Origin of the sequence: Pseudomyxococcus flavus, assembly GCF_050038885.1 — a bacterium.
GTDB lineage: Bacteria > Myxococcota > Myxococcia > Myxococcales > Myxococcaceae > Myxococcus > Myxococcus flavus.
Genome location: NZ_CP143624.1, coordinates 8,039,223 through 8,096,893 on the forward strand (window position 1 = coordinate 8,039,223; position 57,671 = coordinate 8,096,893).

31 protein-coding genes and 7 pseudogenes (2 of these 38 cut by a window edge) are annotated in these 57,671 nt (G+C 65.6%); 15 read left to right on the top strand and 23 right to left on the bottom strand.

The window, feature by feature from the left end; translation table 11 throughout:
• The 15 genes and pseudogenes from VZL07_RS33680 to dpdE all read right to left on the bottom strand — a co-directional run.
• Positions 1 to 754 (bottom strand): annotated as a pseudogene (locus VZL07_RS33680) (IS256 family transposase) (its annotated part extends 323 nt beyond the left edge of the window); the annotation flags it as partial.
• 278 nt (positions 755 to 1,032) lie between these two features.
• Positions 1,033 to 1,794, bottom strand: a complete 762-nt coding sequence (istB, locus tag VZL07_RS33685) for an IS21-like element helper ATPase IstB (protein ID WP_426750761.1) — start codon at positions 1,792 to 1,794, stop codon at positions 1,033 to 1,035.
• Positions 1,791 to 3,296: an IS21 family transposase gene (istA, locus tag VZL07_RS33690; RefSeq protein WP_426750762.1), complete on the bottom strand. Its 1,506-nt coding sequence runs from the start codon at positions 3,294 to 3,296 to the stop codon at positions 1,791 to 1,793. The genes istB (VZL07_RS33685) and istA (VZL07_RS33690) overlap by 4 nt, the downstream gene beginning before the upstream one ends.
• Before the next feature lie 750 nt (positions 3,297 to 4,046).
• Positions 4,047 to 4,757 (bottom strand): annotated as a pseudogene (gene istB / locus VZL07_RS33695) (IS21-like element helper ATPase IstB); the annotation flags it as partial.
• Between the two features lie 136 nt (positions 4,758 to 4,893).
• Positions 4,894 to 6,417, bottom strand: coding sequence for an IS21 family transposase (gene istA, locus VZL07_RS33700; RefSeq protein ID WP_426752042.1), 1,524 nt, complete (start codon positions 6,415 to 6,417; stop codon positions 4,894 to 4,896).
• Positions 6,418 to 6,686: 269 nt separating this feature from the next.
• Positions 6,687 to 6,794: pseudogene (locus VZL07_RS33705) on the bottom strand (transposase); the annotation flags it as partial.
• Positions 6,795 to 6,889: 95 nt separating this feature from the next.
• Positions 6,890 to 7,096: an IS66 family insertion sequence element accessory protein TnpA gene (gene tnpA, locus VZL07_RS33710; protein ID WP_426752043.1), complete on the bottom strand. Its 207-nt coding sequence runs from the start codon at positions 7,094 to 7,096 to the stop codon at positions 6,890 to 6,892.
• A 261-nt stretch (positions 7,097 to 7,357) separates the two neighbouring features.
• Positions 7,358 to 9,673, bottom strand: coding sequence for a protein DpdD (dpdD, locus tag VZL07_RS33715; protein WP_426752044.1), 2,316 nt, complete (start codon positions 9,671 to 9,673; stop codon positions 7,358 to 7,360).
• Positions 9,670 to 10,206: a phospholipase D-like domain-containing protein DpdK gene (gene dpdK / locus VZL07_RS33720; RefSeq protein ID WP_426752045.1), complete on the bottom strand. Its 537-nt coding sequence runs from the start codon at positions 10,204 to 10,206 to the stop codon at positions 9,670 to 9,672. Before dpdK ends, dpdD begins: the two co-directional genes overlap by 4 nt.
• Positions 10,206 to 14,759 (bottom strand): protein DpdJ, encoded by a 4,554-nt coding sequence (dpdJ, locus tag VZL07_RS33725; protein WP_426752046.1) that lies wholly within the window; start codon positions 14,757 to 14,759, stop codon positions 10,206 to 10,208. The genes dpdK and dpdJ overlap by 1 nt, the downstream gene beginning before the upstream one ends.
• Entirely contained in the window at positions 14,756 to 15,493 is a 738-nt protein-coding gene (locus tag VZL07_RS33730) for a hypothetical protein (RefSeq protein WP_426752047.1), read from the bottom strand. The genes dpdJ and VZL07_RS33730 overlap by 4 nt, the downstream gene beginning before the upstream one ends.
• Complete coding sequence (gene dpdH / locus VZL07_RS33735; protein WP_426752048.1) at positions 15,490 to 18,591, bottom strand: protein DpdH; 3,102 nt, start codon at positions 18,589 to 18,591, stop codon at positions 15,490 to 15,492. The genes VZL07_RS33730 and dpdH overlap by 4 nt, the downstream gene beginning before the upstream one ends.
• A complete protein-coding gene (gene dpdG, locus VZL07_RS33740; RefSeq protein ID WP_426752049.1) occupies positions 18,588 to 19,568 on the bottom strand; it encodes a protein DpdG in 981 nt (326 codons plus the stop codon). Before dpdG ends, dpdH begins: the two co-directional genes overlap by 4 nt.
• Positions 19,568 to 22,129 (bottom strand): protein DpdF, encoded by a 2,562-nt coding sequence (gene dpdF / locus VZL07_RS33745; RefSeq protein WP_426752050.1) that lies wholly within the window; start codon positions 22,127 to 22,129, stop codon positions 19,568 to 19,570. Before dpdF ends, dpdG begins: the two co-directional genes overlap by 1 nt.
• Positions 22,126 to 25,377, bottom strand: coding sequence for a protein DpdE (gene dpdE / locus VZL07_RS33750; RefSeq protein WP_426752051.1), 3,252 nt, complete (start codon positions 25,375 to 25,377; stop codon positions 22,126 to 22,128). Before dpdE ends, dpdF begins: the two co-directional genes overlap by 4 nt.
• Before the next feature lie 360 nt (positions 25,378 to 25,737).
• On the opposite strand from dpdE, the gene VZL07_RS33755 reads away from it, so the two are divergent.
• The 9 genes and pseudogenes from VZL07_RS33755 (at position 25,738) to tnpC (ending at position 34,504) form a co-directional block, all read left to right on the top strand.
• Positions 25,738 to 25,896 (top strand): hypothetical protein, encoded by a 159-nt coding sequence (locus VZL07_RS33755; RefSeq protein ID WP_426752052.1) that lies wholly within the window; start codon positions 25,738 to 25,740, stop codon positions 25,894 to 25,896.
• Between the two features lie 281 nt (positions 25,897 to 26,177).
• Complete coding sequence (locus VZL07_RS33760) at positions 26,178 to 26,468, top strand: 7-cyano-7-deazaguanine synthase (RefSeq protein WP_426752053.1); 291 nt, start codon at positions 26,178 to 26,180, stop codon at positions 26,466 to 26,468.
• 43 nt (positions 26,469 to 26,511) lie between these two features.
• Positions 26,512 to 27,153 (top strand): 7-carboxy-7-deazaguanine synthase, encoded by a 642-nt coding sequence (gene queE, locus VZL07_RS33765; RefSeq protein WP_426752054.1) that lies wholly within the window; start codon positions 26,512 to 26,514, stop codon positions 27,151 to 27,153.
• A 1,143-nt stretch (positions 27,154 to 28,296) separates the two neighbouring features.
• A complete protein-coding gene (gene dbpB, locus VZL07_RS33770; protein ID WP_426752055.1) occupies positions 28,297 to 29,433 on the top strand; it encodes a DGQHR domain-containing protein DpdB in 1,137 nt (378 codons plus the stop codon).
• Positions 29,430 to 30,716 (top strand): tRNA-guanine transglycosylase DpdA, encoded by a 1,287-nt coding sequence (gene dpdA, locus VZL07_RS33775; RefSeq protein WP_426752056.1) that lies wholly within the window; start codon positions 29,430 to 29,432, stop codon positions 30,714 to 30,716. Before dbpB (VZL07_RS33770) ends, dpdA begins: the two co-directional genes overlap by 4 nt.
• A 37-nt stretch (positions 30,717 to 30,753) precedes the next feature.
• On the top strand, positions 30,754 to 31,911 hold the full coding sequence (gene dbpB, locus VZL07_RS33780; RefSeq protein WP_426752057.1) for a DGQHR domain-containing protein DpdB: 1,158 nt from the start codon (positions 30,754 to 30,756) through the stop codon (positions 31,909 to 31,911).
• Between the two features lie 296 nt (positions 31,912 to 32,207).
• Positions 32,208 to 32,558: an IS66 family insertion sequence element accessory protein TnpA gene (gene tnpA, locus VZL07_RS33785; RefSeq protein ID WP_426752058.1), complete on the top strand. Its 351-nt coding sequence runs from the start codon at positions 32,208 to 32,210 to the stop codon at positions 32,556 to 32,558.
• Between the two features lie 33 nt (positions 32,559 to 32,591).
• A pseudogene (tnpB, locus tag VZL07_RS33790) lies at positions 32,592 to 32,927 on the top strand (IS66 family insertion sequence element accessory protein TnpB).
• Positions 32,928 to 32,985: 58 nt separating this feature from the next.
• A pseudogene (tnpC, locus tag VZL07_RS33795) lies at positions 32,986 to 34,504 on the top strand (IS66 family transposase).
• Between the two features lie 173 nt (positions 34,505 to 34,677).
• On the opposite strand, the pseudogene VZL07_RS33800 reads toward tnpC, so the two are convergent.
• Positions 34,678 to 35,856 (bottom strand): annotated as a pseudogene (locus VZL07_RS33800) (IS256 family transposase).
• A 233-nt stretch (positions 35,857 to 36,089) separates the two neighbouring features.
• Between VZL07_RS33800 and VZL07_RS33805 the strand changes: the two are divergent.
• The gene (locus VZL07_RS33805) at positions 36,090 to 38,417 is read left to right on the top strand and encodes a DUF1588 domain-containing protein (RefSeq protein WP_426752059.1); all 2,328 of its coding nucleotides are present in this window, start codon (positions 36,090 to 36,092) and stop codon (positions 38,415 to 38,417) included.
• 5 nt (positions 38,418 to 38,422) lie between these two features.
• A complete protein-coding gene (locus VZL07_RS33810; RefSeq protein WP_426752060.1) occupies positions 38,423 to 39,820 on the top strand; it encodes a DUF1552 domain-containing protein in 1,398 nt (465 codons plus the stop codon).
• 149 nt (positions 39,821 to 39,969) lie between these two features.
• Here the strand turns inward: VZL07_RS33810 and VZL07_RS33815 are convergent, their stop codons facing one another.
• Genes VZL07_RS33815 through VZL07_RS33840 form a run of 6 tightly spaced genes read right to left on the bottom strand, consistent with a single transcriptional unit; the run spans position 39,970 to position 50,300 of the window.
• Entirely contained in the window at positions 39,970 to 40,983 is a 1,014-nt protein-coding gene (locus tag VZL07_RS33815; RefSeq protein ID WP_426752061.1) for a phosphotransferase enzyme family protein, read from the bottom strand.
• Between the two features lie 8 nt (positions 40,984 to 40,991).
• A complete protein-coding gene (locus tag VZL07_RS33820) occupies positions 40,992 to 42,740 on the bottom strand; it encodes a hypothetical protein (RefSeq protein WP_426752062.1) in 1,749 nt (582 codons plus the stop codon).
• Positions 42,741 to 42,746: 6 nt separating this feature from the next.
• A complete protein-coding gene (locus tag VZL07_RS33825; protein ID WP_426752063.1) occupies positions 42,747 to 44,246 on the bottom strand; it encodes a TolC family protein in 1,500 nt (499 codons plus the stop codon).
• Complete coding sequence (locus VZL07_RS33830) at positions 44,243 to 46,354, bottom strand: ATP-binding cassette domain-containing protein (protein ID WP_426752064.1); 2,112 nt, start codon at positions 46,352 to 46,354, stop codon at positions 44,243 to 44,245. Before VZL07_RS33830 ends, VZL07_RS33825 begins: the two co-directional genes overlap by 4 nt.
• On the bottom strand, positions 46,351 to 49,080 hold the full coding sequence (locus tag VZL07_RS33835) for an ATP-binding cassette domain-containing protein (RefSeq protein WP_426752065.1): 2,730 nt from the start codon (positions 49,078 to 49,080) through the stop codon (positions 46,351 to 46,353). The genes VZL07_RS33830 and VZL07_RS33835 overlap by 4 nt, the downstream gene beginning before the upstream one ends.
• 2 nt (positions 49,081 to 49,082) lie before the next feature.
• Positions 49,083 to 50,300, bottom strand: coding sequence for an HlyD family secretion protein (locus VZL07_RS33840; protein WP_426752066.1), 1,218 nt, complete (start codon positions 50,298 to 50,300; stop codon positions 49,083 to 49,085).
• 1,169 nt (positions 50,301 to 51,469) lie between these two features.
• Here VZL07_RS33840 and VZL07_RS33845 point away from each other — a divergent pair.
• The 4 genes and pseudogenes from VZL07_RS33845 to VZL07_RS33860 all read left to right on the top strand — a co-directional run bounded on the left by VZL07_RS33845 (position 51,470) and on the right by VZL07_RS33860 (position 56,085).
• Positions 51,470 to 52,594 (top strand): annotated as a pseudogene (locus VZL07_RS33845) (IS3 family transposase).
• Between the two features lie 173 nt (positions 52,595 to 52,767).
• Positions 52,768 to 54,105 (top strand): MBL fold metallo-hydrolase, encoded by a 1,338-nt coding sequence (locus VZL07_RS33850; protein WP_426752067.1) that lies wholly within the window; start codon positions 52,768 to 52,770, stop codon positions 54,103 to 54,105.
• Between the two features lie 63 nt (positions 54,106 to 54,168).
• Complete coding sequence (locus tag VZL07_RS33855) at positions 54,169 to 54,591, top strand: archease (RefSeq protein ID WP_426752068.1); 423 nt, start codon at positions 54,169 to 54,171, stop codon at positions 54,589 to 54,591.
• Between the two features lie 30 nt (positions 54,592 to 54,621).
• On the top strand, positions 54,622 to 56,085 hold the full coding sequence (locus tag VZL07_RS33860; RefSeq protein WP_426752069.1) for an RtcB family protein: 1,464 nt from the start codon (positions 54,622 to 54,624) through the stop codon (positions 56,083 to 56,085).
• A 313-nt stretch (positions 56,086 to 56,398) separates the two neighbouring features.
• Here VZL07_RS33860 and VZL07_RS33865 read toward each other — a convergent pair whose 3' ends face one another.
• On the bottom strand, positions 56,399 to 57,671 hold the 3' portion of the coding sequence (locus VZL07_RS33865; protein WP_426752070.1) for an ELWxxDGT repeat protein. 89 nt of this gene lie beyond the right edge of the window; only the last 1,273 of its 1,362 coding nucleotides appear in the window; its start codon lies off the right edge, out of view; it ends in the stop codon at positions 56,399 to 56,401.

Genomic DNA, 57,671 nt, shown 5'->3' on the forward strand with positions numbered 1-57,671 from the left:
TGGCGTCCTGGAGAGAGGTGGCCTCGAAGACGGCCGACGTCTCCTTGCCGAGGCGTCCACGCAGCCGCCAGGGGGCCTTTGCGAGGACGTTCCGGGTGAGGTGCACGGTGCAGCGCTGCAGCCGCGCCTCGGGCAGGGCCTGGCGGGCCGCGGCGGCCAGGCCCGCGTGCCCGTCGGCGACGACGAGTCGTACGCCCTTCAGCCCTCGCTCCAGAAGCTGGCGCAGCAAGTCCAGCCAGGAGTCCACCGACTCGCTACCTCCCAGCGTCACCGCCAGCAAGTGGCGGTGCCCATCCTCGCCCACGCCATAGGCCACCAGGGCCGAGACGTTCTGCACCGTGCGCGCCCACCTGGCGTCCAGGAAGGTGGCATCCAGGTAGAGGTAGGGGAAGGCCTGGGTGAGGGGCTGGGTGCGCAAGCCCTCCACTTTCTCCTCCAGCGTCCGTGTCACCCGACTCACCGTCGAACGCGAGACGTCCTCGCCCATGAGGGCCCGTGTCACCTTGCCCATTTTCCTCGTGGAGACGCCCTGCACGTACGCACTGGTAATCGCCTCGTCGAGTTCCCCGCTGCGCCGCTTGTAGCGGCCCAGCACGTCCCCCGCGCTACCACTGTGCCTCGTCCTCGGCACCGCCACGTCCACGGCCCCCGCCGTCGTCACCAGCGTGCGCAGGTAGCTGCCGTTGCGCACGTCCGCCCGGCCCACCATCCGCTGCCACCGGCCGGCCCCCACCAACTCCCGTACCTCTTCCTGCGTATTCCGGCGATGGTGAGCACCCGTTCCGGCTCAAGCCGAGCAGCCGTTCCGGCCATGGCGAGCAGTCGGAGCGTCAGCGACGCTGGGACGTCCCATCACTTCGCTTGCTTGCGCCCCTTCGTCAAATTCGCGTCCGCCTTGCGGATGGACTGTTGGCGGTCATCGCGGAGCGCGGAAATCTGGTCATCGGAAGCAGCACGGCCCCGCCCCCCCCCCGACCGCCGGGAGGCGGAGCGGGAGAGCGGGGCCTGGTGGTCTGCGGGTAAATGAGGCGTTCAGCTCTTCTTGGCCTTGCGCTCGGCGCGGGACTCCTCGGCCACGCGCCGGCGGTAGCTGTCTCCCTCAATGCTGATGATACTCGCGTGGTGGATGACGCGGTCGATGAGCGCGATGGCGCACGCGGCGTTGGGGAAGATGGTGGTCCACTCCGAGAATGGGAGGTTTGTTGTCAGGACAATCGGCTTCTTCTCATACCTGCGTGACACCACCTGGAAGAGGAGGTCCGCGTTCCTGGCGTCGTAGGAGAGGTAGCCAATCTCGTCGATGACGAGCAGCCCCGCCTGGGTGCAGTAGTGCTTCAGACGCCTGTCGAGGGCCCGGGCGGAGTCCTGGCTTCCGAGGTCGAGCAGCAGTTGGGAGGCAGTGGTGAAGAGGACGGAGTGGCCGGCCTGCACGGCGTTGTAGGCGATATTCTGAGCAATCATCGTCTTGCCCAGGCCCTGGGGCGCGACGAGGACGACGTTGGCGGGGCGGGCCATGAAGTCCAGGGCCAGGGCACTCTCGACGGCCGGCCTGTCAATGCGCTTGGGCCAGCCCCAGTCGAAGTCGGCCATCGTCCTGAGCGCGCCGAGCTTGCTGCGCGACAGGCGCCGCTCCACGCTGCGACGGGCCCGGTCCTTCGTTTCCTCCTCGGCGATGGCCTCCAGCAGCTCGGTCGGCCCCCACCTGCGCTTGGTGGCCATGGCAATGAGGTCGTCGAGCGCGTCGCTGGTGTGACGCAGCCCGAGGGCGGTGAGGCGTTCTTTCAAGGGCATCATGGTGCTTGCTCCGCTTCGTCCTCGAGGAGGGCGTCGTAGGCGTTGAGGGAATGCTGGGGGACGCGCTGCTCGCGCACGCGCGGGTCATCCGGCAGCACGAGGGGCAGCGGCGGGGGCGCGCCCTTCTGGCGGCTTCTCTGGTCGAGGACATGGGCCACGGCGACGGGCCCGAGTGCGCCACGCGCAAGCGTCTCGGCAATGGCGGCGTCCGTTTCGGCGGGGCCGTACCTGTCGGCCAGCGCCAGCAGCTTCACGGTGTGGTTGCCGAGGTTGTCACCGCGGTCGGCGAGCGCCTGGAGAAGCAGGTCGGCGCGCGGGCAGCGGGCGCGCAGCAAGTCCCTGCCGCGCAATTCGTGGGCGTGGGCCTTCTTCTTCGCCAGCGCCGCCAGGTGCTGCGCGTCCTCGACGAGGGCGCCCTTGTCCCAGCTGCGCACGTGAGAAGCGACCTCCTCGGCGCCGTCGAGCAGACGCACCGTGGTGGAGGAGGCCACCAGCGTGAGGGGACGGCGTACCAGGCCGTCGGGAATGGAGTAGTCATTGCCGTCGAAGCGCACGTAGGGCGTCTTGCCGGAGGAGACGGGGCGCACGACGTCGGTAGGTAGCGGGTGCGCGGGCAGCGGCAACAGACGCGGGCGCTCCTCTTCCAGGGCCTGCGCCACCGTGCGGCCCGAGGCGTCGCCGGGCACCCGGCGCTGGTGGGCCACCTCGTCCACCCAGCGCTGAAGCTGGCGGTTGAGGTCGTCCAGCCCGTGGAAGGTGCGTGCGGCGAAGAAGGAGTCGCGCAGGTAGCGGATGGTGCGCTCCACCTTGCCCTTCTCGTTGCCGCGGTAGGGGGCGCAGGGCTTGGGCGCGAAGTGGTAGTGGCCTGCGGCCTCCAGCACGCGTGGGTGGAAGCGGATGGCGTCTCCAGCCCGCTCGAGCACGACGGACTTCAGGTTGTCGTAGAGGAGGCTGCGGGGGACGCCCCCGAGCGCTTCAAAGGCCTGGACGTGGCCCTGGAGAAAGCACTCCATGGTTTGGCCCAGGAAGAAGCGTGCGTACATGGCGCGCGAGTGGCCCAGCACCAGGACGAAACAGGAGAGCGTCCGGGTGGCCCTCCCCACCTGCACCTTGCCGAAGCTGCCCCAGTCCACCTGGGCCTCTTCGCCCGGCAGGGTGCAACGGCGCAGGAAGGCCTCGGCCTGGGGCCCCGGGCGCACCCGCCGCACGTAGCGCTTCACCTGCTCGTAGCCGCCCGGGTAGCCACGGGCCTTCACCATGTGGAACAGGCGCGTGGCCCTCAGGCGCGGGTGGGCCTTGAGCGTGGCATCGATGAAGTCCGTGTACGGGCCCAGCACGGTGGGCTTCGCCGCGCTTCTGTCGGCAAGGGCCACCTGCGCGTCCTCGAGGGCTGCCTCCACGGTGTCGTGGTGCAGGCCCAACTCCGCGGCGATGGTGCCCACCGGCCAGTGCTCCGCGTAGTGCAGCCGGCGGATGCGGGCGCGTACCTCCGGGGCAATCATCCTCGCACCTCCTCAGAGAGGGCAGCGCCGCCAGCGCGGGCCCACCCGTGTGCGCGCCAGGGTGGTGTGACGCAGGAAGGGGCTGGGGCGCCCGCAGGACGTGCAGGCGGGAGAAGACGGCAGTGCATGGGGAGGTGGCCTCGCTGCGCTCGGCTCCGAAGACACCTTCGTGGTGGCTTGGACCGGCGCGAGTGGCACCGTCGCCGCCTGGGCCACCCCTGGGGGAGCCTGATGCGTCACTTTCCTCCGCCGCTCCCGGTAGGCGGCCTGGCGCGCGGCGTGGGCATGCCGCCCGTCCCGCGTGAGCTGATAGCGCTGCCCGGCCCCACGCACCGACTCCGCGCGCGCCCTCCTGCCGCAGGCCCGCGCGCAGTAGCGCTGGCCCCGGTCGCACCTAGTGCACAGCTGAAACAGCCGCCGGCACTCAGGCCGACCGCACACAACCAGACGCAACGACTCCATGCACACCTTCCCGTGCGCGCGCCGACTTCTGGCGCCGCGCCCCGGAGTGCGCTACCCCTGCCTCACCGGCTCGCCCCACTCGCACACCAGGGCGCGCCTCCAGGAAGGCCCTCCAGGTGTCGCTGGTGGGCCTTCTGACTTTCAGGACGCGCGCAGCCCTGAACTCAACCGGCTCGCTTCCCACCCCTCAACTTTTCGGCTGCGCCCTGCGCTGCCCCTGGCCGCGAAGCTCACGAACTCCTGGTCGTCCATGACCAGAAATCTGCGCTTCCTGGTGACCATCAACAGGATGGACTCGCCTGCCAGGCGCAGGCGGTGAGCGTTGTGGACCAGCCGGTCGAGGATAGCGTCGGCCAGCGTCGCGTCACCGATGACCGCGTGCCAGTCCTTCGGTTCGAGCTGGGAAGTCACCACCGTCGAGGACTGCTGGTAGCGGTCCTCCAAGACTTCGAGCAGTTCCTTGCGCTCGGCGGCGCCGAGCGGCTCCAGGCCGAAGTCATCGAGGATGAGCACCTGCGCCTTGGCCAGCCGCTTGAGCGCATGCGGATGCGTACCGTCAGCGCGAGCCTGGGCCAGTTCGTCGAAGAGGCGGGAGGCGCGCCGGTACACGACGCTGTAGCCGTCGCGGCACGCCTTCTGCCCCAGGGCGCACGCCAGGAAGCTCTTGCCCACGCCGGTGGGCCCGGTCAGCAGCACATTCTGCTTGTCGGCCACCCACTTCGAGGTGGACAGCTCCAGCACCTGGGGCTTCGTCAGGCCGCGGGCGTGGGCGTAGTCGATGTCCTCCAGGCATGCCTGCTGGCGCAGCTTCGCGTGCTGCAGGCGCGCAGTGAGCTTCTTGTTCTCCCGGTACATCCACTCCGCGTCCGCCAACAGGCCCACCAGGTCCGTGGCACTCAGCGTCTTATCGGCCGGCCTCTCCACCCAGCTACGCAGGTAGTTGGCCATGCCGTGCAGCTTCATCGCGTCGAGCTTCTCCAGCGTCTGGTCCACCAGCATTTCTTCCTCTCCGTCGGTCTCGGTGTCCGGCCGGAGCGCGCCCAAGAGGGCGCGCGCAGGCCACCGCCGATGCTGGGAGACTCGAGCCAGCATCGACGGGCCATGTCCGCGCACGGCCTTCAAGCCGTGCGTGCAGTCAGTGGTAGTAGTGGGCGCCGCGCACGTTCTCGTGCTCGGGCAGCGGGCCCTTGTCGGCCGTCTTCTCGTCGGCGTCCTCGAGGTGGTGCTGGAGGATGGCGACGATGGACTTGTAGCTGACGGCGCGGTGGCGAAGTGCCCGGGCGCACGCCTTCTCCACGCGGGCCTTGCCGTACTTCTTCTCGTCGGCCAGGCGCAGCACGCCCAGCGCCGAGCGGAAGCCCTGCTGTGGGTGGGGCCGCTTCGTCATGAGCTCCTCCACCAGCTTCGCGCACGAGGGGCCCACGCCTTCGGCCCAGCGGATGAGGCGCGAGGGCGTCCACTCGGCATGCTGCCGGTGGGAGGCGGGCATGTGCTCGGGCTGCGTGGTGAAGCGCCCCTTCTCCAGGCTGCGCACGTGACTGGCCACGCGACGTCCGGCGAGGAAGACCTCGACGCACGACTCCGTGTGGCGCATCTCCACCGGCTTGCCGACCAGCGTGTACGGCACGCTGTACCAGTGGCCGTCCAGCTCGACGTGGTAGTCGATGTTCACCCGCGCCTTCTTCCAGAAGGCCAGCTGGTAGGACCGCGCCGGTAGGGGCTTGAGCGTGGCGCGCTCCACCTGCTCGAAGAGCTCGCGGCGACTGATGCCCAGCTTGCGCAGGGGCCGCGCGTTGAGCTTCTCCAAGAGGGGCCGGACGGCCTCGTGCACCTCAGCCAGCGAGGTGAAGCGTCGGTGGCGCAGGGCCGCCAGAATCCACCGCTCGGCCAGCAGCACCGCCGCCTCCACCTTGGCCTTGTCCCGAGGCTTTCGCGGGCGCGCGGGCACAATCGCGAAGCCGTAGTGCCGGGCCAGGTCCGCGTACGTGGGATTGAGGTCCGGCTCGTACCGGTGCGCCCGGGCGACGCCAGCCTTGAGGTTGTCGGGCACCACCAGCTGGCTGACGCCTCCGAAGAACTCGAAGGCCCTCACGTGGCAGCCCACCCACGTGGCCACGTCCTCGCTGAAGACCGGCTCCACGTAGGTGAGGTTGCTGGCACCCAGCACCGCCACGAAGAGCTTCGCCACGCGCTCCTCCCCGGTGACGGCGTCCCTCACCGCCACCCCATCGCCGCTGAAGTCCACGAAGCACTTCTCTCCGGCGCGGTGCTCCTGGCGCAGGGTGACGCTGGCAGTGGCCAGCCACCGTCCATACCTCTCGCAGAAGCGGCTGTACTGGTAGCCGCCCGGGTGCGCCTGCAGGTACTCCTGCCAGAGCAGCTGCTTGGTGACGCCCTTCTTCTTCAGCTCCGCGTGCACGTGCGCCCAGTCCGGTTCCGGCCGCTCCGCCAGCGCCTTCGCGTCCTCGGGGAACAGCAGCGCCGTCAGCGCCTCGTCATCGTCCAGCTCCGGAGGCAGCGGCCACGTCAGCTTCGCGGCCCGAGCCCGCCCCAGGTAGTCGCACACCGTGCCGTTGCCGATGCCCAGGCTGGTAGCAATCGACCGCGTCGTCAGCTTCGCCTCGTACCTCAACCGGAACAACTCTCTGAGCTTCCGCATGGACAGCCTCTGTGCCGCCATCTCCACCTCCAAAAGGGAGGGCGGAGTGGCCCGCTGCTGCCCAGCGCCGTCAACGCTCCTGTCCGCCTCGCACCCCGCTCACCTCGGGTGCTCGGCATCACCGAAACCGGTGCTCGCCTTGCCCGGAATGCCTGCTCGGCATCCCCGGAATCGCTGCTCGGCATGCCCGGAACGGCTGCTCACCTTGGTCCGGAATCGCTGCTCGGCTTGGCCCGGAATCGGTGCTCGGCATGCCCCGGAACACGCACTTCCTCCAGCAGGGCCTCCAGCGTCATCCGAATGGCTCCGCGGAAAAGCGCCCGCAGGTCGGCCTGCACCTCTTCGTGCGCGGGGGACTCAAACTCGCTAACGTCCACGTCGGGGAACTCCTCGGCTCCTCTGCCAGGAGGAGACCGGCTCGGTTGGTTTCACCGAGGAGCTTCCCTCTTTCCCGCTCGTCCCTCCTCGCCATCTACACACTTATAGGGACACGACCCGCCTCTCCCCTCCGTCGGTACACCCACGACTGCAGCGTGCTCAGCCGCAGCCCTCGCCGCTGCGAGAACGCCTGCTGCGTCAGCCCACTCGCCTCGAAGGCTTCGGCAACCCGGAACCACTCCTGCTTCTCCACCGGCTTCGACATGCCCGCCAGCGTCCACGGCGGCGACTGCTCACTCAACGTCCCTCACCACGTCGTTGGCCGGACGCTTACCAACTGCTCACCGCTATGGGGGAGGACCTGCCCTGGCAGGTCCTGGTTCCGCTGCCTCGGTTTGAATCTCATGGCCAGGGTATCGCCTCGCACCTCGCTCACCGAGGGCGCTCGGATTCACTGAAACTGGTGCTCGGCATGCCCGGAACGGCTGTTCACCTTACTCCTGAATCGCTACTCGGCATACACCGGAACACGCAACCGTGCTCAAGAATAGTACACAGCGGTTTAGCCCTGTTTGACAAAGTCTCGGAGGGCTCGGAGCATGCTGGCGCTGCCTTGTCCGGCCGCGTAGAGCGTAATGGCGTCCGCCGGACGGTTGGCGTCGATGAACCCGGTCGCCGCATGTTTTGCTGCAGCCGTGGCGATGACGAAGATATCAGCGGTTGCAGCTTGCTGCTTCAGTGATGGCGAACCACCTGCCTTATCGCTGAACAGGGCCACGCGAGCCGTCGGGGCAAGCGCGTTGATGACTGACGCCACCCGCTTGAGTGTAGGTTCCTTCAATGAATAGAGGGCGATCCGCCGGCCTGAGAGCGCGGCGGATAGGTCCTCTCCCTCGTCACTCTCCTCTCCCTGCTTTTCGCTGAATGTCCGAGCGATGTCGGGCGGAAGTTCCAACTCCAGCTCCTCCGCCAGAGCCTGGAGCAGTAGCACTTGATCGCGGGTAGTACGGCGCGCATGCTGGCGTAAGTACCTTGACGTCTCGTGGAAGAACTGTGCCCGCTCCGCCGGAGCCGCGGCTGGATGGGTGATGAGCATGTCCAGCGTGTCGAGGGCCCAGTCTCCCAGCGTAGCCGCTCCGATGCGCCGCCAAGTCTCCTGAAGTGCCCAGACAGCTTCCTGGTACTCATCCGGGGACAATCCTATCTTGAGCAGAGCCTCGGTGATCTCCGTAAGGATTCGCAGTTGTTCGGTGCGAACTTGGTCATCCAGCGTCACGACACCGGCGAGTTCTCGGAGGACGGGTTTGAGAGTGCGCTCCGGCTCGTCCGAGGGCAGCAAGAAGTGAAGCAGGTGAGGGAGGCCGTTTCGGAGGGCCTCGTCCCCCCAAGCCCGCCGAGGGGCAGCGATGGCCTTCGCTGCCATCGCGACACGGGCCGGAGCCGCGAGCCATGCATCGCGGGACCACTCACGAACGCCTCGCTCGAGCACATCGAGGGCGGCGGGCCATTCTGTCTCACGGAGCAAGCGCTCGAGCCAGTCCACGAGTTCCCCTGGCACCGTGGGGCTAGGCGGAGAACCCACAGGAGCGGGAGCTTGTCTTTGGTAAGTGCCCGTCGTCAGGTCAAGGAGTCTCTCCCAGAGGGCCCGCATCGGAGCGCGATCGAGCAACTCCTTTCGTAGTGCTGGGGGCGCGCTTTCCACCTCCGCGATAGCTCGAGCCGCGATATCCAGCGTGTCGATCTCTCGCGCGCAGCGTAGCAGCAGCACCAACCGTGCGAGACTGCTTGGAAGTCCCAGTGCCTGTCCGAATGCGCGGTCGACATCTCCTTGTTCGTATGCGGTCCGGACATGCTCTAGGCCACTCACGGCATGCGCGGGCGGTTCCGTGGCAGGCACGAGTGCCCCCAGTGCTTCCATGTAGTGGCGATCGGGGGCTCCGGATGCGAACACGGTAAGGAGTTCGTCGCGCAAAGATGGGCGAGCTGGGGTTGCAACCGCGGCAACCATCATGAAGCACTTCAAGGCTTCTGGCGCGTCCATCCCCTGCCGCACTCGGAAGAGCACGGACCAGCGAGGCCAGATGCTCTCCCTAAACCGTGCCACCGCTCCTTGGGCATCACCAGTGAGTTCGAAGTGCTGGAGATCCCGGGCGTAGAGCGCCCGGATGAGCGCCTGGGTCACGCGCCGGGGCCGGGTGAGCATCACGAGGGTGTTGAGCCTCGGTTCCTGGAGAATCTCATCCCAGGCGTGTAGGCTCTCCAGCCGGAGGATCTCGAGGAAGAGATGGTTCTGGGCCGACAAACGGCCCAGACGACGCAACTCGGCGATGTACTCTGCCGCCTGCTCGCCATCCTGGGTCCGCAGAGTGTACTCGAAATCACCGAGGATCCGTCCCACTGGCCGAGCCGTCGCTGCGGTACGCGCGGGGCGCTCCTCGCGTAGAGCCCGGAAGAGTAACAGCTTCGCTCGTGCCTGCTCTATCAGGGCTCGGTCATGGACTCGGAGCCGGTAGACTCGTCGCGGTGCTGCCTTCTGTACTGCCACATCAATTGCGTCCTTGTCATCGAACCGGCTCCACGAGAGCCAGGGGCCGACCAAGGAAGGCCCCAGAAAGGCCACCAACTGCTCCCGGAGGGATCGCGCGCCGCTGTCGGTGCTGGCCAGGACGTACCACTCCACGCTGCCATTCTCCTGGACTCGAGGCAGGCAGAGGAACTCAGCGCCCGTGCGCAGATCTTCAATCCAGGGAGCGATGCGCTCCAAGGTATCAGGCTTGAGGGTTCCCTTTTCAATCGCGTCCCACCGCAGCTTGTTGCCCGGGCCAAAGAACCGGCCGGCGAAGTCCGGGGGAGGCCACGCATTTTCGGGCGCGCTCATAGAAGTCCCCCGTACTCCGCCTGGAAGTCGAGCCGCAGCTTGGCAACCTCGGCTTTGTCCCGCTCCAGCGCCACCAACTCCGTCTGTAACTCCACGCCGTTGAAGGTGAAGTTCATAGAGCCGGTGAGCCCGAAGTCATCGCCGATCAACCCCTTGGCATGCAAGATGTCGCGTTGATGGACGGTGAGCGCGTCCATCGGAATACGTCCCTCCAGAGAATTTCGGAGATTCATGCCGAAGTGAATGTTCTCGCGCTCCGGACGCACCGCCAGCACCACTTGGGTGCCACGCTCAAGCAGCTTGTACAAAACCTGATGCAGATGGATACCGGTCGGTGGCAGGTCTGGCGCCAAGCTCCGGAATGTCGCCGCCCTATTGTCGATGACCTCGATGTTCCTGATCCAGGGAGATACAAGCCACACGCAGCGGCTCGGGAAGAGCAACTCGCGGACAAAGATTCCCTGAAGTAGCTCTCGGATTTCGTGCCGCGAGGCGGAGGAACTGCGCAGGATGTGTCGCGTGGAAGCCAGCATTATTGCACTGCCTCCAGCAGATCAAACATGATAGCAATGCGACCGTTTTGCCGACGCGTGCCTCGGATTCGCGGATGGACCAACTGTGCGCCAATATCCAGAGGCTCAATTAGCATGGCGAGCATCGCTTCCCGGAGCCTCACGGGATCGGTCTCTGGAGCCGTGAGCATAGCATTGCCATGTGTGATGAGCAGGTTCGCCAGCAGCATCAGCCACTCCGGCTCCTCCAACCGCACCTCGATGTCCTGCTGTGGGATCAGGGCCTCCACGAGGAGACGGTCGGAATCAGGGAGGCTGGTGTAGGGGTTGGAAGCCTTGAGGGTCTCGGCACGAACGCCCGCACCCCGAGGCCACAGTAACCCCAGGAGGGTTGAGAAACGCCACCCGCGCCGATCTCCCGATGGAAGCTCGTTGGTGTGAGTGAGGGTCGAATCGAGCGCATCATTCTCGCTCTCCCACAAGGCCACGAGCCGGGGGTCGATCTCGACGCCAAGCCGCGCCTCCGCATCATCCCATGAGGCAAGCAGCCGTGCGAGCAGAGTGTCCGTGGCCGAGGAACTGCCAGGCCGCAAAATCCGGGCGAACAGTGCGGCGACGAATGGCTGGCTGACTAGGAAGCCGCGATCCGACAACAGGCGCCGCAGACCATTCGAATGCTCCACCCATTCCTGGTGCGTCTCAGACTGTCGCACAGCCTCCACTGCTGTCACCAACTCTTCATCTCGGCTGGGCACGGGCGCGCACAGGCGCGAGATGAGAGTGCGGAGTTGGAAGTCGATCTCCTCGAAGTCCGAGGGGGCGAGCGCCGAATCGAGCAGCCCAAAGAAACGGCGTGGATCATCCCCATAGCGCGACAAGAAGTCTTCGATAACGGCTGCCCCCCCTAGCGCGGATTCAGTCAGCCAGATCCTGTCCTCTGGTCCAGTTCCCATAGCATCCAGATCGAGCAGCAGGTCTCCCGCATCGATCTGGGAGCAGAGGATGTGGATGGCCTCCAAAAATGCCGTTCCCAGCGTGGAGCGTAGCCGCCTTCGGATCCAGGGCTCCCACGAGGCATCGGGAGCGGCCCACAGTACCGAGGCTGCCTCGCCTAGGGCCGTGATGACGGTCTGGTCACCCATTAGATCGAGCAACTCTTGGTGGCGCCGCCCTCGTTCGACCTCGCCCGTGGCCTCCTCATTGCCATCCTCCGTCGCAGGGAGTGCCATGAAGAGCGTATCCAGCACTCGGGTCAGGGGCTTCCCATCCGCCCGGAGCAGTGTCCATGCTTGCTCCAGCGTGATTCCAGCCTTGAGAGCCTCAATAGCTAGTGCCGAGAAGCATGCATCAGCGAGCCAGTCACGCTGAAACCGGTTGGCGATACCATCGAGCCGTGATTCGTCCTGAATCCGCTGGCGGAAAAGCGCTGGGCGCAGCGCGCGCAGCAGCTTGGGGTCGGCGGTGCAGGGCCCAACGAGCGCATTGGGGAGCTTCGGATCGAGCACCAGCGCGTCGACATCGGCTGTAAATCCCAGCGCGATGGGCTCCTGGCCCTCCTGGCCTACTCGCCGTTTGAAGTGCACCACTCGTTCGGATACCTCTCCGCTCTTCATCTTCAACGAAACATTCACTTCGCGAGTGAAGCGGGTGATCTCCACGGGGTCAGACAGTGCGTGGATGTGGATTCTCAAATCATCAACTAACCCTTGCCACCTCGAACCTCGGGGTAGAGTCAGCCGGAGTCCTTCGGCCGAGGTGCGAACCGTTGTGCGCCACACGGGAAATGCATTGGACGACGAGAGGATCTCTTCCGGTGGTTCGACCGTGTTGATCTGGAGCGGACGGATGACCGTAAGCGGTTCCTTGGCTACGCTCTCCGGCACCTCAAAGCGGCCGACCTCGATTACGTACTCCGGTTTACAGAAGACATCGAGCCAGACCGTGTCATCCTCATTGGGGAGCGGGACCCAGTTGCGCTGGTTCTGGTGTTGGACGCTGAAGCGGTGCGACACCCGCCCCGGAGCGAACTCGCGCAGGGACTGAGCTACAGGCATCCACTCCTCGCGCCGCCGGAATGCGTTGTTCAAGATAATCTGCACTTCAGGCACGTTCAGATCGCTGAAGAGTGCCCGAGGGATGAACTCTGGGAGCGGAGCACGCGGCGTGGAGGGCTCCTGTGTCTCGCCTTTCCCTTCAGTGGCCATCTTCCAGTTGCGCTCGAGCCGGCGAAGGGCCGTCGGGATGACCGTGGTCAGAAGGGGCCGGGGAGGCTCCCAGAGCAGCGCTTGGAGTGTGGACTCATCGAGTGCTAGCGCCTGCTGGAGATAGCGAGTGAAGCGCTCACGGCTCGCTGGGCTCTCCAGGACATTGCGTAGCAAAGCGGCAGTTGCTTGCTGACGCTGAAGCAGGTGGCCGCCCTGATCGGGGGTGGAGAGGATGAGCCAGGAGTCCAGCCATGTATTGCCGGCCGCGGAGACCGCCGCCATCCAGTCCAGCAGGGTGTACGTGGCCTGCATCTTCAGGACATGCCGGTTTCCGATGGGCAGGTGCCTGGGCGCCAGGACGGGAGAGAAGATCTGCTCGTAGGCCTGGTAGGCGAGCCGGTCACGTCCGAAGTCAGTAAGAGCGACGATGGTCCACGGACGCATCTCGCGGCGTCGGCCCGCGCGCCCCTTTCGCTGCAAGAAGGCGGCCGCACTGCGTGGCGCCTTGTGTTGCACTACAGCTCCCACGTTTGGGTCGTCGAACCCGACTTCGAGCGAAGCGGTGGCTACGACAATCTCCGCGCTTCGGTTGATGCCTCGATCAAGGGAACTCACGCGGTCGACCGCCGCGCGCGCTCCTGGGGCCAGCGAGTGCCCAATCCACTCCGCAGCGACCCAGGATTGACCTTGGGCCAGCCTGGTGGTGTGGTCGGGATGCTCGCGAGCGCGGAGGGTAGCCAGCGAGCCCCATGGTTTCTTGGGGTCGGGCTGGCTGGGGCGCTTCCAGCCTTCCGCGTCCAGGGTATCGAAGAAGAGACGGTTGTTTACGTCGAGGTTATCGGTGAAGGCGAATACCTTCTTGCCGTAGGCCGGACGCAAGACGTCGTTCGGTTCGAGCATCCGGCGCATGAGCATGAGCGTCTGGATGGAGGTGGAGAGGAGGCTTGCGCCAGAGACCGGATCTCCACGGAGTGCCACCTGATACTCCATGCCCTCGTACTCCATCTCGGACTCGTCCGGCCCCACGGCGATGACATCCGTCCGCCGCACCCCGGCGAGTTCCGCGAAGAAGCGCTCCGCGTCGGCCAGGGTCGCAGAGAGTCCCACGAAGTGAGGACGGGCCCCGGTAAGTCTCTGCCATCGGCGGAGCAACAGGGCGACCTGGGCGCCGTGAACCCCCTCGTAGGTATGCACCTCGTCGAGCAGGACGAGGCGCGGCCGCTGGTGCTCGGGTTGCTTGAATCCGAACAGCTTGCCCAGCGAGGTAGCCATCCGCTGGTTTACCATCTCGGTGGTGGTGAACAGCAGGTCCGGTGGGCTCTGGGAGAGCCTATCTCGTGTGAGGCGCACCTCGTCCGGTCCCACCTTGAAGTCGCATGACTTCGATTCACACGAGAGCCGCTCGATGCCGGCCTGGATGTCATCCAGCCGCCAGAGGAGCCTGCGGTTACAGCGGGGGCAGTCGCTCAGGGGACACCGGAGCGCTTTGTCCCCGATCTGCTCCCACGCGTCGAACTGCTTTGCCTTCTGAGGCGAGCGATCGAGCAGATCCTTAGCGGCCTTGGGGACATCGCCATACAGCACGCCGATGGACAGCCGGGTTCCAATGGGAAGAGCCAAGTTGACCCGCTTCGCCTGCCCGAGGGCCTCGCGGAGCTGGTCCTTCAGCAGCTCGTTGCGGGGGTACAAGGCCAAGCACTTGGTCCAGGGCTGACCGCCAAGCCAGCTGGCTATGGCGGTAAAGGCCGGCAGGTAGAATGCCAGCGTCTTGCCGCTGCCGGTTCCCGCGCAGACGATGGTTCCGACCGCGCGTTTACTCGAGACGCGCTGACTCAAGATGGCCTTTGTTGCGGTGAGCTGGAATTGGGCCAGCTTCAAGGGCTCCTTCGAGTTAGCCCTCAGGATGGCCTCCACTACGGTTGTCTGACGGTTGTCGAGCTTGGAGCCCTTGAGAGCCGAGAGCACCTCTGGCACAGTGAGCCGGCGCTTGGGGAAGGAGCGTGGGCGCAGCAGCAGGCGGAAGTCTGCGACTAGGTTCTTCCCCGTTCGCCAGCGGGTGGAGGGGTCTTTGGCGAAGATCTGGCGCAGCCTCGCCAGCAACCGGAACGTCTCCGCCATTCTCGTGCGGTACCGCCCCTCCTCGCTGTGGATTGGCCACAGCAGACGCTCGTTCTCCAGCCAGTCGATGAGCTCCTGGGGATCATCGAAGCCGGGCTCATCTGTGCGCTCGAGGAATCTTGAGGCTCTCTCCAGGAGTTCCTCCTGCGAGAAGAATCCATCGACAATGCCCCAGGAGAGCAGCGCCGCCTCGGCGCGCTCAAGCTCATTCAGGAAGTCGAACCCACGGCGCTGCAAATCGTCCGGGCTCATGGTCTCCTGCCCCCTTGAGATTCGCTCCAGCGCAGACGGATTCGGTCAATAAGGCCCCGAGCCTCGAGCCATTGGCGCACCTCATCCGTGAAGAGCGTGAGCGCCGCGCCTCCTGACTGCTGGGCAGCCCGGAGGAACTGGCGCACCGGTTGGGGATAGTGCGTATCGCTGAGGTCTGCGAGCCGGGCACGGAGTGCCTCCGCCCGCTTGAGAATGCCCTTGAGCTCGTCATCCACCCTTGGGGGGCGGACGATAGCGGCCTGCAACTCGCTCTTCAGCTGCCGCACCTGCTTCACCGCTAGTTCCTGTCCAGGGACAGTGGCGATGTCATCGAGCAGCTTCTCGTTGACCTGGGGGAGTTCCGCCAGGAACTGCTTCCAAGCTTCGCTGACGAGGCTCTCCAATTCGGTGTTGTACGCCTCGAGCCACTTGCGGAGCCGGGAGTATTCGCTGCCCTTGGTGAAGTCTTCTGGCGCCTCCTGGCGGGCCTTGAGCAAGAGCTTGGGCAGCAGGCTTTCGAGCTCAGCGGTGTCGGGGATGTCATCGGGAAGGATATTCCCGTTGCGTGAAAGCACTCCCGCGGGAAGTGCAAACTCCTCCATCCGTTCCCGCTGCTCGGCGAGTTCCTTCCGGCGCTTCTCGAGTTGCTGGGACTTGGCCTCGTCGGCTTGGCGGTTCTTGAGCCTATCGGCTTGCTGTCGCAACTCCCGGGCGCGAGTGACGGCGTTGTTCATAAGGTAGATCCCCGCAGGCTCTGGAGGTGTCGTCCGATGGTTTCAAGTTCTCCCACGAGCGCGTTCCGGGCGGCCTCGATGGGATCCGGACCGCTGGCATCCAGATGCGCCTTGATGGCTTGGCCGGCATTCCTCAGCAGGGCATTCATCTGATCGATGAAGGTCTCGATGACGAAGAGGGCGTTGCGATCGAGTTGCGCGAGCAGGCCGAGCGCCTGCCCAGGGGTTTTCTCCGTCTCCAGGCGGGCAACCTGATCGAGCACTGTCTTGACCGGACTCTCGTAGAACAACTGAATAGACTGCCGGAGTGCCTGTGGATCGATCCCCTGCACCACGCCTAGCATCGAGGTGGACTCGACGAGTTCGATGAAGGCGGTCCTGATCTCTTCCTTCTCGAACGGCTCGCCCAGGAATGCCAGAGTCACCCGGCGCAACTCGATCAACTCTTCGGACATCTTCTTCATTGCAGGTTGAAGATCGGTCTTCAAGCCAGAGAGTTCGTTCGAGAGCGCGCGCAGCGTCTTCGAGGGAGACCCCTTCAATTGTGAGGTGATGCTCCAACTCTTTTTGACCGATTCCAGCGCTGGAAGGAGGCGCACGACGTCGAGGGCATGCACGTCCTTTCCGTCACCCTGCCTGGCGCCCACCTGCTGGAGCAGGATGTCCTGCGCGGACGAACGTCCTTGAGTTTGTGAGCGCACGCTTGCGCTCTTCTCCAACACGGAGTCCCACCTGCGCCATTCGAGCCGCTGGGTATCAGGCCTAGGAGCAGGGGGAGTGAGCTTCTCGAACAGGGCTTCCACCAACGCTATCCGGTCCGAAGAGTGGCCGACCTTGGCACCTAGGCACCGTGCACCCACGAGCAGGACTTCCACCATCGGAGCAATGAACTCATCCGCTTGCGCTCGGGCGGACTCGACCGTCCTGTTGATCCGGTCCGTCAAGAACTGAGCTACACGCACGCTATCTCGCTCCGCCCCCTCGTAGTTCCACTCTCTCACATTCAGTTCGTGGCGGATGATGGCGAGCAACGCATTGCGGATGCCGAGCGAGGCCTGCTCGTCCTCGCGCTCCCGCTGCGTGCAGACGATGAAGAGAGCGTTGCCCTCGGTGGTCTCCGCTGTCGAGCCTCCCGGCAGGAAGATTCTGTCGGCCACCTCCTTCGCATCCCACGGTGGCTGAAGCATGTGCAGGGACCAAGGAATGAACGTCATCACTCTGGGAGCGATCCAGTTCCGCAGGTCGCGCGCTTCGGCCTGAGTGAAGTTCCTGCCTCGATGCCACTCGGTAAGCTTCTGATCCCAGTTCTGGATCTTCGAAGTCAGGGCGTTGACCGCGGGAGGTTTGGGAGCCGCGGGCGACACAGAGGTCTTGCCTTTAGGCTCCTCGATGGTGAAATGCCCTGTCAGGTCGAGTGCGGAGAGCCCGAAGGCCTGGAAGGCCTCGGGGAGCGGGCCCCAGTAGGCCGCCACCCGGGCATACCGCTTCCACTGGCTTGGCTGGAGGCGCCGGATCTCGGCGAGCGTATCGACGGAGAGGGCCTCGGTGGTTCCGAATGTCTCGTTCGGGAATTCTCCACGCTGGAACTCCGGGCGGTACGCGAGTGTCTCGCGCAGGACGTTGTTGATGATGTTGCGCGGGTTGAACAAGGGGCGGCCATCCGGACCTTGGGAGCCCGCCCCTACGAGCCGTTCGATGGCTGGGCGATTGAAGGGGAAGAGAGGATGCCCCTGTGAGGATGTGCCGAATGCATCGAGGACCTGCGCTGACGGCTCATCGAGATCGTGCTCGAAGCGAGGAGCCCATTCGGCGGACCACTCGCCAGTGGTACCGAGCGACCGTGCGTTGAAGGTCTCCGTGAGGGTGTCGCGGCCGAGGCGTGCCGCGTTCAGGTAGCCGCCCACGAGATCCACCGCGCGGCTGATCACATCATTGTCCCTCTCGGGGATGAGCCACTCGATGCGCGCCCGGGTGCGCACCGTGTCCTTCAACATGTAACCTTCGGTGTAGGCCAGCGCGCTGCGAATGGTGCAGAGCACCTGTTTTCCGTCTCGGTAGGCTTCGCGGATCATCACGTCTAGGAGCGCGCCCTGCAGGCCAGACAGCACGGCGAAGTCCTCGACCAATAGGATGAGTTCCTTCTGCTCCTTGAAGAGCTGGGCACGGACGTCCACGAACAGTTCCGTGAGGGTGTTGTCCCCCATTCGGAGTAGTTCCTGCTTGGCCTGATCGAGCAACCCGTTCAGCAGGCTCGCTGCATGGGCTCGATGGTGCTCTCCCTCCTTGGCGATCTGACTGTAGAAATTGCGCGCCTGGGCATTCATCTCCGGTACGAGTTCGTCGGGGACCCGGAAATGCGACGACTCAAACTGGTGAACCCGCTGGTCGACGTCAGAGCCCCCCTCCTTGGTGACCTGTTCCGCCAGCCGGGTGACGATGCCCGGCTTGGCTGGGGTGCCGAGAAAGAGCGCGCTCTCAAGCACGGGATCTCCGAGGAGGGCGGGCAGAGCACGCGGAGTTCCGTAGTTCTTGAGAAGCTTGTCCCGATCCGGATCCTGCGATCGCTTGGCGGCCAGCCGCTCTGTAGCCGCCTCGGAGGCCTTCACCAACAGGTGCCGCAGGTTCGTCAGCAGCATCTTCGCCGCAAGATCCGGATCGAGCTGCTCGTGGGCCTCGTTCAGCTTCTTACGGAAGGCGGCGTAGGCAGGCCCGGAGAGCTTCTCAAGGATCAGGCGAAGCACTCCCTTGAGGCTGGAGCCCTTGGGAATACGGATGATGTGCAGGTGCTCATATCGGGGGTGCCGCTGCAGTTGCACGTCTAGCCAGCGGATGACATGGGACTTGCCGACTCCTGAGCTTCCGATGATGGGTAGGATGACCCGGCCTTCCGGTGGCTTATCCTCCATGAAGGCTTCGAGCAAGACGCGCTCGTCGCGAATCTCGGTTTCCTGGCCGCCACCCACGCGCATGCATTCGAACTTCATGCGCTGGTGGGCAGCTAGGAAGATGGCGCTGCTACTCGTCTCCGCCTCGGCGGAGATGCACGCCTTGACGTTTTCGAGCGTCGGCCAATAAGGCAGGAGGGAGGTCATGCTCATGAGGCTCTCGTCCACACCACGTGGGAAACCCTTTGGAGGGTCGTGTTGTCTCTGCCGAGCAGGATCTTCGCCACGGGAGCATCGGAGCGGGCGGGCAGTTGAAGCGCTCCCGACTCCTCAAGGCGGATAAGGGCCCGCGAGAGGCTGGTGGAGACTTCATGCGGGCCGCGAGGCTGCCATGTATCCCGCTTGCGGAGGTGTTCCTCCATCTGATGGCGGTAGGTTCCTCCATCAACGACCGGCAACCGCGCGGCAAGCCGCTCCAGAAAGCGGTCGATGGGGAGTTCACGAGTGCTATCGAAAATGCCTGGTAGCTCGTCGAGCACGGCCGCCGCTGGATCGGAGATCAACTGGACACCGCCCCCTGGCAAAGGGCTCTGCCAGCCCAGCCCGAGAAATGGAGCGTAGTCGTCACGGTATGCGTACCAGCGTGTGTCGTTCTGGAAGGGCATAGGTTTAGAGGAGACCTGCTTCTTGATGAGTTCGTCCACCTCGGACCACTTACCCCCGGGAAAGGTGTACGAGTCTTGGGTGAGTACCCAGCACGCTCCGCGGGTGAGGTCGGCGCACTGCCCGGCAACCTCGGAGTCCCGTTCCTCCGCGAGGATATTGGTGTTGTTCGTGGGGGAGAGCACCAGTTGGCGAATCGCTGCTCTTAAGGGAACTGGGTCCATCGATTCACGGTTGGGTTCCTTGAAAGCGGGCGCCAGGGAAATGGTCTTGTCAGGATCGTCCGCTTGCGAGAAGAAACCGATCTCGAGCCACCGGGTCAGCGTGGCTTTGGCCTGCTGCTGCTCTTTCTTGCTGGATTCGTCCTTCTTGTCCTCGCTGGTGGACTGCGCCGATGACCAGAGCGTTTTGGGAGCGCAGAGGTCGAGGAGTTCCTGCTTTGGAAGGGGGCCTCGGTGAAGCAACGCACGGCGGAGAGCCAGAAGGACACTGAGTTGCCCATCACTTGCGCGGTTGAGGAGACCCATTAGTCAAGCCTTCGGAGAAAGAGATCCAGGGGGATGTGCTCGTGGAGGTCGATTAACCGACGGCCGCGGCCGCCAGGTTCGGGAAAGCTCGCCGGAAGGACCAGGATGTGTGATGGCCGGTCGAGCGAGAACAGATACGAGAGGTTGTGCTGTCGGTCCTCCTGCGGCTCGATGACACTGACCCTGCGCACGAAAGGCTCCCCTGATGGCGAGTCCTCATCGGCGATGTCCCGGTGGATGAGGAAGCGCAGGGGCGACTTACGCCAGAGGTCCCGGATCTCCTTCTGTTCCGAGAGCATGCGTCCAGTGGCGACCTCGAGGAACCCCCGGGCAACCAGCACGCCGAGCAGATCGATGGTCTTGCGGCGCCAAACGCTCAGGGACTGTTTGTCCCCTGGTATCGGGAGTTCATAGGGGATGATGACCAGACCGTTGGGGGGAGCCCCCATCCATTGGGCTCGATCGAACACATCGATTACCCGGCGAGGTGGCGCGGCCTGCGGGACCACGTAGTTATGGGAGACCCGGTGGTCTCGTCGCGTGACCGGGCAGTCTCCGGATGCGCCCTCCGGGAAGATCCCGAGTCCGTGCACTGTATAAATGCGGTTGAAAATGGAAGAGAGAGCGCGCTGGCCCGAGAGGATCCCCCTCATTCCCGCTAGCGGGTCACCTGCTGGAATCATGGCGGAACGCCTCTCGCTCCACACTTCATCCAGGTGGTGCCCGCTTTCGAGCAACTTTACGGCGCTCGTCTCATAGAACCGGTTCAACGTGTCGCGCCAGCGCTGCTCGAAGGCGGCTTCACTCTCGTTTTCCTCGGGGTCGAGGAGAGGCGGCACGACCGCATCGAGCGATAGCAACTTGAGGCGGGCCATGAGGACCAGCGTGCGGCGGTTCCACGCTTGATTCTCCTCAGAGTCTCCTGTGACATGGGGGGCACGTGCATCCAGGCGCACCAGGAAGACGCCATCACGCTCGGGAACCCGCTCGGCGCTCTGCCACATCGCCTTCCAGCGAGCCAGACCCTTATCGACGCCGATGAGCCGCTCGTCTGCGAGTTGCTGCGCGATTTGGAGATCGCTCTGGATGTACACCATCAGGGCAATGGAAGCCTTGCCGTCTCGCCCAGCCCGGCCCACCTCCTGGTAATACCGATCAACCGTCTCTGGCACACAGGCGTGGAGGATCGCTCGCACGTCTGATTGATCTACTCCTAGGCCGAAGGCCGAAGTGGCGACCACTGCGTCGATCTCCCGCTGGGCCCATCCCTCCAGAATACGTGTGCCCCAATCTGTGGAGAGATCGCCTCCACGCACGCAGGCCACGCGCAACATCCCCATCGCGCGCAGCCGTACCTCCCACATGAGCGCATCCTGGCGGCGTGTGGTGTAGAGGATGAACGGGCGTGGGACACGGCGAATGGCCTCCGCGAGCTTCTCTGTGCGGTCGTATTCATCTTCGGCACGGTGGATCCAGTGGCTCGGCTCCGGGCGCAGGTGGACGGCCGAAATGATGTCTAGGTCCCCAAACAAGAGGTCCAGCGTCGACCAAGTGTCCTCCGTCAATGTCGCCGTCGCCAAGACGGTGCGTAGTTGCCCAGAACTCTCGCTCTTCAATCCGTTACGAAGCCCCGAGAGGAGCTGAAACTCGGGGCGGAAGTCCGCGCCCCACTCGGCGATGAGATGCGCCTCGTCCACGACGAGGTAGGCGAGTCTGTTGGTCCTCGCTGCGTCAAAGAGTGCCGCCCGAAGGGTGCCCACGGCTGCTTCAGGCGAGGTGAAAATGATGGGTTGCTCTCCCGAGCGGATCCTCCGCCGCAAGAGTTGCCTGGCTTCCTGACTCAGCCCTCCGTGGTAAGCCCATTCCACTTCACTTTCACCAACCAACTCGGCAAAGCGTTGCGCCTGGTGCTTGGCCAGCGCTACGGTCGGGACGATGACGACGGTCATCTGGCCGCGCTGCCTAGCCGCCAAGGCGAGTGACTGGAAGACGAGGCTCTTGCCTGCGCCGGTAGGCAGGTTCACGAGCAACGTAGCGCCTGGGGGCATGAGGAACGCTGCACGAATAGCTTGGCGCTGGCCGGGAGAAGTGTAGGTTCCCAGCCCTTTCTGAGAGGGAGCGAGCAACTCTGCAACAGCCGGATCCATGGGGAGCACGGCATTGCGCCGCCGTGGTAGTTCCGCAAGCGCTCCAACCGTGGGATCTGTCTTTGGGCTATCGAGCCAAGCCGGTTGCCATGGCAGGGCCCGGATCTTGAACCGGTCCGGAGACTCAAAGAGGATCTCTATTCCGAACGCGCTCCAAGTGGCCTTATCCGGCCATCCTGCGCCGCGGGGGACGGCGAAGTAGGGTGATACTTGGCCCGATCCTTCTAGCGCAGCCTGTCTGGCGAGGACATGGCGGATAAGGCCGGCGAGATCGCCAGGGCCGGTTCGCTTCTCTCGAAGACCGATGAGCGCAAGCCGGAGCCGTTCGTGGATGGCCTCCTTGAATGGTTCTTCAGGGATCGGGTCGTCCGGCCATTTCGCCAGGAGAGACTGGAGCGTATAGAAGGAGTTCATCGATTCTCGAACGGGTTCTGCCCCGAGAGGAACACGGCGCCGACGGAGTCGGGCCGGATTCCAGGCTGGCGAATACCCCGCGTAAGCGCCGCGGCGAGCTGGTTCTCGAACTCCAGGGTGCGTTGTTCGGCAGCTCGCGACGGGCCTTCCTCTAGATGGATCAGGCGGCTTGAGAGCCTTGCCGCCACCATGGCGGCATGCTGGTCGAGACGTGCGGCATGCTCCTCGGTCAGCTCGGCCAGGCCGACATCGGCGGACAGCAGGGCCTCCGCCTGCTTGCGAGCAGCTCGGCACGTGCCCTCCCACCCGGAGAGCAGGCCCATGTTGGATACCACTTCCCAGCGCCCAGGATTGAGGTTGAAGTCAGCCCCTCCATGAGACTCCCGCTTGTAGCTGCCCTCTATCTGGGCGAGCACTTCCTGCGACCGGACGGGCTCTCCATCCCGATCAACCCATATCGTCTTGAGGATAGGAGGGAAGGCCTCATCACCCCGGCGGCGGACTGCGTGGATGCCCTCCTCGTATGACAGAAGGAGCTTAAGCGCGGGGGCCAGGTCCACTTCGACCAGGAAGTCGAAGCGGAAGAAGACATCGGCCACCGCACTCGTCTGGTAACCAGGAACCTGGCGCCAGACCGCCCAGGCAATCCCCCGGTCGTCACTGCGCGCCAACTCCATGAGTCCGTCCAGAAAGGGGTGCCCTACGCGGAGCAGCGGAGTGTGGGAGAGGGCAGCCGCGCGGCGGCTTGAGGTCATCTTGTAGGTGCGCCACTCGCCCTGACGGCCTCCTCCCTCGATAGCATTGCCCAGCCACGAAACGAGCTCCATCGCCGTTATGAGGGTGTTCGACCCGTTTTGCCGGTGTGCATAGGTGTAGCGAAAGAACTTGGGCTCGCCCCGTTCAGGCCGAAGCTCGAACTGCAGGCCTTCAACAGCCCAGGCGCGCAGTGCTTCGGTCACCGCGCCGTCTTCATCGTCGTGCTCTTCCAGGTTCTCGAAGGAGAAACCGTCCTCCAATTCAGCCGGGTCTGTGGAGTCCAGAATTTCCTGCGCGCGGATGCGCTTTAGCTCACGCTCAAGCCCCGTCTCTATGTCGCGCATCCGGCTAGTGGATTGGTCGATTGCCGCCGTTCCCTCATGGAGGAGGCTCGTGGCCATCAGGCGCATCTGTTCCTCGAGCACGTACTGCAGAGGGGCTACTGAGCGCGTGAAGACACCCACGGCCTCGTTCAAACAGGTGGCCCATGCCTCCTCCCATCGTGTTCCCGACAGTAGGAGGATGGAGCCTACGTTTCCGCGAGCCCCAATGCGATCAATGCGGCCGATGCGCTGCTCGATCCGGTTCGGCGAGAGCGGCAGATCGTAGTGGACGACCACGGCTCGCTCTCTCTGGAGATTGAGCCCCTCCTCGGCGCGCCGATCGCAGACTATCGCGACGGCGCCTGCATCCGTATTGACCGGGAAGGGGGCCCGGAGCACCTTGCCGATGGCGCGCGCCGAGAGCGAGGCATGCACGGCCTCGGCGACACGGGGGTCATCGACGAAGATCACGGCGCGTTGTTTCTTGGCCTTGTGCGCGGCTACCACCTCGGCCAGCGCCCCAAGCCGCTCATCCCGTTCGAGCGGAAGTTCGAGTAACCCCTCCGCGTCGCGCAGCCACTCGCGTTCCGTGTCGAAGGCGGGCCGCCCCCCCTTGTCTAAGGCGAGCCCGCGTTGGGTGAATTGCTCCCGGAGCACTGAAGGGTGGGACAGGAATGCCTCCACAAAGTGCGTGAAGAGCAGCCGGATCTCCTTCTCGAAGGCCGACTCTCCCGTCGAACGAACATGGAACGAGGCACGCTCCTGCCACTGCTCGAGAAGCTTGGTGGCGGCGGCCCTGGCTTCGCACGGATGGTCCACCAGGTTTGCCCCTGTCCGCTCAGGCAGATCTCCTGCCACGTGATCGGACTCGCGGCGGGTCCGTAGCAGGCGGCGATCGATGCGGTAGGTCTCGCCGATATGCGCACGAAGGGCACGGATGGCGGAGATGCGCTCCTCGCTGGATTCATCCTCGTCGACCAGGGGGCGGGCAGCGTCAATAAGCTCTCGCAGGCGCGAGTCCTCGTGTGCGAGCCGTGCCAGCCCGTCGAGAGTCTCTTCCAGGAACAGCCCTCCCACACCGTCCTGGAGGGATTGGATGTGCTCGGCGATCTCTTGACGGCTGGCCACTAGCTTGTGGAATCGCTCACGGGCTTCAATGCGATGCACCTGGGGATCAAGCAAGTGGAGCATTGCCAGGAAGCCGTCCTCGTTGTGGAGGAGGGGAGTGGCGGACAGAAGCAGGACGCGCGGTACCTTGTTCGCCAACTTCTTGAGTATCTCGTAGGTCGCCCGAGCCCGGTGCTGGGGAGAATAAGCCCAGTTGGCGGCTTGATGCGCCTCATCGATGATGACCATTCCGGGGTCGGCGCGGAACTTCATCTCGGCAAGCTTGCTGGAGGCGATCACGTGGATGGCGTCGTCCAGTTCGTCCCCCAGATGGAACCTGCCTTGGAGCTCGCTGCGCCACTGATCAACCAGATGTTCAGGGACGACAATGAGAGCGGTCGCATCGAGCGCGTGATCGAGGAAGTACTGGCGGAGGATGATTCCAGCTTCGATGGTTTTGCCGAGCCCCACTTCGTCCGCGAGGAGGAATCGCTGCACGGGGTCGCGGAGGACGCGGCGCACTACGGCGACCTGATGTCGGTGGAGTTCGACGCTTGAGGAGGCAAGCCCGGAGAGGCCGCCGAATCGGGAGCGCTGCTCGGTCACAAAGCGGATGAAGCGGGATCTGCGCTCATGCCAGTAGGGTGTTTCCGTGATGGTGGCGGCGAGCCAGTCAGTCGGGTCTTCGACTGGGCGCCTCCATCGAAGGAACATGTTGGAGGCGGGGATCCTGGCCTCCTGCTTGTTGGGGAAGGCGACCAAGTAGTGCTCCTCTCTCGTCCCCAGCGTCGCGCCAGAGATGGGCTCACCATCGAGGAGACGGGCCGCACGCCAGACGGATCGGCCGCCATCCCAGCAGAAGACCCTGCTTTGGGCATGGAGTACGGCGGGCCGGAGACTTGTGACGGCAACGCGGAGCAACTGTCGCGCGTTAGATGCAGGCGAGACGAAGTACTCAATGCTTGCGCTGCGGCCAACTATCTCGACCAGTTTGCCGACCCCGAGATCATTCTCTTCTGATTCGACGAATCCCCCTGGCTTCAACCTATGCGCCCCTTTCAAGCGTCATCCGCCCTGCTCCACTTGGATGATCGCTCCGTTACCAACGCTCAGTAACCTGAGTATCCTCAGAGCCCACATATCTCCGGGAATCGTACATCTTCCTCGTTCGGGAGACGAGCCAAGGCGCGGTGCGTTCACCGAAAGAGCAGCTGCGCAGGACCGACATGGTCAGGTCCAGGTCCTTGGCGACCCAGGGAAGACTCTTGCCGCCCTCTCGTACCAGCGGGACTGCCTCCACCATGGGGAGTTGGTTGCACCGAACCGGTTTCCTACTGCCGCCTGCGCCAGCGCCTCACCCTTACAGAGTCCTCCGCCAGGACCTGGAGCAGTGCCTACGCGAGCGTGACGCAGGTTCGGAAGATGAAGCAGATGGGCACGGACGAAGAGACCATCGAGTTCCTGCTCCGGATCGCCGAAGGACGAGCGACGCTCGCCCACGTCGACCGCGAACTCCTGAAGTGGTTGTCGGAACAGAACGACGTGGATTTGTTCCAACTCTCCTTGAAGAGCACTTCGTAAGCTTAGGAACCCGGCGAGGGAACAGTCACGGAGGTGACCTATTAAGTGGCATGTGGCGCCTCAGGTGTTATCTACCTGTGAGGTGGGATGATACCTGAGCGGATGCTCAGCCTCCCTCAGGAATGGCAGGGAGTTTTCGCGCCTCCGTACGGACGGTCGAGGCACAGTTTTTTGAAGGCCGCGCTGGGAAAACTGCGCCTGAGAACTCCGAGTGTGCTATCGGGAGGCCGCAAATTGCTGGTGGCCGCGGTTCAAGGACCAGGCGCGGTTAGGAGATGAGCATGTCCGGCACGGAACGTAGGGCTGTAGTGCTCCTGGGCGGAGGGATCAACTCGGCCACGGCACCGGCCATTGAGCGGATGACGAACCTGGTCGCCAAGTCCGGTATGGAGGGACACCAGCGGCTTCGGAGCCACACCCCGCTCATTCCCTTCAGCAAGGCGGAAATCATCCGCTCGGGGCTCTCGCTGGAGGTTGACTACGGCTCCACCTCGATTTGCTACGAGCCGTTGCTCCTTGGCGAAGCCGGCGGCTACTACGCTTCCTGCCAGCTTCCTCAAGGGCGTCCGTGAAGCCGAGGTGAAGGAGCCAGCACGGTACCGGGCGGAGTAGGGCATGGCCTACGCGGTCAAAGAGATTTTCTATACCCTTCAGGGCGAAGGCGCCCAGACGGGCCGGGCAGCCGTTTTTCTGAGGTTCTCTGGCTGCAACCTTTGGAGCGGACGGGAGGCCGACCGCCCCCACGGTGCGGGAGGCTGCTCTAAGTGGTGCGATACCGACTTCGTCGGCATCAACGGTCCAGGAGGCGGACGGTTTCAGGATGCCGGGGAGTTGGCCGCAGCGGTGGATGCGACCTGGCGTGGTCATCACGGCAGAAAGTTGGTGATCTGCACCGGAGGCGAGCCGCTCTTGCAACTCGACGAGAATCTCGTGGAGGAGCTCCACCACCGTTCTTTCGAGATCGCGATCGAGACTAACGGAACCCTCCTGCCGCCCTCGGGCATCGACTGGATCTGCGTCAGCCCCAAGGCGAACAGCAAACTGGTTCTGTGTGAGGGGCAGGAACTCAAGCTGATCTACCCCCAGCAGGGTCTGTCTCCCGAGAGCTTCGAGTCCCTCGCGTTCACCCACTTCTTCCTGCAACCACTCGATGGACCAGACCGCGATCGGAACGCCCAGGCCTGCGTGGAGTTCTGCCTGTCGAATCCGCGTTGGCGGCTCAGCCTGCAGACCCACAAACTCCTCGGTATCCCGTAAGGTGACAGATGGAGATCTTCAAAGCGTTTAGCTTCGAGGCTGCACACCGGATCCCTTTCACGCCCGAGGGGCACAAGTGCCGATGGTTGCCCCCCGAGTTGAGCCGCGTGGTGGCGCGGGAGACCTGCACGAGTGGGTGTATCCACGCTTGGGAGGATGCGGGGCGCGGCTAGAGGCTGCTCCCTCGGTGCTCTATGCGAGTACACGTGGTTGCCAGTTGCACGGATAAAAAACTCTTGAAGGTGCCTCCGGAACTCCGGTTGTCCCGAGTCCCGGCAGGGGAGGTCTCCGTCCGCGCTGCTGCCTGGTGCCAACGGCTCGTTGGCTCTGAGACGCGAAAGGTTCCCGCGCTGGACCTGTACGGCGGGCAGCACTGGTCGGTTGTCCGCTCGCTTCCCGTAGATGGGGCCAAAGCCGGGCTTGATATCCGGCTATGGGTGGCCTCGGCGGGCTACGGCCTCTGGAATTGCGAATGGCTCGCTCATGCCTATTCGGCGACCTTCTCGGGGACGTCACGGGACGCAGTGGCGCCTGCTGGAAAGAGCGGCCGTGCAAAACGCCAAGCTTGGTGGAACACTCTTGCCCAGGGGGAGCATCGGCCCAAGAAGGAACCGCGGTCGTTCGCTGAGTTGGCGGAGTACGATCGGAATGCGGTCCTCATGATTGTGGCCCCTCCCACCTATGTGGATGCGATGGAGCCCGACTTGATTCGAGCCGGGCAATGCGGGCGCTCCAAGGAGAAGCTCCTCGTCATCTCAAGTGCTTCATCGCTGCAGTCCGGCCCCCTTGGTACTCACTGGATCGAATGTCCTGGTGCGCTGGTTTTTAAGTTGGGGGGTGGGGTGGCTTCGCTCTACGCCCGGGTAGCACGCCGTCTGCTTCACGGGGCCTGGAAGACGGGCCTTGAGGCCCAGGCCGTGCGCGAGCAAGTTGCTGCGCTGATTCGCCAAGCGGGGGACTGGCCTGAGAACCTCCGGAGGCCAGCCACCGATCAAGAGGTCCTGCAGTTCATCCAAACCGAGCTCCGCGCGGCGCCGGAGCAGTCTCGCAGCGGGTTGCTCCGAAAATTTCGAGACTCAGGGCGGAGGTGCCAGATGGAGCGCTTCAATCGGTTCTTTGCCACAGTGGCAGAAAGGGGAGGCCGTGGCTGACCAGGAACTCAAGCGCCGGGCGCTTCGCGTCAATCAGGACGGCAAGCACCCGCTCTACATGTTCACACTGTCGGCGAAGGAGCTTCTTCTGGTGTCGGATGTCTCGCGAGTATCGAGGACTGAAGCGGGAAAGCTCATTGGCTATCAGCGCCCCGAGGTGCGGCAGCACGTGCAATGCATCGTCGAGTACCTCGACAGTGGAAGCGTGCTCTTCCCGAATTCGATCATCCTGGCTCTTAACAGTGCGGTCTCGTTCGTCCATTCACGCGGTCCGAACGTCTCCGATGGGCTGGCCGAGTCTGGCACCCTAACAATCCCGTTGGCCGGAGCGGGGCAGCCCAAGCCCGCCTGGATCGTGGATGGGCAGCAGCGGGCCCTCGCGCTCGCCCAGGCGAAGAACGCGGACCTTCCAATTCCGGTGAATGCATTCGTCGCGGACGAGATCTCACTCCAGAAAGACCAGTTCCTGCGCATCAACAACACTCGGCCGCTCCCGCGGGGGCTCATCACCGAACTCCTCCCCGATGTAGATACGATCCTGCCGACGCGGCTCGAAGTGAAGAAGGCTCCCGCCCGGCTCTGCGAGGTCCTCAATAACGACCCCAACTCGCCGTTCTACAAACTCATCCAGTTCGCCTCGACTCCCCCCCGGGAGCGCAAAGATGCGGTGGTGACTGGGACAGTGGTAGTGGCGATGATCGCGGAGAGTTTGAACGCCGCCTCGGGGTGCCTCTATCCCTATACCAATGCCGCGACCCGAGAGACCGATTACGAGGCCATTCGCCGGATTCTCTTTTCCTATTGGAATGCAGTGAAGCACACCTTCCCGGATGCTTGGGGTAAGCGCTCTCAGCAGAGTCGCTTGATGCACGGCATCGGCATTCGTTCCATGGGTCGTCTGATGGATTGGGTCATGGCGGGGATCGACCCGTTCGATCCAAAGGCGGAGACCCATATCCGCAAACAACTTGCACCGCTGAAAGACGTGTGCCGCTGGACAACCGGGGTCTGGGAGGGGATCGGCGGGGTCAGGTGGAACGCCCTGCAGAACACGCCCCAGGACATCGGGTTGCTCAGCAACCATCTGGTCCGAAAATACATTGCCCAGCACCAACGGAAAGCCTCATGAAGTTCTTTTTCCCGGATAGCCAAGACCTAGTTGACCCAAGTTTCGACTTCGAGTCCGAACGGCGGGATGATCTCAGAGTTCGCCAACGTGACGACCTATACGCTCACGAAGTCTTCCGCTCGCGGGCCTATGATGGCTTGCTGGTCTCTAAAGGCATTGTCGATGGTTATGGCCAAGTAGGCAGTCGCTATACGATTGGCCAGAAGCACCGACTGATCCGCAACGGAGTAAAAGAGTTTCTGCGTCTCGAGTCGGTGCCTTACCCGCTTGAAGTCATGGGTGACTGCGGTGCCTTCACCTATGTCAAGGAGAAGGAACCCCCGTACACCGCCGACGAGGTCATCAACTTCTACGCAGACTGTCGCTTTGACTATGGGTTGTCCGTAGATCATGTGATCCTGGCCTACCAACCTGATTGGGACAAGAGGGGGGCCAAGCCTCCCGACGATGTCAAAGATCGGCAGGCTCTTACTCTAAGTATCGCAGAAGAGTTCTGGATGCGCTGCAAAACGCGGAAGGAAGGCTTTGTTCCGATCGGCGTGGCTCAAGGATGGAGCCCAAAGTCATATGCACATGCCGTCAAGGAACTACAGGCGATGGGGTACACATATATCGCGCTTGGAGGGATGGTCCCGCTTAAGACTGCAGAGATCCTTGCGTCTCTTGAAAAGATTGCAGAAGTCCGTAAGTCGAAGACGCGGCTTCACCTTTTGGGAGTGACCCGTCCCGACCACATGACCGAATTTTCGAACCTGGGTGTGGCGAGCCTTGATGGCACGTCGCCGCTGAGGCAGGCCTTCAAAGATGCATCCGACAACTATCATACATTGAGTCGGACCTACAGCGCGATCCGTATTCCACAGGTCGAGGGAAACCCAAAGCTTCAGAAGAAGATCTCATCCGGTGTCATCCGCCAGGAGACGGCTCGTAAGCTAGAGAAATCCGCGCTCGCGGCTATGGCGGCGTTCGATAAGGGGAGTTTAGACATTGACGCAACGGTAGCGGCGTTGATCGAATACGAGGAACTTTGTGCCGAGAGCACACCCATGGAGAAGAAAGCCGGTTCGGCCAAAAGGCGGTACAGCAGGGCGGATGTGTATCGCGAGGTGTTGTCAGACCGACCCTGGAGAAAATGCGGTTGCGAGGTCTGTCGCTCCATCGGGCACCACGTGATTCTCTTCCGTGGGGCGGAGCGCAACAGGCGGCGTGGGTTTCATAACGTCTGGGTTTTTTATCGAAGGCTTCGCAGCGAATTGGGCTTGGGATTGGAAGATGCCGCCTAGCGGAATGCGGCTTTCTGTTGACATGGAGAATGGGGCAATGGCGAACAAGCGAGACCTTCGGCTTCCAGCGCTTCAGGTGAAACAAGGGCCGAAGCGAATGCTGTATATTTTCTCCGTAGACGGGAAGTTGGTCCACCGCTTTGCGACCATCTCTCGAGTGAGAAGAGATGAGGAAGGAGCGCTTCGCGGCTATCAACGGCCCGAGGTTCTGTCTCATATCGACGAAATCAGGCGATTCATCGAGGGTCCCAACCCGATGATTCCGAACGCTGTCGTGCTGGCTTTCAATTCTAGCGTACACTTTGAGCCTGGGGCTAGCGAGTTTCATCCCGAGAGTCACTCTCGGCCTGGAACCCTGAGTGTCCCTTTTGAAGAGGAAATGCTCGATGAGGACAAGCCTGCTTTTGTCGTGGATGGGCAGCAAAGGCTTGCTGCAGTGCGTGATTCTAACGTCGACTCGTTCCCACTGAGCGTCGTGGCCTTCATCACGGATGACGTGTCCGAACAGACAGACCAATTCATCCTGGTTAACTCCACCAAGCCGCTTGCGAAGGGCTTGGTCTATGAACTGCTACCTAACACGGAGTCTCGCCTTCCGACGAACCTGCTCAAGAAGCGGTTTCCGTCCCAGCTTCTCACTATCCTCAATGCCAAGAGACACTCTCCCTTCCGCGGGCTCATTCAGACACCAACGAACCCAGGAGGCATCATCAAGGACAACTCCATCCTGAGAATGCTAGAGAACAGCTTGAATGAGGGTGCCCTGTATCGATTCCGCTCGAAAAATGGGGAGGGAGGAGGCGTGGATGCAATGATCACTGTTCTCTGCGCCTACTGGGGCGCCGTCAGTGACGTCTTCCCGGAGGCTTGGGGGAAGCAGCCCACAAAATCGCGCCTAATGCATGGGGCTGGAATTCTGAGCATGGGCTTGCTCATGGATGCCATCGCCGATCGGTATCGGAACCGAATTCACCTCAAGCGGGACCTGTTCGCCCACGATCTGTTGCCCCTGAAGAGTCTCTGTCGGTGGACCGATGGGTTCTGGGATCTAGGAGTGGGGCAAAAGGTCAAATGGAACGAGATTGAGAACACTTCCTCCGACATCAGGCAACTCTCTACGTACCTCCTCGATAAGTACAAAGAACTCGTCTGGGATGCGAATCCTGTGTCGGAACGACGAGCGCGTGGAGGGTAGAACTGGGCTCAGAATGGCCCTTCGTCGGACAGACGAAGCGTGGGATGGGGACTAAGAGTTCCTTTCAAAAAAGTCCCTTAGGTGCGCCAGGATGCGTCCGCGTCCTGGCGTGCGCACCTTCGGGGGCATGAGGCGTGAACTGGTGCCTGAGGCACTCTGGAAGCGGATAGCCCCACTGCTACCGCGTCGTCGCCGGGCCTCCATGCGAGGGCGGCCCAGGTGCGATGACCGGGCGGCGCTGCGCGGCATCATGTTCGTGCTCAGTAAGCGTCCGGCCAACGACGTGCTGAGGGGCGTTGAGTGAGGAGTCGCCGCCGTGGACCCTGGCGGGCATGTCGAAGCCGGTGGAGAAGCAGGAGTGGTTCCGGGTTGCCGAAGCCTTCGAGGCGAGCGGGCTGACGCAGCAGGAGTTCGCGTCGCAGCGGGGGCTGCGGCTGAGCACGCTTCAGTCGTGGGTGTACCGGCGGAGGCGCCAGCTGGCCAGGAAGGCGGAGCCGGTGCGCCTGCTGCCGGTGGAGGTAGCTGGCACGCCGCAGCCGCGCACGGCGCTGCTCGAGGTGGTGCTGGCCAGCGGGGCGTGCCTGCGGTTCTCCACTGACACCGACGTGGAGTACGTGGCCCGGCTCGTCACCGCGCTGGGGCATTGAGACGTGTTCGCCCTGCCTGCGTCGGTGCGCGTGGTGCTGGCAACTCAGCCAGTGGACATGCGCAAGTCGATAGATGGCCTCATGGCGCTGGTGCGCGCTGAGTAGGGAGAGGACGTCTACTCAGGGCACCTCTTCGCCTTCGTCTCGCGCAAGGGCGACAGAGTCAAAGTGCTGACGTGGAGCCGGGGAGGTTTCGTGCTGCTGTACAAGCGGTTGGAGACGGGGCGCTTCCGGCTGCCGCCAGTGGACGCGGGCGCTCAGGTGGTGCACCTGGACGCCACGCAGTTGGCCATGCTGCTGGACGGCATTGACGTGGCCCAGGTGCGGCGTCAGCCCGCCTGGACGCCTCCCGGGCGCACGGGCACCTGACGGGCCCGGCTCGGGACGCAGCGCGGCGGCAGCGTGTTGAGGCCACGTGCCGCGAGTGCTGCCTCAAGACCATCTCTGCCCCTGGCGCGAGGAAGCCGAGGAGCTCAAGGCCGAGGTGAGCCGCATCGGCGGAGAGGTGGACGCGCTCAAGGGGCAGCTGGCGGCCCTGCAGCGCCACGTCTTCGGCCGCAGGACTTAAGAAGCTGCCCACGGTGGCCGCCGAGCTTCGTGGGGCCGCGTCCGAGGCGGATTCGAAGGCGGCCCGGGACGAGGCGGCGAAGAAGAAGCGCCGGGAAAGGGCGGCCCGGAAATCCGAGGAGGCACCCGCACGGGAGATTCGCCACGCGGTGCCAGCCGAGGAGCGCTGCTGCCCCGCGTGCGGCGGCGAGGACCTGAAGCCGCTGGGAAAAGGCCGTGCCTCGGTGGTGTACGAGTACGTGCCCGCGCGTTTCGAGAAGCAGGTGCATGTGCAGGAAGTCCTGGCGTGCACGTGCGGCCGGGGCGTCGTCACCGCTCCGCCTCCAGCCAGGGCGGTGGACAGGGGCGAGTATGGCCCTGGATTCCTGGCGCACGTGGTGACGTCGAAGTGTGCGGACGCCATGCCTCTGCACCGCCTGGCCCAGCGGGTGGAGAGAGGCGGCGTGCCCATGAGTCGCAGCACGCTGACGGACCTCTTCCACCAGGCCGCCTCGGTGCTGCTGCCTCTCTCCCAGCACCTCTTGCAGTGCATTGCGTCCGCGGACGTGGTGTGGGCCGACGAGACACCGCTGCGTGTGCTGGACGTGAAGAAGACGCGGCTGGGCTACCTCTGGACGTTCCTCACCCAGAATGAGGAAGGCCAGTGGCTCATCGGCTACCGCTTCAGCATGGGCCGGGCCAGCAAGACGCCGAAGGAAGTCCTGGGCGGCACCTCGGGCGCCCTCGTGGTGGACGCATACACCGGCTACAACGCGGTGACGCTGCCAAAGGGCCGGGTGCGCGTCGGCTGCTGGGCCCACGTCCGCCGCCGCTTCTTCGACGCGCTGGCCACCGCCCCCCAGGCGCGTGAGGCCCTGGACTTCATCCTCGAGCTTTACCGGGTGGAAGCCCAGGCGCGCGAGGCGGGCGTGGTGCGTACGGCCGCCCACCGCGAGCTGCGCCAGGTGCACAGCGCCCCCGTCCTCGCCAGGCTGCGCGTCTGGCTGGAAGCCCAGGCGCCGCGTCACCCGCCCAAGAGTCCACTGGGCCAAGCCATTTCCTACGCGCTGAAGCAGTGGGAGGCCCTCACCCGCTTCGCGGAGAATGAGCGGCTCCCCCTCGACAACAACCGCTCGGAGGCGGCGCTAAGAAAGGCGGCCCTGGGCCGTAAAAACTTTCTTTTTGTCGGCCACGAAGCCGCGGGCGAAAACCTCGCGGGCCTCTACGCGCTGGTGGCCACCTGCGAGGCCAATGGCGCCAACCCCGAGGCGTACCTCGCGGACGTCTTGCTCCGCGTGCAGTCGCACCCCAACTCGCGCATCGGTGAGCTGCTGCCCCACGAGTGGAAACGGCGACGCGCCGCCGACCCGCCCGACTCACTCGTCCAGTCCCACGCCTGAACAGCCCGCTCATCGCGGCGCCGCCGAACACGGTCCGCGTCCGCCCGCAACCCCTCGCGCCACGTCACTGGCCGGACGGTTACCACTGAACCCGGGCAAGCTCACCGGTCAAGTCCCGAATCTTGTGTAGTTGGTTCGGAGGGGGTTCGGGGGAGGGATGCTCCTTGGCGGCATCAAGCAGCGACAGTGTCAGGGGTTGAATTCAGCAGAGACATGTCGAGGTAGCGGCGGTCATCCCAGACGCCGGTGACTTCGAGGGCGACGGCGGTGATGAGGCGCAGCGCGCTGGCGCGGTCCGGGAATGCGCCCACGGAGCGGATGCGGCGCTTCACCTCACCGTGGAGGCGCTCGAGGCCATTGGTGCTGCGAAGGCGCTTCCAGTGGGCCTTGGGGAAGGCGAAGAAGCAGGTGGCAGCGGCGAAGCCCTCGCGCAGGCACTCCATGGCTTCGGGGACTTGCCGCCCCAGTCCCTCCTGGAGGGCCTCCAGCCGCTTCCTGGCGTCCTGAAGGGAGGCGGCCTCGAAGACGGCCGACGTCTCCTTGCCGAGGCGTCAATGCAGCCTCCAGGGGGCCTTGGCGAGGACGTTCCGGGTGAGGTGCACGGTGCAGCGCTGCAGCCGCGCCTCGGGCAGGGCCTGCCGGGCCGCGGCAGCCAGGCCCGAGTGCCCGTCGGCGATGACGAGCCGCACGCCCTTCAGCCCTCGCTCCAGAAGCTGGCGCAGCAAGTCCAGCCAGGAGTCCGCCGACTCGCTGCCTCCCAGCGTCACCGCCAGCAGGTGCCGGTGCCCATCCTCGCCCACGCCGTAGGCCACCAGGGCCGAGACGTTCTGCACCGTGCGCGCCCACCTGGCGTCCAGGAAGGTGGCATCCAGGTAGAGGTAGGGGAAGGCCTGGGTGAGGGGCTGGGTGCGCAAGCCCTCCACCTTCTCCTCCAACGTCCGTGTCACCCGGCTCACCGTCGAACGCGAGACGTCCTCGCCCATGAGGGCCCGTGTCACCTTGCCCATTTTCCTCGTGGAGACGCCCTGCACGTACGCACTGGTAATCGCCTCGTCGAGTTCCCCGCTGCGCCGCTTGTAGCGGCCCAGCACGTCCCCCGCGCTACCACTGTGCCTCGTGCGTGGCACCGCCACGTCCACGGCCCCCGCCGTCGTCACCAGCGTGCGCAGGTAGCTGCCGTTGCGCACGTCCGCCCGGCCCACCATCCGCTGCCACCGGCCGGCCCCCACCAACTCCCGTACCTCCTCCTCCAGCAGGGCCTCCAGCGTCATCCGGATGGCTCCGCGGAAAAGCGCCCGCAGGTCGGCCTGCACCTCTTCGTGCGCGGGGGACTCAAACTCGCTAACGTCCACGTCGGGGAACTCCTCGGCTCCTCTGCCAGGAGGAGACCGGCTCGGTTGGTTTCACCGAGGAGCTTCCCTCTTTCCCGCTCGTCCCTCCTCGCCATCTACACACTTATAGGGACACGACCAGCTCACAACCTGCGCGCCCCCACCGGCGGCACCACAGAGTGCCCAGGCAGGTCTGAGCCCGTTTTGCAGAGACTGCTTGCTATCCCACCTGCCGTCCGTGCCAGTCTGGCCGGATGAACCGCGTCCTCTTGCTGGCCGGACTGTTGAGCCTCGCTGCGTGCAAGGGCTCCAACGCGCCAAACCCCGACACCGGAGGCCCCAACAACCCAGGGGGGCCCGGTGGGCCCGGGGGAGAATTGGCCGCCGCGTGCGTGGTGCAGTCGGTGCTCGCCGAGCGCTGCGCCAGCTGTCACGGCGCGATGCCGACCCAGGGGGCGACGATGCCGCTGCGCAACCTGCATGACATGCGGGTGAGCTCGGCGATGGATGGGAGGCTCAGCAACGCCCAGCGCGCGCTCATCCGCATGCGCGACGACGCGTCTCCGATGCCGCCGGCCCCGCATGCGCGCGCGAGCGCAGCCGATCTCGCCGCGCTCGAGACCTGGATAGGGGAGGGGATGCCCCTCTGCAATGGCACGGGCGGCCCGCCCGTGACCGTGGTGCCCGAGCCCAACCTGCTCGATCAGGCTGCGCTCTTCAGCTGCACCGAAGGCGTGCGCTCGGATGCGCCGACGCGCATCCGCCGCTTGAACCGGCGCGAGTTCACTCGCAACGTCGGTGGCTCGGTCGAGCGCAACTGGACCGGGTTCAGCTTCTACGACAACCCGCTCGATCCCAGCGCCATCGAGCAGTACAGCTCCTGGGCCACGGACGAGACGCTGGACGAGGCCACGGTGGAGCTCTTCCTGCCGGTGGTCGCCTCGGCCGCCGCGCCGTGGACGATGAACTACCCGGACGGCAACCGGATGGAGCGTGTCTACACCGACAGACGCTTCAGCTGCATGTTCGACGACGCGAACCCGAGCGACAGCTGCAAGCGCTTCCACCTCAGCCAGATGCTCGAGTTCGGCGTCTTCTTCCGCCCGCCCACCGAGGATGAGCTCACGCGCCTCACCGCCTTCGCGACCGAGGTCATCGCGCAGGAGCCGAGTCACTCCCCGCAAATCCGCGCGGACTCCATCACGCGGATCTCCAACGCAGCGTGGATGATGACCGGCGCCATGTTCCGCCGTGAAATGGGCGGCGAGCCGGCCGACGGTCGCGTGGAGCTGACCAGCCTCGAGCTGGGCTCGCAGCTGGCCTACGCGCTGGCGGGGCGCGCGCCCTCGGCCACGCCGAGCTTCGTGTGGCCGTACTTCTCCGCGCCCCTCGAGGGGCATCTGGCGGACGTGGCGACCGCCGCGAAGGATGGTTCGCTCAAGCAGGATGCGACGACCACCGCCCTGATCGAGAAGTACCTGGGCGGCGTCGACACCCACCAGAACGGGACACCGCGGTTCGATCTGGTGCAGGACTACAACGAGGAGCAGCGCTCCAAGCGCGGGCAGTACTGGCTGGGTGACGGCGTCGCGGGCTTCTTCCGCGAGTGGCTCGGCTACGAGCACGTCGCCTCGGTGTTCAAGGAGTCCCCGGCGGCGACCTCGCGCTTCGAGCTCGAGGGGCTCGGCTACATCAGCACGGTCTCGTACGACAACCTGCTCACCAACTTCCATCCGCTGGAGCCGACCTTCATCCAGCAGTTCGACGATCTGATCGCGCGGGTGGTCGTCGAGGATCGGGACGTGCTGGCGAACCTGCTCACCACACGCACCTTCTACGTGCCCTCCATGCAGCACGCGGCGTACGACTCGCACAAGGGCCTCTCGCACCCCTACAACGTCAGCGAGATCCTCCCGGCGACCGTCGAGGGCCGCTGGAAGACGCTGCCTGCCAACGAGCGCGCCGGCGTGCTGACCCACCCGGTGTGGCTGGCCGCGCACGGCGGCAACTTCGAGGACGATCCATCCATCGTCCACCGCGGCAAGTGGGTGCGTGAGAACCTCCTGTGCGGCTTCGTCCCACCGCTCAGCAGCGTGCAGGTGGCAGCCCAGGTCGGCCCTCACGCTGCCGACAAGAACGCGCGCCGCCGCCTGCAGGAGGCGACCGCCGGAGCGCAGTGTCAGGGCTGTCACCGCCTGATGGAGCCGCTCGGCCTGCCCTTCGAGATCTACAACCACGCGGGCTTCCTGCGGGCGCGGGATCACTCGCCCAGCGGAGGCTGGACCACGCCGGACGGGAGCTCGACGCTCACGTCGATGCCGGACCCCGGGCTGGACGGCCCGGTGCGGGACGCGGTGGAGTTCAGCGAGCGCCTGGCGACCTCGCGGCACGTGAAGCGCTGCTTCATGCGACAGGTCTTCCGCTACTTCATGGGCCGCCCTGAGAACCTGAGCGACGCATGTACGCTGACGCAGATGGAGCAGGCCTATGATCAGAACAACGGCTCGTTCTCCAAGATGCTGACCACGCTGATGACCAGCGACACCTGGAAGACGCGGCGTGTGCCGCAGGCTGGAGAGTGACTGCCATGTTCTCGCGACGAACCGTCCTGAAGGGCATGGCCGCCGGCCTCTTCGCGCCCTATTTCCACGACGTCTACGCCCAGTCGTCAGCGTTGCCAGCGCGCCTGGTGCTGGTCCTCGAGTGCAATGGCGTCTACCCCCGCGCGCTCCTGAGCACGGGCACCCGCGCGGCGCTGGGTGGGCGCGCCAACACCTCCGACCGCATCTTCTGGGACGCGTACAAGGACACGCCGCTGGTACGTGAGGGCGACGATCTTGCCAGCGCGATCAGTCTCGGGCCGCTGGCGGCGTCTTCCGGCAACATCGACCTGGTGAGCCGCTCCGCCGTGCTGCTGGGGCTCTCGAACCTCATCGCGGGCGGCGGGCACTCCAGCGGGACGGGCGGGCTGAGCTGCGCGGTGAACGGCGCGGGCGCGACCTTCGACGCGGTGATCGCACCTCGCCTGCGCCGGGGTGCACCGTTCGACGTGCTGCGCCTGGGCACCAGCTCCGCGCGCGTGTCGATCGTGTACGAGACCTGCGCGCTCGGACCACGCAAGCCCGCGGGCATCATCGTCAACCCGTCGCTCGCGTTCGACAGCACCTTCGGCTCGCTGCTCGGCGGCTCAACGAACGGGCGCGATCGCAAGATGCTCTTCGACTTCGCGCTGGCCGACTCGCGGAAGGCGCTGGCGGAGTTCAGCGGCAACTCCAACGAGCGGCTGAAACTGGAGCGCTACGTCGCCTCGCTCGAGTCGCTGCGCACGCGGGAAGATCAGCTCGAAGGCATGGCGAACCGCGTGCGGCCCTACCTGCCACCGGCGCCGAAGGACAACCCGCTCATCACCGGCGCGGGCTCACCGCCCGACTCGCTGAAGTGGTTCGAAGCGCAGTTCCAGATCGCCACGGCGTCCCTCCTGGGCGGGCTGACGAACACGGTGGTGCTGGCGACGGGCACCTCGGGCTTCGATGTGTCCTACGGCCCGGACGTGACCGACATCCCGCGACACAATCTGCAGCACGGTCTGGATGCGGGGCAGAACTGGGATCGCGTCGCCGAGATCACCCGCCGTCACGTGCAACTGGTAGCGAACCTGGCGAGGACGTTGGCCGCCACGCCCGAGGTCGGCGCGAGCGGCTCGATGCTGGATCACACCGCAATCGTCTTCATGTCCGACAACGGCGAGCAGCACCATTCGACCGCGCGTGAGTGGCCGAAGCTCGTGGTGGGCGGCAACGCGCTGGGCCTGAAGACCGACGGGCGCACGGTCGTGTACCCGAAGTACGACGCGGCCCGGAACCGGCAGGTCTCGAACCTCTTCAACACGCTCGGCCACGCGTTCGGAGACGCGGACTTCAACACCTTCGGGCAGGAGGGCAGCACGCGCATCGCGCCGGGACCGCTGAGCGAGCTGTATGGCTGAGCCGTGCTCCGGCAGCCAATCCAGCAGCGACGGCGGCAGCGGGAAATCCCGCTGCACATTCCAGGGACGGAACTTCTTGCTCTTGCCGGGGACTGAGCCCCCTCATCTCCTGCAGGGCAAGGCCCCTTCGCGACTACCGCGACAGGCGCCTAGAAGCTCGTGAAATCGATCTGCAGGACGGGTGTGTCCGCTTCGATGTCGCGCCGGAACCGTCCCCACCGGTCGAGCGTGCTCTCGTCGAGCACGGCCGGGTCGCGATACTGGTGGAACAGCGCGTAATTCATCGAGCGCTGGAGCGCGAGCAGGTCCGGCACGGCCGCGAGCCACTCGCGCTCCATCCGTCGGAGCTCCCGATACCCTTCGAGGAAGGGCCCCAGGAACGCAGCGACCGCTTCGTCGCGCGCCTCTCGAGCCTCGCCTCGCGCGATGTAGAAGAGGAGTACCGCGATGTCCTTGACGAACCACGCGTACTCGCAGTTGTCGAAGTCGAACGCGGTGACTTTCCCTTCGGCGAAGCAGAAGTTGTGCATGTGGAGATCGGCGTGAATCAGCCCGTAGCTCTCCGGTGTTCGCGGTAGCTGGTTCAATCGCGCGATGATCGCCGCGGTGCGCTCGCGAACGAGCTTCTCCTCGGGAGGCGCGAACCGGTCGATGTCGACCACGTCGTACTCATGCCATTCCTGGCGCTTCAGCCTGGGGCTCGAAGGCGCGTAGGTCTGGGCGCGGTTGTGGAGCCGCGCGAACAGCCGGCCCAGGTCGCGGAAGAGGGGGGGCTTCCAGTAGCGCTCCTTGAGCGGAGGCGCGTCGTCGAAGACGATGCCTGGCGCGCGCTCGAACGCGGTGGCGACGAAGTAACTGCCGGGCTCGCGGTCTTCGATCCGCTCCACGAACTGCCCCGAATCGGAGAGGATCGGCGAGGCGATTGGAATGCGCGCGGCGGCCAGATAGCGAACGAACTCGACCTCACCCAGCGTGTAGTCGATCGTTCGCCGCGTACTGTGCGAGATGCGCAGAATCAGGCCCTCGCCGTCGTCGTTCTCCGCCTCGTAGACGAAGTTCTCGAAGGCCGCGAGCTCGGTGAGCTGCTCGGGCGACAGGCCATACCGGCGCGCAGCCTCATCGCGAATCGGTTCGTGGAAGCGGCGGACAAGCTCTGGATGCATCGAACCCTCTAGTCCTTCAACGTGAGGCTGCTCTCACCGTAGCCCAGCACTGTCGAGGCAGAGTCGCTGGTGACCGAGACGCCCAGGCCGCGCGCGAGGGTCTCCGCCAGCGGGGGGCCATTGCGCGGCCGCGTGAACACAGCCAGGTCTGCGCCGGTCAGGGGATGATCCGGGCGCCGGAGCCGCTGGTTCAGCATCGCTTGCTCGCGCTCGACGACGCGCAGGCACCGGCGCTCGAGGGCGAACGCGCTGGCAGCGACGCCAGCGAGCTCACCGCAGAGGGGCTCCGCCACGACCTTGTCTCCCGGCAGCCCATGCGCGAAGAGCTCGGCCAGTCGCCGCTGGCTCGTGGCCTGCTCGGCGGGATCCAGCTTCGCCAGCTCATCCAGCGAGGTGCCCTGTGGCGTGCCGGGGAACGCCTCGCCGATGCGCGCGAACAACCAGCGGCTGAGCTTGATCTCGCGCTGGTATGTCTCGGCGAGTGGGAAATCGTCCCGGAGCAACGGGTAATGCGCGACATCGATGGGCGCCTCCACGCACTCTTGCAGCGCGGTGCGCGGGAGGTGTCCGGCGAACGCCGCCCGGAGCCGTTCGTGGAGCAGCCCCTGGGTCGCGCCGAGGAAGCGGACCACCGATTCGACGCGCTGCCCGAGCAGGCCGTAATCGAGCGCGGCGTCGAGATCGCCGAGGCGCGCTGCGATGTCGGGCTGGGCCTCGATGGGCGCCGGGGCCGAGCCGGTCAACACCTGCATATATTCGTTGATCAGCGCCGGCGGCCCGGCGCACACGCCGTGCGGACCATGGAAGACCGCGTGACGCTCGGCATAGTCCACGATCGATTGCGCGGTGACGGGCTGCTCGGGGGCGTCGCGCACCAGGTCGTTGGTGACCAGGCGAACTCCGTCGATCAGCCGGAACATGGCCGCGAGCCCGCTGTCGAGCTCTCCGTTCGGCACCGGATGGGTGCCCCGCACCAGCACGTACCCGACCGACGCGAGCGTGCAGACGACCATCATGTGGAGCTCGCCCGCGGTGAGCACGCCCGGGGTCCGGGGCGGCATGCGCGCGAGGAAGGCCCTGCGGAACTGCTCGGTCAGCGAGAGCAGGTCCGGCCACTGACGCGCCATGGCCTTCATCGCGGTTACGTTCATCGGGCGTTCGCTCTGGTACCGGCTCCCCGCGTAGTGGCACTGCTTGCGCACGGTGGGGAGATCGAGGAACAAGGTGCGCGGTGCGACGTTGTTCTCGCCCACTTGCCGGCCGTCACCGTCGAGCGCCGGATGCGCCACGCGGTAGACCGGCACGACCACCTCGAGGTTCGAGAGCTCGAACGCCCGTCCGAACGCCTGTTCGGTCAGCACAGGGCAACGGTTGTCGCGGGCACTGAACGTGAGCGGCTCACGCCCAGCTGGCACCTCACCCAACCGCTCAGGGAAGGACACCGCGGTGCGGCCCGTGGGCGCATCCGAGACTCGCCTCAACACCCGCTGTTCGATCAATGTTTCGAGCAGGTCCCGGATCTTGTCCCAGGAATGGGGCGCGCCGTCCGACCACGCCATGGCGTCGGAGGCTTGAAATTGCTCGACCTGGAGCAGCTTCTCGCCCAGGGGCGCGATGTCCGGCTCGTCGAAGATGAGCTCCACCTCGCCATAGAAGAGGTGCAGGACCTGCTGGCCATTCCCTGAATCGAGCCGGTCGTGCGTGAGCCGCCTTCGATTGGGAATGTAGAGCATCTCATCCGCTTGCAGCTGTGCCATGGCTTCTCACTCCCGCTTCAGTGTGACGTCGCGCGACCAGGTGCCGCCGAGCGAGCGATAGACCTCGACGCGATGGTTGAGCAGCAGCCGTTGCGCTTGCAGACTTGCGCGCTCGAGCCCGACCAGATTCGTCAGGGCGGTGAGCACCGTCAGATAGTCCGAATGCCCCTGCTCGAAGAGCCGCCTCGCCTCGTTCAGGAGCTGCTGCCCGAGCTGGACCTGCGCACGCAGGCTGCGCAGGCTCGTCGCCTCGTTCTCCTCCCGAACCACGGCATCCTGCACCCGTCCGATCGCGGTGTGCAGCGCGAGCTGGTATTGGATTTCGCGACGCTGGAGCTGGATCGGCAGTCGCATGTACTCGGTGACGCGCCTTCCATCGAACAGGGCCCAGGTCAGGTTCACCCCGACGACGGACTCGGCCAGGGCCGGCTCCGAGAGGCCGACCTTCAAAGCGCCCACGTTGCCCACCAGTTGAATCGTCGGAAGCCAGCTCGCCAGGTTCGCGTTGATGCGGTGCTCGACCTCGGCGACGCGAAGCTCCGCGAGCCGCATCTCGGGCGTGTTCACGTTCAGGTCGCCCGGCGTTCCGAGTTTCGGTGGGGGCGGGAGATCGGGAAGCTGTCGATCGAGTGGAATGACGTCGTCGGCGGGGGTGGGTACCCGGCCCAGCAGCGCCTTCAGCTCCGAATTCAAGAGCGCGTTCCGGGTGGCGATCAGCGGCACCTGCGATTCGAGGTTCACCAGCAACTGCTCCTGCTGCAGCACCACGAGCCGGGGCGTGAGGTGCTGCTCGAACCGCGCTCGAATCAGCCGGAGCAGTTCCTTGTTGTAGTCAATCTGCCGCAGCGTGAGGTCCCGGAGCGCGCGGGCCTCGAGGATGTCGAACCAGACCTGGGTGACCCGCACCGCGAGGTCCTGGATGCGGCCCTCGGTGAGCTGCCGCTGCTGCTCGGCGAAGTTCAATCCCGCGCGCCGCTGCGCACCGAGGGCTCCAAACAGGTCGACCTGGTAGGTCAGGCCGAAACCGACGTTGGCGAGGTTGTACTCGGCCCGGGTTGGCGGCGCGGGCGGAAGGTTGGCGTTGGCGACGACATGACTCAGCCCCGCCGGGTTCAGGATGCCGACCTGGAGCGGGTACCACCAACCTTGCGGCACGTTGGGGTCGAGCTGGTTCTCGTAGATCAGCTCCCGCACTTCGCGCAGGACCAGGTTGTCGCCGAAGCACTCCTGGATGGCCGCGTCGAGAGCCGGATCGGCGAACGCCGTCCACCAGACTGCGTCCTGGGTGACGCGCTCGGCTGGCTGCGCGGGCACGCCCTCCTTCGACGGCCGAGGGCTTGGAACCCCGCCCTCGGGTGCGCTGGACGGTTGAGGCGGCTCGGTGCGCAGTTCGCTGGCGGTCGAGTAGCTGCTCGGCGTCGGAGGCGGTTTGACGACGACGGGACGGATCAGCTCGCAACCGGAGCAGGTCATCGCGAGGAGGGCGAGCGTAGATCGAAGTCTCATGGGTGGCTGACGACCACGAGGGCTTTCGCGTGGTTGAGGACGCAGCGCTGCGCGACCCGCATGGTCTCGGGATCGAGGGAGGCGAAGCTCTCGTCGAGGATGACCAGCTCGACCCCCTGCAGCAGCGTGCGCGCGATGTAGAGCCGGCTCTTCTCGCCGTGCGAGAGCTGCCAGCCGGTCTCGCCGATCATCTCCTCGAGGCCGGAGGGCATCTTGGCGACCAGCTCGTCCAGCCCGAGCTCCTTGCACAGCGCGGCGGCCTTGGCCCGCAGCTCGGGCGAGGTCGGCCACTCGCGCCCGAGCAGGAGATTGTACGCGAAGCTGCCGGACAGGACGTGGTTCTCGTGGAACTGCGGCGCGGCGGTGATGCGCTTGCGCCAGCCCGAGGCGCCGAACGTCGCGCGGTCCAACGCGTGCAGCAGCATCACACCGCCCTGCGGTGTCCTCAGGCCCGTCAACAGCGACACCAGCGTCGACTTGCCACCGCCCGACGGGCCCTCCAGCAGGATGCGGTCGCCCTGCGCGATCTGGAACGAGCAGTTCTCGAGCACCGGCCGGGTGCGCGCGTCATGCCGGAAGGTCACGCCCCGCGCCTCGATGAGGGGTCCGCCGGCGGCGTCGGTGGGCTTGCCTCCCTCCATTTCGAGAGGGACTTTCGATTCGAGCTCGGGGCGGCCCACCGCGAGCAACAAGTCGCGGATCTGCTCGAACGACACCGCCGCCTGGGAGACCTGCTGGAAGTAGACGGCGACCTCGTCGAAGGCTCGCAGCGCGAGCAAGATGCCGCCCACGGACACCGCCAGCGCGCTGGCATTGGCCGTACCGATGCTGAACGCCGGCAGCAAGGTCAGCAGCGCGAGCACCAACCAGCCGTCGCGCAGGAGCGCGGTCAGCTGCATGGTCCGGCGATCCATGACCTTCGAGAGCTCGGAGTAGGAGCTCAAGCGGACGTCTTCGCCATCGTGCCAGCGCTCGAGCGGAAGCTGCGCCAGCCGCGTTCGATGGCCGAGCATGCGCTCGAGCAGGTCGTGGGTGATATCGACGCGCGCGCTCGACCACGCCCGCTGGACGCCGTAGTGGCGGCGCGCGAGGACGAACGCGACCACGACCCACAGGACGAGCACCATCGCCTGGGGCCACCCTCCCGCCCCGAGCACGAGGATGACGCCCGCCAGGATCAAGTCGACGAGCGACAACACCGCGAGCAGGGCACCGCCGACCGCGAGCTGCTCGACGACGTCGGCCTCGGCGACGCGGCCGAAGTGGCGGCCGATGCCGTCGAGCCGCACCTCGTCGGGGGTCAGCTTGAGGGTTCCCGCAAGGAGCTGCTGCTTCAGCAGCGTTCCGAGCCGGATCGAGAACACGCCCTGCCACCACACCTCGAGCATGCGGAGCGGAATCGAGCACGCGATCACGGCGATCCACCCCAGGAACCAGCCGGTCTCGAGGCGGGCCTGGAGCGCGGCGCGCCCGAGCAACCAGAACGAGCCAGCCAGCACCAGCGAGAGGAGCGTGTGGCTCACGAGGATGCCGGCGACGAGCGACGGGATGTCGCCGAGCAGCGTCCGCCGGCTCGCAGTGCGCCTGGGGCGCATGATCCAGCCGGTGCGCAGCTGCGCCTGGCCGAGCCGCTGCAGCAGCATCTGTGAGCGGGCGTGCTCGCGCGCACGGGGTGACATCTCCACGCCGCTGAGTAACTGGTCCACCTCGGCGACGGTGGCTTCCTGCTCTTCGCGCAGGAGCGTGAGCGCGATCTTCCGCTGGACCGAAACCACCGTGGCGTCGCGCGCGAGCAGGCGCAGCTTCCCGCGCCGCGTCCCCAGCAGCACCAGATAGGACGGGACGCCGTCTCGCCGGACCTGGAGGATGCAGGGCGCGGCGCGTTCGAGGACGTCGGGCAGCTCGTGGTAGAGCGGCGTGATCGGCTCGAGCTCCACGCCGAGTCGATCTCCGAGCGCGAACATCCAGACCCGGCTCGGCTCGACGGCCGCCGCGGGCGGGGCGATCTCGCCCGCGGCCCTGCCATAGCCTTGCCGCTGCGCCAGCTGCTCCAGCGCGTCGGGCAGTCGCTCGACCGGCCACAACAGGTCGGAGTGCGAGCGCGTCATCCCACCAGCTCCAACTCGCCTGCGACGGGCTCCGCGACCGGCGTCTCCACTGGCTTCGGCGCCGGCCTCTCCACCAGCTGGCCGTCCGAAAGCCACCAATGGCGCCAGCGCCCATCGCCCCAGAGCAGTGTGCGATTCTCCTGGTCGGCGCGAAGGAGCGCGGCGTACCGCGACTCTTTGTTCGCGAGCAGCTCCTTCGGCGGCCCGTTCTCGAGGATCCGACCGTTCTCGATCACGAGCACGCGATCGAACTCCTGGGTGTGCTCGACGTCGTGGGTGACGCAGAGGAGCGTGATGTCCGCCCAGAGCCGCCGGGACTCGGCGAGGAGCCGCGCGCGCCGGTCGCGATCGAGACCGCGAAAGGGCTCGTCGAGGATGGCCAGGCGCACGCCGGAGCGAAGCATCGCGCGAGCCAGGCGCACGCGCTGACCTTGGCCGCCCGAGACCAGCCCTCCGCCTTCGCCCAACGACGTCTGCAGCCCGTCTGGAAGCGCCTCGAGGAGGTCGAGCATCTCGGCGCCCTTGAGCGCCCCCGACAGTGACCAGCCGTGCGCGCCGTCGTTGCCATACCGGAGGTTGTCGATGAGGCTCTGGTTCCAGAGACTGATTGCCGGATCCACCCAGGCGGTGGTGCGCCGCAGCCGCTCGACAGCGGCCTGATCGAGCACCTGCCCGTCGACCTTGATCTCGCCGCGCGCCGGCCGGAGCCAGCCGAGCAAAAGGCCGACCAGCGTCGACTTGCCTGCTCCGGAGACACCGACCACGGCCACGTGCTCGCCCGGGGCGATGTTCAAGGAGACCTTGTCGAGGATGGTGTGACCGCCACCTTTCACGCGGACCTTCTCCATCACGATCGAAACGCCGCTCGCGGCGTCCGCGGACGCGACAGGTTCCTGCACTGGCGCCTCGGGCCGGGCCGGCGGATCCTTGATGTCGCCGATGATGTCGAGGAGCCGGCGAACCCGGTTCATCGCATTCGGGAACGCGCGGCTCAGCAGCATCAGCCGCTGGCCGAGGATGGGCAACCGCAGCGCCCAATAGACGACCAACAGCACCAGCGAAGCCCGATCGGTGCCCGCGAGGTACGAATAGACGAGCAGCATGACGAGGCCGTAGCTCACCAGCATCAGCCCGCCTTCGAACCCGACCGACAGCGTCTGGAGCCAATAGCGCGCCTTGGTCCAGCTGACGAGCAAGGTCTCCTGCGCGCGGCGCAGCGACCGCTCGGCGCCGTGGATCCGGATCGGCGTGAGCCCGACGAGCGCGTTCAGGGTGAATCCGCTGAGCGCGCCTGCGTGCATCTGCACGCGCAGGTCAGGCTCGAAGAGCAGCTTCTGCGCGACCAGGGGCACGAGCAGCGTGACCGCCGCGAGCGCGAGCACGAGGTGCCATTCGTGCGGTGCGGCCCAGATGAGCGCGGCGGTGATGCTCGCGACTTCGAGCGATAGGATCAATGCCTGCGCGAGCAGGAGCGGCAGCGACCGCATCGCCTGGATGTTGTGCGTGCGAGACGCCATGTCGGAGGCGAGCCGGCTCTGGAAATACCGGTCCTCCATCTCGGGGAGCTTCTCGAAATACGCCTTCCGCAGCCGCACCTCGAGCCGGCGGCCGATGCCGAGCAATCCCAAGGAAATGGGGATTTGGATGAGCATGAAGCAGAGCGCGACGCCCGCGAGAACGGCCATGCCCGTCGCACGCTGCGCGAACGTGCCGAGGTCGCGCCCCAGGTCGAGCACGCCACGGAGCATCAGCGCTTGCAGGATTCGCCCGAAGGTGGCGAACACCAGCCCCACCGCAATCAGGCCCGGAACGACCCACGAATCTTCGCCTCGCAGGCGGAGCAGCGTTCGCGCCGGGCTCGTCTGCTTGGCGACAATCTCCGTCGCCAGGTCGCTCGCGAGCACGGCTCTCGGCGCGTCTTCGCCCGCGCGCGAAGCCTCGCGCCAACCGCGAACCCGCATCAGCACCGCGCCGGTCATCGACAGCTCGCCCTCCACCTCGGGGTTGGGGCGAACGGACCAATAGGCAGCGGGGATGGGCACTTCGCCGGAATCGTCCTTCGCCATCATGGATTGCAGCAGACCCGCCGCCGTCCGGCCTCGCCGGACGGCGCCCGCGCGGATCATCGCTTCGGACGCCCGGCACGCGGCGTCGAGCCTGGCGATCGACAGATACCCGGGGTCCTCGAGCGCCCGGGCAACCAGCGCCCGCGCCTGCGTCGCACCCAGGTTCAGCAGGCGGCGCTCGAACGTCGCGACCGCCTCCTCGGACCCGGCCCATTCGCGCCAGCCGGTCGCCGGAACGGACGTGGTGTGCTGGTACAGGTGGCTCAGCAGCGTCGAAATCCGGGTCCAGTGACGGCCCGCCGCAGGATCCATGACCTGGATGAACGGGCCGACGCGATTCCACAGCACCACGAAGTGCGGCCGTCCTCCCGCGCTGAGCGTGACGATGATGGCGGGAAGCGCCTTGGCTTCGGGGACCATCACGTGATCGAGCGGAAGCATCACCTGCTCGGAGTCGAGCCCGAGCTGGTTCGCGACTTCATCCAACGTGACGATCGAGGTGCCATCGACGTCCGTCTGACACACTTCGCGAAGGACGCGATAGTTGAGCTCGGCGCCCATCCCCGCGAACAGGCTCTTGAGTGAAGCGGGGCCGCAATCCGTCGCCGAGATCTGGATCACCTCGGGAATGATCGAGCGCCGGCGCCTGGGAGGAGTCATGGTCAGCGGGCCTCGGCTTCGGGCCGGAACACGGTCACGGGCAGTGCTTCAGGCTGCGGATTCCATTCGCCGACCGCCCGCATCAGCAGCGCGACAGGCGACGCCCGCGCGACCTCGACCTCCACCGCCAGGGTCATGCCGTGGCGCAGCTGGATGCGCGGATCGTCCGGCGGTGCGAACTTGAGCTCGACGCGCACCGTACCGGGGATGGCCTCGGGCGTGGCGGTCTGGCCGGGCTCGGTCCCGACGGCCGTCACCCTGGCGGGGACTGTCCCGTAGATGGTCATCGGGTAGCCGTCGAGCTTGAGGCGCGCCGTTTGACCGGGATGGATCAATCCGACGACCTCCTTCGGGAAACGGGCGCGCACCCGCACCTCGGCATTGCTCGCGACGATGGTGCCGACCCGCTGCCCGTCGGCGATGAACGCTCCCGCGCCGAGCTCCGCCACGTCGACCATGTGGCCCGTGGCCGGCGCCCGGTACAGCTTCCGCTCGATCTGGTACTCAAGGCGGTCGATGGTGCCCTGAAGCTCCCGGATCCGCCCCTCGGCGCCCAGCGCCTCGCGCTCGAGTTCCAGCAGCTGCGCGGCGAGGGCTTGACGGCGCACGTCCTGCTCGCGCCGCAGTCGAATGAGCGCCAGGCCCTGCGCCGTCTGCGCGAAGCGGAGCGCGTCGACGTCGGTCTTGCGCTCGAGCTTCTCCATCTCCGAGACCGCGCCCGTCGGGCTATTGAGGGCAAGCTGCGCGCGTTCCACCGCGAGCCGGTGCCTGGGCGCGAGCTCCTGCTCCCTCTCCAGCGCCTCCTTGACTGCGACCTCGTCCACCCGCGCCGTCAAAGCCGCCTCTTCGTGCTTGTTGGAGATCTGCTGGCGGATGATGGCGAGCTCCTTCTCGGTCGCGGCGAGCGTCGCCTTGGTCCGCTCGAGTTCGAGGCGCTCGGCCCGTGCGTCGAACTCGATGAGAAGGTCGCCTTCCTTGACCTCCTGGTCGAGTTTGAGCCGCGAGAGCACGACCCTGCCCGCGCTGGGCGGCTCGATGCGATGGACGGCATTGTGTGGCTCGATCCGGGCCTGTGAGCTGGCCTTGACGAGCGGGACCTGGGCGAACAGCGACCAGGCGATGAGCCCGCCAGCGCATAACACCATCAGAGCGACGAACACGAGGCGCGTGTCCGACTCGTAGTTCAGGGAACGAAGGGTCCGCTCGAAGGGATATGCCATGGTCCGTCAAACAAAGTCGCCTTAATGGCCGCGCCCTGTCAACACCTCGGCCACTGCTTTGTAATTCACGCCCCATTGTCTGACTACGGGCACCTCGATGCGACGCAGGACGTCGTCCGCATCGCCGCAATGCGTTGCACATTATTCATTGGTTCGATTTGACATTCAGTTTCCACTACACATAGCGTTCAACTCGAAAGGAGGCACGACATGAAGATCAAGATCCACGTTCGCGGCGGCCCGAAGGCGCGCTAGTAGTCAGTCGTTTTGACGCCCGCTGTTGAGTCTGGGCGTTCCTCGTTTCAGATTACCAGAGGGGGGTTGGTGGGGATTTTCCATCAACTCCTCTTCTCATTTCTGGCAACGTCTTGCTCTCGCAGGTGCTCGTTCCTGCCAGGTTGCGCCAGGATCTCTCGTGCGCTTGAACCGGAGATGCCAGGGCTCTCCTGGGCGGTTGTTGTGCCAGTCTCGTGGCTTCCCGGAGTCGGGTCGTACCTCAACCTCAACTTCGCAAGTTGGGTAGGTTCGCCCGCCATTTTGTCCCTGCTCCGCCGTGTGCCGCGCCAGCATGGATGAGCGAATCGGCCTGCTGGAAATGACTTAGAACCATCCTCCGACCTGCTGAGTCAGCCACCCTCGGCTAGTGCGAATCGCAACCCTGACGGCCCGGGCTGACTCGCAATGCTTGAGGCGTGCACGGTGTGAAGGCGCACACCCAAAGTGCAACCGCGCTGAAAGTCCGAAGCGAGGCGAAGGTGGCCTGCTGCATGTAGACGCTCGACACACTCCCTGCTTTCCGCATTCGCCCGTGGGCATGGCGAAGCGGCGGGCGCTCGCGGAGACAGCGGTCAACGTCTTCAGGCATCCGGGAGCACGGAGGCTGGGGCGGCGACCCGTTCCTGGCCCGGCTCCGGCCGTGACAGGCAGCCAGTGCCCCGTCGTGTCCACGCTCCTCTTCCCCAGGCCTGGCGACCATCGTCAGGAGGGGAGAACAGGTCATGTACTTCCAGGCCATCAAGACGGAGGGCCTTGCCCATCTCGCCTACATCCTGGGCAGTAAGGGCGATGCACTCGTCGTCGACCCTCGGCGTGACGTGTGAAGTGGACCCCGTTTTTTGGACCACCCCCATCTTTGCGTTTTGAGCCGACTCCCACGTAGGAGAACGGCCATGAAGCAGAGGAACAAGAAGCGGTTCGACCCGGAGTTCAAGGCGCGCGTAGCGCTGGAGGCGCTGCAGGAGAAGGAGAGCGCAGCTGGGGCGCCGGCACGGGGTGCACCCGGTGCTGGTGGGCCAGTGGAAGAAGCAGCTGCTGGAGAAGGCGGCCACGGCCTTCACCACCGAGGCCGCGGGGCGGGACGCCGAGAAGGTGCAGGACGAACTGCTGCGGAAAATCGGCGAGCTGACGGTGGAGCGCGATTTTTTAGCGCGCGGGCTGCAGCGCTCCCGCTGAGCGAGAGGCGAGCGATGGTGCAGCCCGGACTCGACACGCTCTCGGTGCGCAAGCAGTGCGACCTGCTCCAGGTCTCGCGCTCGGGGCTCTACTACCAGCCCATCGAAGTGAACGCCGAGGAGCTCCAGCTCATGCGCCGCATCGACGAGCTGTACCTGGCGCGGCCCTTCTACGGCAGCCGCCGCATGACGGTGGTGCTCCAGCACGAGGGGCACGAGGTGAACCGCAAGCGCGTGCAGCGGCTCATGCGCCTCATGGGCCTGGAGGGGATGGCACCTGGGCCGCATACCAGCCGGCCCCACCCGGAGCATCCCGTCTACCCGTACCTGCTTCGAGGGCTGGCTATCGTGAAGCCGAACCAAGCCTGGGCGGCCGACATCACGTACGTGCCGCTGGCGTACGGGTGGGCGTACCTGGTGGCCATCATGGACTGGTTCAGCCGGGCGGTGCTGGCCTGGCGCGTGTCCAACACGCTCTCGACGGACTTCTGCATCGAGGCTCTCGAAGAGGCCCTGCGCCACCATGGACCTCCCAGCATCTTCAACACCGACCAGGGGGCGCAGTTCACGGACAAGGACTGGCTCGCGGTGCTCAAGGGGCAGCAGGTGCGCATCAGCATGGACGGCAAGGGCCGGTGCGTGGACAACATCTTCGTCGAGCGGCTCTGGCGCAGCCTCAAGTACGAGGAGGTCTATCTCAACGCCTACGCCGACGTGCGCCAGGCCTGGGCGGGCGTGGGCCGCTGGCTGCGCTTCTACAACCTCGAGCGCCCGCACCAGGCGCTCGGGTACCGCACGCCCATGCATGTCTACCGCACCGGCCTCATCGAGCACGCGGCGTGACTCCACAGGCCTCCACAGCTATCCACAGGTTACGAGTCTCCCCCCGCGCCCCCCTCGACACGACCACGACGACGACGTATCAACACACTCTCACCGTCGGCTCAGGCGCAAAGATGGATTGCCCCAAAGTGGTCCAGCCGATGGGGTCCACCTCAGTGGACGTCTACCTCGACGTGCTCCTGCGGCGCGGGCTGCGGCTGCGCTACGTTCTCCAGACGCACCGCCAGGAGGACTTCATCCAGGGAACCATGGAATTGGCGCGCCTTACAGGCGCTCAGGTGGTGGCTGGTCGGCACCCCATCACCGGCCATGCGGATGTGCGGATGGGCGAGCGCGAGCGGCTACACCTCGGCTCCTTGACCCTGGTGGCGTTCCATACGCCGGGCCACACCCCGGAGAGCATGAGCTGGGCCGTCTACCTGGACCCCCACCATGCGCAGGCCTGGGGCGTCTTTACGGGCGACGCGCTCGTTGCTGGAGAGACGGGGCGCACGGACCTGGCGGCGCCAGAGCGGACTCATGAGAACGCTGCACTCCTCTACGATTCCCTCCACCAGAAGCTCTTGCCTTTGGGCGACCAGGCGATCGTCTTCCCCGCCCACGGGGCAGGTTCGGTATGTGGCAGCGGCATCGCGGATCGGGAGCTGACGACGCTGGGCTTCGAACGTCTGCACAATCCCGTGTTCACGTCCAGCCGGAGCGACTTCATACAGCGAAAGGTGATGGAACGGATTCACCGGCCCTCATACTTCTCACGAATGGAGGAGGTGAACCTGCGCGGGGGCGTGCCGCTCTCCGCCGACGCTTTCGCCATTCCCTTTCTGGATCCAAACCGCTTTCAGTGGGCATCCCACAGTGGCCTCGTTCTGGACGCGCGTGAGCCCGAAGCCTTTGCGGGGGGTCACATTCCGGGCTCGCTGAATGTCTGGATGCAGGGCCTGTCCGTGTTCGGTGGACAGATGGCGCAGCCGGACACGCCGCTGTTCCTCGTCCTGCCTGAGTACGCGGACTCAAGGGACGCCGTGCTGGCTCTGGCCCGGGTCGGCCTCGACCAGGTGGAGGGTGTCCTCGCGGGTGGATTTGGAACATGGCGCAACGCGGGGTTGCCTATTGAGAGCAGCGGCACGCTGACACCCGAGGCACTCTTCTCCCAGTTGGCGGGTTCTCAGGTGCTCGACGTGCGCGAGCGCTCGGAGTTCGAGCACGGCCACATCCCGAATGCCCGGCATGCATATGTGACAGAGCTGGAGGAGCGCCTCCCCGAGCTGGGGCCGCGCGACGACCTTCCGGTCGCGGTGGTGTGCAGCACCGGCTACCGCTCTGGACTCGCCACGAGCATCCTGCTTCGTAACGGCTTCCAGCGAGTGTTGAACGTGCTGGGCGGCATGTCGGCATGGCAGCGCCTGGAGCTTCCAGTGCGGACAGGCCCGCCGTCGGACGCCGACTTCGAACCAGCAACGCGGCTCACGGGGATTGAGGAGCAGGACGCTGCTCCACCGTCGCCTTCGTGATCCGCCAACGACGTTATCGCCTGATGGGAGCGAGGCTACCTCGGGCCCGGGAAGGAGCTGGCCGTGGAGCCAGGTACGCATGAGTTCGAACCGCACGTGAGTGAGGTGCAGCTTCGCATCTCAGGCACGGGACTACCGGAGCTCTTCGAGGAAGCCGGGTTCGCGCTCGCGGAGCTCATGCTCGGCGAGGCACCGTTGCCGCAGCCCTCTCCGGACTCGGCGGTGGAGCGCGTCACGCTCGTGGCAGCGGACACTGAAGCGCTGCTCGTCGACTGGCTCAACGAGCTCATCGCCCGCTCGGACCTGAAGAAGCGCGTCTACACGGACCTCGTGGTGGATGACTTCCACACGCGGTCGCTGCGCGCTCATATCCGCGGCGTCTCGCCTTCCGTGCTGAAGACCGCTGTGAAGGCCGCCACCTTCCATGGCCTGGAGCTGAGTGAGCACGACGACGGCTTCACGGCCACGGTCGTCCTCGACGTCTGACACCCCGGCCCCCTTTGTCGTGAGGCAAGCATGGAGACGACTTCCGAAGTCCCGCAGCGGCTCGAGCCGCTCATTCGACAGATTGGGCCCGCCCTGTACGAATTGGGTCAGGGCTTCCGAGAGGACATGCGCGTCCCAGTCCGCATCGTCGCGGACTCGGAGCTGCTCCAGCAGATGGTCCAGGACCGCAGCGTGCCCCAGCTCGTCAATGTCACCACGCTGCCGGGCATCCAGGGCTTCGCTATCGGCATGCCCGACATGCACGAGGGCTACGGCTTCCCCGTGGGCGGCGTGGCAGGAACGCTGCTGCCCGACGGCGTCATCTCGCCGGGTGGCATCGGGTTCGACATCAACTGCGGCGTGAGGCTGCTGGCGACCGGGCTTCGACACGAGGACGTGAAGGACATCCTGCCGGAGGTGGCTCACGACCTCGCTCGTAGCATTCCCACGGGCTTCGGGAGGCATGGCCGTCTGTCCCTGCCTCCCGAGCAGATGGACCGGGTGCTCACCGACGGCGTCCCGTATCTGGTGGACTCGCTGGGACTGGGGACACGGGAGGACGTCGATTACCTGGAGGCCGGCGGCTGCCTCAAGGGCGCCGACGCGGCCAAGGTCTCCGTCCGGGCCCGGGAGCGCGGGCATGACCAGCTTGGCACGCTCGGTGGTGGTAACCACTTCCTGGAGGTGCAGCGGGTGGAGCGCGTCCTCGACTCGGAGTCCGCCTCAGCGCTCGGTCTGTTCGAGGGGCAGCTCACCGTGCTCATCCACACGGGATCGCGAGGACTCGGGCACCAGGTCTGCACGGACGCCGTGCGCACCATGGACCGCGTTCTGGCCCAGGATGGCGTCCGGCTGGTGGACCGTCAGCTCGCCTGTGCACCGCTGTCGTCGGCGGAGGGCCAGGACTACTTCGCGGGCATGTGCGCCGCGGCCAACTTCGCCTGGGCCAACCGGCAGGTGCTCACCCACCGGGTGCGCGAGGTGTTCCGACGGTGGCTCGGGGACCGTTCCGCTGCGTGGCCTCGCATCGTCTATGACGTGGCCCACAACATCGCGAAGTTGGAGCCGCACGGAGGCCAACGGCTTTGCGTGCACCGCAAGGGTGCGACGCGGGCATTCGGCCCCGGACACCCCGAACTGCCCGCAGCCTACCGGCAGGTCGGCCAGCCGGTGTTCATCCCCGGAAGCATGGGCACGGCGTCGTTCGTGCTGGTGGGGCAGGGGGCATCCGAGACCATCTCGCTCAGCAGCGCCTGTCATGGGGCGGGCCGGCGCCTGAGCCGGGCTGCTTCCAAGCGCCAGGTGGTAGGTCGTGAGCTGCGTGCAGCCCTGAATCGTCAGGGCATCGTCGTGGAGTGCCCCTCCAATGCGGAGCTCGCGGAGGAAGCGCCCCTGGCCTACAAGGACGTGGACCGGGTGGTGGACGTCGTCGAGGTGGCTGGGATCGCTCGGAAGGTGGCGCGGTTGGTGCCTCTGGCGGTGCTCAAAGGCTGAGCCCGGGGGCATGGGCCCGCCCGTCGGACTCGATTGACCAGACCCTCTTCGCCATCCGGAAGCTCCTGTAGGACAAGGGGCACCAGCGACGAGAGCCGTGGTGCTCGGAGCGCAGACGGTGTTTCCAGAAGGCGCCGTGACAGTGGCCGAGGACTCCACCGGCCGACCTTGGAAGAGACAAGGGCGGTGCGCCTGTCGGGAACAGACACACGCACCCAACGCGTGATGCGCATCCGTCGCTGGCGCCCCCCGGCAAGCAGGAGGCCTCAGACTTCCTCTCGAACTGCGCCAGGGCGCGGACCGGGAGCGCCCGTCATCGAGGCATGGTGACGAGGCCGCCCTGTTCCGCAAGGCAGGCCTTGCCAGCCGCCGAGCGGCCGTCCGCGTCGCAGCCAAGGGGCAGCACCCAGATCTCCCGGCCGTGCACGTCATCCAGGGCCGTGAAGTAGATGAAGTCGCCCGCTCGAATCAGGTCCTGCGGATAGGAGGACGCGGGCCCCGGACGGATGTCCTGCAGCAGTCGCGTGCCACTGGGCTGCCCGTTGCTCACCCACAGCTCGTGACCGTGGGCCTCGTCAAAGGCGTAGAAGACGACGCGGCCGTCGTTGGTGGGGACCGGCGTGGGGACGCGCAGGTCGGGCGAGACGATCAGCGGTTGGTACAGCAGCTTGGTTCCCTGTTCCGTGCCGTCCGTCCTCCAGAGCTGGACGTCGGCCGGAGCAGGACTGCCGACGTCGTAGAAGAGCGTGAAATAGAGCTTCCGTTCCGTCACCGTGGACGAGGACACGAAGATGAAGAACTCGCGCGGTTCGTCCGCATAGGGGTTGGGGATGGTCGCGACGCGGTGCGAGCGTGGGTGGCAGGAGGGATCCGGATCCAGCTTGCGGAGCTCGGTCTCGCTGTAGTCCGGGGTGAACGTCGCGAAGTAGAGGCGCTTCTTGAACACGGTGAAGGGCTGCGCCCCCGAACCTTCGGGCCCGGGCCGGGTGTCCTCGACGAGCTCCGTTCCCTGGGCCGTGCCGTCACTGCGCCACAGCTCGCGACCGTGCTCGCCGTCGTCCGCGGAGAAGTAGAGCACTCCGGCCGCTTGGGTCAGGTTGAACGGGAACGAGGACCCGGGCCCGGGCTGGATGTCCTTCACCAGATGGGTCCCCGCGGCGCTCCCATCACTGACCCACAGCTCCGTGCCCGTCTCCGTCGTACCGAAGCTCATGAAGAGGCGGTTGCCCACGCTCTCCAGGTCCAGCGGGCCGTTCGTGGCGTCCTCCGGGCCCAGGTCCTTCACCCGCACCGTGCCCGCCGTGGTGCCGTCGCTGCGCCACAGCTCCAGGTTGCCCGAGACGATGATGGCCGGGCGGACCACCCGGAAGAAGTAGAGCGAGTCGCCCACCGCGATGAAGTTCTCCAGGAACGCGCTGCCGGACTCGGGCGAGAGCTCCTTGACCAGCCGCGTGCCCGCCATGGTGCCATCGCTCACCCACAGCTCATTCCCATGTTCCTCACTGAAGCCTCCCGTGAAGAAGAGCTTCTTTCCCACCACCGTCAGGCGTCCTGGCGGATCGACGAGGCGCTTCACCGGGCGGGTG

Bases quoted from the DNA above. Each gene is read 5' to 3' on its own strand.
- istB (WP_426750761.1), bottom strand. From the start codon at position 1,794: ATGATGCCCTTGAAAGAACGCCTCACCGCCCTCGGGCTGCGTCACACC.
- istA (WP_426750762.1), bottom strand. From the start codon at position 3,296: ATGATTGCCCCGGAGGTACGCGCCCGCATCCGCCGGCTGCACTACGCG.
- istA (WP_426752042.1), bottom strand. From the start codon at position 6,417: ATGCGGAAGCTCAGAGAGTTGTTCCGGTTGAGGTACGAGGCGAAGCTG.
- dpdD (WP_426752044.1), bottom strand. From the start codon at position 9,673: ATGAGCGCGCCCGAAAATGCGTGGCCTCCCCCGGACTTCGCCGGCCGG.
- dpdK (WP_426752045.1), bottom strand. From the start codon at position 10,206: ATGCTGGCTTCCACGCGACACATCCTGCGCAGTTCCTCCGCCTCGCGG.
- dpdJ (WP_426752046.1), bottom strand. From the start codon at position 14,759: ATGAGCCCGGACGATTTGCAGCGCCGTGGGTTCGACTTCCTGAATGAG.
- VZL07_RS33730 (WP_426752047.1), bottom strand. From the start codon at position 15,493: ATGAACAACGCCGTCACTCGCGCCCGGGAGTTGCGACAGCAAGCCGAT.
- dpdH (WP_426752048.1), bottom strand. From the start codon at position 18,591: ATGAGCATGACCTCCCTCCTGCCTTATTGGCCGACGCTCGAAAACGTC.
- dpdG (WP_426752049.1), bottom strand. From the start codon at position 19,568: ATGGGTCTCCTCAACCGCGCAAGTGATGGGCAACTCAGTGTCCTTCTG.
- dpdF (WP_426752050.1), bottom strand. From the start codon at position 22,129: ATGAACTCCTTCTATACGCTCCAGTCTCTCCTGGCGAAATGGCCGGAC.
- VZL07_RS33755 (WP_426752052.1), top strand. From the start codon at position 25,738: ATGAAGCAGATGGGCACGGACGAAGAGACCATCGAGTTCCTGCTCCGG.
- VZL07_RS33760 (WP_426752053.1), top strand. From the start codon at position 26,178: ATGTCCGGCACGGAACGTAGGGCTGTAGTGCTCCTGGGCGGAGGGATC.
- queE (WP_426752054.1), top strand. From the start codon at position 26,512: ATGGCCTACGCGGTCAAAGAGATTTTCTATACCCTTCAGGGCGAAGGC.
- dpdA (WP_426752056.1), top strand. From the start codon at position 29,430: ATGAAGTTCTTTTTCCCGGATAGCCAAGACCTAGTTGACCCAAGTTTC.
- dbpB (WP_426752057.1), top strand. From the start codon at position 30,754: ATGGCGAACAAGCGAGACCTTCGGCTTCCAGCGCTTCAGGTGAAACAA.
- VZL07_RS33805 (WP_426752059.1), top strand. From the start codon at position 36,090: ATGAACCGCGTCCTCTTGCTGGCCGGACTGTTGAGCCTCGCTGCGTGC.
- VZL07_RS33810 (WP_426752060.1), top strand. From the start codon at position 38,423: ATGTTCTCGCGACGAACCGTCCTGAAGGGCATGGCCGCCGGCCTCTTC.
- VZL07_RS33815 (WP_426752061.1), bottom strand. From the start codon at position 40,983: ATGCATCCAGAGCTTGTCCGCCGCTTCCACGAACCGATTCGCGATGAG.
- VZL07_RS33820 (WP_426752062.1), bottom strand. From the start codon at position 42,740: ATGGCACAGCTGCAAGCGGATGAGATGCTCTACATTCCCAATCGAAGG.
- VZL07_RS33825 (WP_426752063.1), bottom strand. From the start codon at position 44,246: ATGAGACTTCGATCTACGCTCGCCCTCCTCGCGATGACCTGCTCCGGT.
- VZL07_RS33830 (WP_426752064.1), bottom strand. From the start codon at position 46,354: ATGACGCGCTCGCACTCCGACCTGTTGTGGCCGGTCGAGCGACTGCCC.
- VZL07_RS33835 (WP_426752065.1), bottom strand. From the start codon at position 49,080: ATGACTCCTCCCAGGCGCCGGCGCTCGATCATTCCCGAGGTGATCCAG.
- VZL07_RS33840 (WP_426752066.1), bottom strand. From the start codon at position 50,300: ATGGCATATCCCTTCGAGCGGACCCTTCGTTCCCTGAACTACGAGTCG.
- VZL07_RS33860 (WP_426752069.1), top strand. From the start codon at position 54,622: ATGGAGACGACTTCCGAAGTCCCGCAGCGGCTCGAGCCGCTCATTCGA.